Below are 57,671 nucleotides of genomic sequence, written 5' to 3' on the forward strand. Positions count from 1 at the left end.
CGCGCTTGGTCGGCTGACCGCACTCAAGGATGGCAGTACAGGTACCGTGATCGACGGCTATAGCTACGATGGTACGGGTAACCGCGTGAGTGCCAAAGTCGGCGGCGCCACGCAGGTCTACACCTATCCAACGACCAACCACCGCTTGAGCGCAGTCGCAGGCGTGGCACGCACCTACGACAAGATGGGCAACACCCTCACCATCGGCGGCAAGGCACGCGAGTACCTGTACGACAACACCGGCCGCATGACCCAGGTCAAGCGCGCAGGTGTCGCGGTCATGAACTACCGCTACAACGGCCAAGGCGAGCAGGTACGTCGCTACCTGGGCACCACCAACACCTATACGCTCTACGACGAGGCCGGCCATTGGCTCGGCGACTACGACACCAATGGTGCACCCAAGCAACAAGCGATCTGGCTGGATGACCTGCCGGTGGGCCTATTGGCCAACGGTGGTCAACTGCACTATATCGAACCCGACCACCTAGGCAGCCCGCGTGTGGTCGTGGATGCCGACCGCGACGTTGCCGTGTGGAACTGGAGCCTGAAGGGCGAAGCCTTCGGCAACACCGCGCCCAACCAGGATCCGGATGGTGATGGCACCGCGATGGTGGTTGACATGCGTTTCCCGGGGCAGCGCTACGATGCGGCCAGCGGGTTCAATCAGAACTACTTCCGGGATTACGATGCGGCTACAGGTCGGTATGGGCAGAGTGATCCGATTGGTATAGCTTCTGACATAAGTACCTATTTATATGCCTCTGCAAATCCTTACGAAATGCTTGACCTATTAGGCCTGGAGTCAGTCGGATCTTTTAATAACGGAGGGCACAGACTCTCTTGGGAAGATGGCGTAAATCTTAGGGGCCCTGATTTTGTAAAAGTATCATTCAATTATGGTCCCGGTACCCTTTCCTTCACGCGGGGAAGGAATGGTCGAGTCTATATGAGCAAGGGGATGGCAAAGATATATCCCCATTCGATATCCGCAGGAATTTCAGCCAGCATGGGGTGGGTTAATGAGTGTGAAGGGCGTCCAAACGACGCTCAATTGAATAATCTTTTCACCGGTCCTGGATTGGCAGGGTTTGGAGCGTATGGACCACTCGGCGGGGCATATGGCTACTCACCTGGAGCTGGGTCTACCACCGAAATCGGAGTGGGTACAGGAGTTTCTATCACTAAAGGTCGCGGTACCGGTGGGTTTGGTGGTGAAAAAGGCGAGGTTATCAGTAACGATGGTTGGGGCTGGGAATGGTGAAAATACAAAATTACTTATTTTTTGCTGCCATTTTCGCTTGCGTAGCATACGGCATCTATTTGTCTTCAAAAAAGTCAAAAGCTACTGATCTTTCCGGAAAGCCTGGAATCAGTACGTTAGAAGCTGAAATCGACCCGTTTGAGCAGAGCTTTGGAGGGACACCCATAAATTTTTTTGATCGAGTCAGCGTTGCCGGCGCTCTGTCAAGTAACATTCATTTGAGTCCTGGGAAGGTTCCTCCATTAGCGAATTTTAGGAGCCTTGCATTAAAAACAGGGTGGATAGAGGTTGTACCTGCAAAATCACCGTATTCGATTAGCTACCGATTTTGCAAAAAGAGAATGATGCTTTTGCTTGAGCATTCTTACAAGTCTCACTGGATCTATGGGATTGAATGGGTTTCCGATGGAGAGGGAATTTATTACTGTAAATCGAGATAAATAGCTCGGCTGGAAATTCGCAGTCTCCGCCTGAGCGCAGTCACAGGCATGGCGCGCGCCTACGACAAGATGGCAACACCCTCCCCATTGGCGGCAAGCTTCGATCGCTTGAAGATGGAAGCTAGCGAACTCTTCATCAGCCAGGACCTGAGATGACTCCAGATGACTTTGTCATCGGGCTGAAGACCCAATGCGCGGACGCAGCCGTTCACGACTGCGTGGAACTTCTTAACGCCCCGCCGGGCCGCAGGCCCGAACAATCTTTGGTTAGCTTGTCCGTCTGGTATCGCGGTCTCGCTCCTGCCGACAAAGCCAACGTTGTCGCCGCATTACAAATCGCGGCCGATGCAACGCTGTTCGGCGTCTTGTGCGTTATCGACGGTGTTCGCGCTATCGAGGATCAATCAACCAAGTCCAAGTTCAGACTCACAGCCACATGCAACGGTTCAACGTCACTCATAGCGCCCGGACCCGAAGATCTTCATGCTCTTCTACAGACAGATTCTCTGTAAGAAACGAAGTGCGCCGCGCATATGCAGCAGACACTGTCTAGCTCTGGCGTAGCGCGCCGCAGGTGAGCTGGGCTGTACCTTACACAAGGCGATGAGACCACAAGAAGTGGGGTCAGGTTAATCTAATGAGTCGACTTGACCTCTCATCCCTTCATGGCGCATCCGCAATGCAAACGTGGTTGCCATTTTTATGCTGGACTCGATACCGTTGAATGATTGACCAAGAGCCCAGAGTGCGGGAATATCGTACGGTAGTAGTCTAACGCTCACTGCGGATTACAAAGGACTTCATGGATGAATAAGAAGATGCGCCCTTCTCTTGGTGGCCTGATCAATCCTTATAGCAAAATCGGACTCATATTATTGGCGGTGGCCGCATTGGTTTTCTTGAGGGGCCTAATCAAGGCTCCTTCGCTCAGCGATGAGATCCGGCAGTTGGTTGTCATTGGCCTTGCCGTGATGGGGGTCATCCTGTGCACGCTTGGCTTCCTTACGGTCAAGCAGCCTGATGGCAGATAGGCTCTGTCTAACTCTGACTTTGATAGATGTCCATTGACAATCTTCTATCAACGCAGCTTGCTATGAAAGTTGGCTTATGCCGCCTCATCTTAGTGTGCTGAGGTTTCTAACCCGCACGACATTGACCGAGCCAATGAAAAGCAAGAGAGCGATGGATGAGCAGGCGTTTAGCTATCGCGCCACGGGACTGGACTAGCTACCAGCGCATCTCTGCTCGGCGGCCAGCTGGCGGTGTCTAGCCCTCACACCGCGCGTGGTCGACATGCTACCCTAACCACCGCCATTCTGGCGGAAACGGAAAATCAGGTGACCCAGCCGACACCATTGCAAGTGGTGTCAGGGGCTTTCTTGCTGAGCCACGCTTAACGCAGGTCGCCCAGAGACAAGCACGTCATTTCAATCACTACCAGGGACGTATCCATCATGAAGCTACGTAGCATTGCCACCACTTTCGCATTGGCTGCAGCTTTAAGCCTTGGCTTGAGCGCCCCAGCGCGCGCCCAGGCGGGAGATCCTTGCTCGGTCTTTCTTTGCATGGCCAGCATGACCGCCCCAAGCAAGCCAGGAGGTCCTGCTTGTGCAGCGCCCATCGCCGTCTTCCATTCCATTCAGATATGGAGCCCCGCCTTCAACCCGTCAGCCACGGCGGCGGCACGCCGGACATATCTGATGACATGCCCGGGCGTGGTCCCAGTGAATCAGGCCACCTTGGAAGCCATCATCGCGCAGTGGGGCTACACGCCTTGACGTAAATTGCCCGCTGACTCAGAAATTTGCTTTTAAGTCAGCGGGAATGGCGCCACGCCCTGGTTTGCCATGCGCATCGCGCGAGGCCTTTCGATACCACTATGCTTCGACGAGATAAGTGGTGCCTGGCTCCTTCATCTCTCAAGATGATCGTGCGAGTCCGGCGCAACAGCGCTGGCGATGCCGTAAGACAACAGATATGCGTTTGATCTTATCTCCTGATGTTGCGTCGCGCCGCGGGCGGCGATTTCCAAGACCATGAGGAATTGACGGCAAACAGCACCTCGACGACGATCATTCGAGTCAATTCGTCTGGAGCTGCAATGCCGCCTGAAGTACAAGAACTGCAAGACGCCATTACGTCTATCCCTGGCATTACCGATGCAGCGGTGGACAAGGTGGATCTTTCTGATGTCACGGAAAGCGACTTCAGTCTTCTTCCGTATGCCGACCTGCCGCTCGGCGCGTTGAAGCGCACAAAGGGAGGCTTGGTCAACGAGCTTGCCATCTCCGTCAACTTTGGTATCACGCGCGATACGAAAGGCCTCAAGGCACTCGAGTTCCTTTCCTGGTGGGTACGCGATTCGGCGCGAGCAGGCGAGCCGATGCAGATCAGGAGCATCGCGCTTCCACCCATCGGCGATCAGTTTGGCACGTCACTTCGCTTTTGCATCGATTATTTTTACGCTGATCCTGAGCAGGATATCGGCAAGCTACTGTCCAAGGTAGGAACGTTGGCTGATGCGCTTAACAGCGCAAAGAGCCTATACCCGCAGGTCATTGCTTCCAGACAATGCGTTCACGCCGAACCCGCCTCCGCGGGTGACCTTACACGCCTACCGCCGTAGCAGGCGTCTGGGACGGCCGAGTGTCACCGCACAGATAGAGCCGCCTCCCATTAGTCTTGGCCGAACCTCAAACCAATCTGAAGACTCTCGCTTCTCCAGTCCCCGTGTCGTATGCCACCAATGCCTCCTTGAAGGCGTCAGCGCTGCACACGCATTCACCATCACTGCTCCAGATGGCAGACTGACCCGCTCCTAGGAAGGTGTCGGCGGGGCCTACACAGTTCGCCATCAAGACAGTCATGGAATGCGTTTTTGCAATCGTCGGATAATGGCTATAGGCCGATGTCACGCCTCTCTCGGATTTGGCCACGCTTGCCAGGTACACGCCAGCACCTGACGTTGCAGCTTGTTCCGCATGGCTTGCCTGCAGTGACTCGTAGCAAATGGCAGGCGCCAACACCTGATCTGCGTGTCTGAGAAAAAGCTGCTCATCACCGCCGGTGAAGAAGGGTAATTCGTCGGGGTGTAACTGCTGCTTGGAGTAGGTGGTGCGTGGCAACCCTGGTTGGAAGCAGAGCATGCTGATTTCGATGCCTTTCGCCCCCTTCGTGGGCGCACCAACGGCGATGAGCATGCCGTACCGGTCACTTGCCAGCTGAAATTGATCAAAGCGCTGATCAGTCGGGTGCACCGCCAGCGCCTGTGCCAGTGCTGGTTCGTAACCGGTGAGCGACAGCTCGGGAAAGACCAGCACATCGGCACCCTTGCTCGCAGCCAGGCGAATGACATCGAGGTGCTTACCGATGTTCTCTTCGATTCGGCCAGGCGTCGAAAGGATTTGCGCAGCTGTCAGCCTCATTGCCTGTCTCGTGTCCACGTGTTGGGGTTTGAGCGTAGCGGACTTCGAAAGGCGGGTAACCAGAACCTGCTTAAAGGACCAGGCCTGATGCCAGTCGAGGTACCACGCCACGCTGCACCAGCGAGCGTGCGTCGTTCCCCTGTGTATCCGGCGGGCTGTGCAGGCGAATTCCAGATTGACCTTACTTATCCGCTCGGCGAGGATAGTGCCGTACCGCACTTGGGCGGTCGGGTCGCAGTCAGGCACAAAGCATGGTTCGCAGCATTGGTGTAGACGAAAGTGAGCGGCAGCTGCTTGATGACGTTGCCGAATATGGATGGCATTGCATCCACATCATGGAGGAGGGCGAGCAGGTTGGGTACTCCTTCACCGTTGGCCTGTACCAGACGTTTGGACACCCGGAATTGATCATCTTCGGCTTGTCCTCAAGGGTATCGCACCAGATCCTCTCGATCGTTGCGGATGCGGCGCAAGCCGGAACACCGCTCGATCTATCACAACCAACAGATGCTCTAATTGGCCACTATTCCTGCTGTTTTGCCGAAGTGCCATTGTCGGAGTACTACGAGCATGTAGGTTTTGCACGCTGGTACTATCAGGGAGACGACTTTCCGCTTTACCAGATTGTGTGGCCGTCCAAGTCCGGCCTGTTTCCCTGGCACCCCCGGTCTAGTGCGGAGTTCCGCGCAGCCCAGCCGGTACTCGGCCAGGCCGCGAATGGCAACTGACAATCCTTCATCCAGGGCCGCTGGGTGGTCGTCGACGTGGCGGATGAAGACTGTCAGGCGATGGATTCGATCACCGATAGCAATTGCCGGCGACCAACGTATTGCCAGGCATTCGCGTTGCCGCATTCCCGTAGCAGGCAGGACCAGGACTGTAGTGTGGCTTCCGAAGATCTGAATGCCCTCTATAACGAGGCGCGTGGATTCGCCGAGTACATGCTGCTGGCACATGGCGAGTTCATTCCATTCGGTGTCTTGATGCGTCCAGATGGGACAATTGCTCAGGTGGCTGGTGACCTTGGGGTTGAACGTTCCGTATCGGCGGAGATGGTTGAGCTACTTCAAGCGTCCTTCTCGCAATCTGCCCGTCTTGGCGCCATCCGGGCCGCCTGCATCTGCATGGAGATGTCTGTGGTGCCACCCGGTCAAGAGGACAAGACGGATGCAATCTGTACGCGATTGGCGCACGTATCGGGCGAGACAGTCGAGGTCTTCGTACCGCACTCGCGTGATGCGCGTGGGGCGCTCCAGCTGGGCCAGCCATTCGCCACGGTCGGCGATGAGCTCACGCTTGTTGAGCGCTAAACTATCCAGGCGTGGCACAGATCTATTCAACGGGTGGGCAGCATGCTGAAAGTCGCCGTTCTCACTGCTTGCCTCGCCGTCACTGCGCCTGCCATGGCCATCTCATGCGGTAGGCAGAAATCCACGGCGCAGGCCTACTCCTCTGCTCAGCACGTGGTCTCTGCGCATGTCGAGAGGAGCTATGCGGCACCCGGTTTTGGTCGTGATGCTGTGCAGTTCGTCGAGCTTCGCGTGCTGAAGGTCTGGAAAGGTCAGCTGAAGCCAGGAGATCGTGTCCAGGCAACCGCGGAAGATTCAATCAATTTTGTCAGTGATGGGTTCGTTCCACTCTTGGGCTCCGATCTGTTGGTATACGCGAGCGGTTCCCAGCCTCTTATGCTGGGCAGTTGCTCAAGGACCGCACCACTGGAGACTACGCATGACCTACAGGCGCTGGAGGCGCTATCCAGGCGGTCGCATGGCAAGTAACGTGAGCGGCACTGCCTCCACGGCGACGGCGAGGTGACGCGCGCATTAGGTCCTTTGGAGCATATGGCCACTTACCCATCAGAGCCGGAACTTGTTCTCGCGCTCGACCACCACGATGGGTTGGTGCGGCAGTGTGCTGCCGGTGCGTTGTCGTTCGAAGCTTTCTGTGCAGCGTACGACAACTTTTACTGGGCATACGCGCTGGACGGGCATGAGTCCGACGCTACGGGCCAGGCGCTGCTAGGCCGGCTGGCAGCCCGCATAGCTCCACATCGCGCACTGGCCGAGACCGTTCTGGCTCATCTCCATCCCGAAGCCCCTGCGACTCATGCCAGCTATGGCAAGGCCGGCAGGCTCGGCACCGAGGAGGCCATGATGCGTCTCAAGCTTATCGCTGCTGGTCTCCTGTCTTGGAAAGACTGACAATTCATTCAAGCCGAACCCGCCTCGCGACGCGGTTCAATTCAGGAGCTCGTCCTTCATGACGTATCTGGCGACACTTTTATTGATATTCCTATCGCCTTCTGCCACCGCTGCCGTCCCCAAGCTTGGCTGGAGCGCGTGCCTGATTCGGCCGGCAGTTGGCGCGATCGGGCTGCGATTCCTGAAAGTGCGTTCTTTGAGGTTCCAGCGCCAATGTTATCGAACGCAGAAGCCTTCCGTCGCCACTGTGCGGGGCGACATACCTCTGATGTCAGGCGCCAAAAATACATGATCGCAATCGAGTTCGAGCCACCAAGCGTTTCCTACTGCGAGTGTTGCGGGAAAGAGACCATTCGCCTCACGCGTTTCGTTACAGATGACGGTAACGCGCACGCTGTTTACTACCTTCAGTACACCCCCTGGCACGAACCGGAGCATATGAGCGGTTTGATCAGCCTCGGCGAGTGGGGTGAATCGGCCTCGTCAGCAGATCGCCTTGCATTTCCGTTCCGCCTCTGGGCCACCGAGGGAATCTATAACGTCGGGCTCACCGATGCCGCAGAGTCGCCATGGTCCAAAGCAACATTTCTTGGGGCCGTGCTCGACCGGGCCCAGGCGCTGACGCATCCGTGGTGCAAGGAGGTGTTTCACATCACGGATCACATCACTAGCCAGGATCCGGAGGCAATTGCTTTTCTTGCTGGGAAGCATCAACGGAGCGCCTGACAACTCGCTCAGGTAGGAGTTGCCTCATTGCAGTGCCTACGTCCCAGCTATCACACCATGCTCGCCTGTCATCGCGTCCTACGTCATTGGCGCATCGTAAGTAGGGGTGAATCGAGATTTGCTGTACTTGCGGTGAGGAGAAAGCTTTGTCGTCTCCATACAGCAGATTGCAGGTTTCCTGGTAGGCAAAAGGGGCAAGGACTTCATGGCTTTCTGCGTCGATCAGGGACAATAGATAGTTATGGCATACAGGCCAAACCCGACTCGTTTCCTGCTCTGGCTAATTGCACTCGCAGGCGTAGTGGCCGGTTGCGTAGTGCTTGCGACCCATCGGCCGCCCCTGGTTACACCTGGCATCTGTAAGCCGCTACCTGCAGGCATCAAGAAGATGGGGCGAGCGCTTGCTCCTCCAGCGGCAGCTGCGGCGCTAGGTCTGCACAGTCTGGAGGAAGCTAGACTACTGCGCGCGATGCAGCCCGGCGACACCGTTCATGAGTTCGAGACGGAAGTGATGCGGGGGCACCTGATTATGCGGGGAAGGTGCTACATCGATCAGACCATTGGTTGGATACGCTGAGCGCCTGCACGTATTGCAGGTCTTGGGATTTGGCTGCGGCGAGAGATAAGAACGGACGCACCAGAGATGACTCCAAACGACTTTGTCAGTGTGCTAAAAACCGAATGCGCGGACGCTGCCGTTGACGATTGCGTTGAACCCCTCAGGGCCCCGCAGGGCGCTAGATTCGCTCAATCTCTGTGTAGCGTGTCCGGTCTTGATCCAGCTGATCAAGCTGCCAATGTGCATGGTTTTGGCACTAATAGCGCGGTTTTCGGGGCACCGAAGCAGGGACTCATTTATTGAGCACCTCGGTTGTCCATACCTGGTCGTAATCCGCGTTGTGCGCCTTGGTAAAACCGTGGGCATCGCTGAATCCATCATCGACCTTCTGGCCATCCTTGTAGATCACGTAATGGCGCCCGCCGGCAGCCTGGTCGCCGTGGTAATGCAGCTGCATCCGGTACACCAGCCTGCTCTCTTCTCCTGCTGGCGTCGCGTGCTGCTGTCCACCGCTGCCGGCTAATTGCTGTATCTGCAACAGCGGTGTGGTCTGCTGCGGATGGGCCACAACCCAGCGCCTGAAATTGGCCTGGTCCTGCGCTGACGCCTGCCCCGACGCTGGCCAGATGTAGAGAAACGTTGCCGGCGTACCGGGTGCCGTACTGGCCGCCGGGAGGTGCCACTCATAGACCTGGTGCTTGCCATCGGCTGTCGTCATCTCGAGCAGGCGGGCACTGGCTTGCAATGGGTTGCTGGCGGCGACCGGCAGTTCATTGATCGGCGCGAGGCTGGAGTTCGGTATGGCGCCCGCCAGTGCCAGCAGCAGGTCGCGCTGGTTTGTCACTTCCTGTTCGTTCAACGACAGCGAGCGCAGGTAGCGCGAACGCAGGCTGAAACGGTAGCGCGTTTCCTGCAGGGTGAATTCTCCCTCGACCCTGGAGGCTTCGTGCCAGTCGTGCCCAGGTGCCAGATTGACAGCGCCGTGCATGACGCAAAACCCCTGCTGGGATTGCACCGCTGGCGGGAACGGCGCTGCGCTGCTGGTGATCGATGCCAGGATGTCCTTGGTGCGCCGTTCGGTGATGTCCTGCAGGCGGCTGATGGCCGTCTTCTGGAAGCGAAAGGTCGTGCCGTCGCGATGGGCGAAGCCGGTGACCTGCACCACATTCGGGTCGAGCGGCAGCGCATCTTCCTCGTGTACGACGATGACCCTGCCATCGTCCTGCGCCAGCGTTTCCACGGGCTTGATCAGTTGGCGCACCCGGCCATTGCTGGCCGGTGCTTGCGCGGCCAGCAGGCGCTGCGCATAGCTGGTTGCGTCTTCGCGGTAGCTGTCGATGTCGCCCCAGTAAAACTGCGCGGAACTTCCCAGAAAGTGCAGGGGCACATTGGACGTCACGGCAAGCCGCCCGATGCAGTAATTTGCGTTGGCGGTAGTGTCCACCGATGGCGGCGGCGTGTTGGTGGTGGTGTTCGTGGTGCAAGCGGCAAGCAACGCCACGGAAAGAAACAGAAGTGCGCGCAGCGGGCGTGGGGCGGGACGTCTCAACGCAATTCCTTCAAAACAGCAATCGGCAATGATAGATGACGCCGGTCCACCTGGTGCGCCACCGCTGGCCAGGTGATCTGGCGCGTCCTGCTGCTTCCGTGCATTGGCCCGATTGCTAGGTCGAGCGAGCCGCATCCGTTCTGGCCGGTGCAGGCCAACGGAAACCGCACTGCGCCACCTCGCATCGGCTTTTATGCCGTAGTGATAGTGATGGCGTTCCTGCTTCCGTTGGGCGGGGGCGCTTGGGCCTGCGTTGGGGATGGGCCAGTGGTTGGAGGTCGCGCAACCAGGTGTGCGCCTTCCTCTGCGGGAGTGGCGCACAGGGTGCCCGCGCTTGCTATGGCTTCTTTCGATACACCCCACCAAAGGACACGTTCATTCCGCCGCATTCCAGGTTGTCGTCGGCCAGCAGCATGTCGCCCAGCAATTGCAGGCGCACCTTGCACGTGTTCTCGTTGACCTCGACGCGGTTGCCTTCTGGATAGCCGCGCGCGGTGACCGAACCGGTGTGCGGACCGCCCGGCGTCTGTTCCGGATCGGGATAGGCGCTGGGCCAGTACGCATCGCCGTTGACGGTGATGCTGCCGTCTGCGTTGGTGGTCAATTGCAGCGTGTTGTCGCCATAGTGCCAGTGGCCGTTCCACGCCTGCGGTGTGGGCGTGGCCGCGCTTGGTTGCATCTGCAGGCTGGACTGTGCAACCCAGCCGGCGGTGCCGCCTCCCTTGTTGGGATAGAGCACGCAGACATAGGCATTGCGGCGCTGCGCCGTCAGGACGATATCGTTCTTGACCACGTAGGCGCGCTCCTGGCATGCGGCCCCGCCCGTGTCCGGGCAGCCATCGGTGTCCTTGAGCAGATACAGGCGCGGCGGGATGACCTTGCCGAGGGAGAACGCCACCGGTGCGCTGGTGAACAACCCGTTGCGGCAGGTGGCATCGTCGCCGGCAGATGCGGCGTGGACCAACGGCGAAACGCCCAACAGGGCAAGCATCCAGGCCTTATGCATGGCAATCACTCCAAATGTGGCGCGGTAGTGTGCGCCAAACCGGGCCGTCTTTCAGCAGGAAAGTGTCACCACACGCTACGCATGCCCAGCCGCGCTGACCCACGTGCAGTTCCACGCCCGTGCGCAGGCGCGTGCCGCCGCATGCAGTGCGGTGCATGGTGCGGCGTTGTGTCTTCGCCCTGCAGCCCATGCTTGTGTCTGATTACCCCAGTGGACGTGTATGAGCCCTCTTCACCTGGGGAGGGCGATGCTGCTGTCTTCAATCGAAAGGGAGTGGAGCATGAAACAATCACTGTTGGTCCTGTCCATGGTCGCGGCGCTGGCGCTCGCTGGCTGCAAGCCGGATGCCGACAAGGAGGCCGCAGCGCCTGCCGCGTCCACCGAGCCGACGCCGACCGGTGGCGCGGCGACCCCGACCACGCCGCCTGTCGGCGAAGCCAGCCCGGCGCCGGAAGGCGCGGCACGCGCGAGCTCCGGAGACGACATCGCCCTGGGCCTGCTCGGGGCGGTGAACAACCACGAGATCGCCGCAGCGAAGCAGGCGCAGGACAAGAAGGTCACCGGCGCGGTGCTCGAGTACGCGAAGATGATGGAGAAGGAACACACCGAGAACCTGGAAAAGACCAAGGCGCTGGGGACGCTGGCCGAAACCCCGGACGTCAAGAAGCTGGAGAGCAAGGGCGAGCAGGACCTGTCCACGCTGGGCCAGAAGTCCGGCAAGGACTACGCGGCGGCCTACATCGATGCAATGATCGCCGGGCACAAGGACGCGCTGCAGTTGATCCAGACGCAGATGATGACGGTGGCGTCGACCGAGCCGGTCAAGCAGCACCTGACCGAGACCAAGACGCACGTCGAGCAGCACCTGGCGAAGGCGGAAGCCATCAAGAAGGCGATGTGAGCGTGGGCGTGGCAGGCCGCTGGTCTGCCACGCTCGGTCTGCAAGCGGCGAGTGAGCGACGTCGCCGTTTTCGAGCTTCAGGGACCCGAAAAGGGAATCAGGGAAAAAGCGATTCCTCCCACAACTGCCAACAGCGCCAGCACGCTAAGAATTATCGAATACAGACGCCTGGAAAAATTGGGGCGGCGCCGGATGGCCCGAAGAATGGCGATCGGAATCAATGCATAGGCCGCACAAAGGGCAATGAAGTACCAGTTGACCTGATAGGAGGAGCCCTTGCCCAGCGTGTTTCCGACTTGAAACAAGACCACTCCACCAACAAGCGACAGGAAAGAGCGGAGCGCGAATGCATTGGTGGTTCTTGTTTGAATGCTCATATCTTCACATCTCTACAATCTGGAATGTTGCCACAGCTGGGTGCCTTACCAATGCGATCTCCTCTTAACGCATCCATTGAACGTGATTGCTTCAGTACCAGTGTCATTGCAACGTTGCAATGACGTCAAACGCGCTGCGGTGCCACCACCCAGCAAAATCAGCGATGGCCACTAACCAGCGCTTTCCCACACTGTTTACATCATCGGGCCCGCCGTAATCGCCGAAGAGCAGGCTCGGGTTCACTTGATACGCGTGCCCGGACGTTGATCGAACGTTCTCTGGCGATGCGTTCGAGCCGACGTTGCGTTGCTGTAAACGCGATGGCAACCGGCTTTCCGCTCAGCGGCACCGATCAAAGGTTCTGACGCGCGTTTGCTCTGCAATGATCAGGCGATCTTCCATCTCGCTCAGGATGAAGACTGCAGGAACGTCCTTCTTCGGCGCGTTGGCAGACGCGGTGATGATGCGCCATGTCCATGGTGTGCGTGCCAGCAGGGTGACCGCGTTGGGCCAGAGGTCTTCACCCTTGCCGGTCATGTCATCCCAGCCGAACTGGATGAGGTGTTTGGGGTCCGCTGTCTCGGCGTTGCGGCAGGCGATCCCTGCGGTGACCCAGGCGCCTCGTAGCGGCTCAGGGAAATGGGCCTTGGGAACATGTGGTTCGTAGCTGCCAGCGCCGGTAATGCGCGCCAGGGCGCCTGGCTTCCAGGTGTAAGCCCAGCTGTAGCTGCCGGGGGCGGGACAGCGCTGCGATCCGTCCGGATTGGGTTGTTCCCGTTTGCAGATCGGGGAGCTTTCCTGCACGAGGAACACGACCTCGATGCGATTGCCTTGGACTGCAAGGCGCATCACTTCGCCAGGAATCTGCTCGCTGGCGTCTGGCGTATAACCGGTCCTGCGTGCCCTGATTTCCCATGCGTCGATTGGAGCGCTGACGTTGGGTGACTTCCCGGGTGAGTACTTGCGCAATACATCGATGCTGTTGGGGCAGTCGGAAGTGGAACCCGAGCAGTACGAAGAACTCAGATAGACGATCTCATCGACTCCATCCTTGTCCAGGTCGACAACCTGCACGAAGCCGGCGTAGTCCTCCTTGACGATGTCGTCGTTGACGCTGACATCTTGCCAGAGCCCGACGATCTCTCCGGCGCGGCTCGGGCTCAGCCTCTGATCCTTTGCCGTAGCAACCGTGGCGATGGCTAGCAGTGCCGCCATGACGTAGCTCCGCATCCTTGCGCTCCTTGCAGGTTGAGGCCCTAGCCTACAACGCCTGGGCGTTGGTCAGTGCTGCCTGAGCCCTCACCACTGCCGCGCTTGTTTGATTTTCGTCAATTCCACCGACACATGAAATTCGCAGCCGGGGTGCTTGACTGCATGGGTCAAGAATCGTTGCGGAGTTGCGCATGAGTGCAGTCACGGTGGGAAGGGTCGACCAGGGATCGGGTGGAGATGGGTCGATCCGGACGGGAGTTGGACTGGTGCGTCGTGAACGAGCGCCGGCGGATGTGCGGGGCGCGTCGGCCCGCATCGCTTTCTTCGTCACGGCGCGCGTATGCGCCGTGGTCGGCTGAGGGGGCGCTATGCGGATCTGTGTTCTCAACGAGGCAACCGGGGACCAAGCCGGGCTGGAGCAGCGCTGCAGGTCGGCGCGCGAGGCGGGCTTTGATCATGTGGTGCTCGCGCCGCCGTTTGCGCGCGACGCCCAGGGCCGGCTGAGTGAGGTGGCCGGTGCCAGCGAGGCCGACGCGCAGCGCCTGCGCGAGGTGGTGCAGGCCGCGCACCGCGCCGGCGTGAAGCTGCTGCTCGACGTGCGCCTGGACGAAGTGGGTGGCGACAGTGCGGTGGTACGCGACAACCCGCAGTGGTTCCGGGCGCGCAGCACGGCGGTGCCGGACCCGCGCCAGCCGCGCGCCATGCCCGAAGTGGCGGAGGCACGCTTCACCTATGCGCAGGAAGGTGCGGCGCTGGTGGAGTGGTGGAGTGCGCGCCTGCTGGAGTGGGCATCGCAGGGCGTGGCCGGCTTCCGCCTGTTGCAGCCGCAGCAGGTGCCGGCGCAGCGCTGGCGCGAGCTGATCGCACGCGTGCATGCGCAGGCGCCGGAGGTGGTGTTTGCAGCCTGGACGCCGGGCCTGGGCATCGAGGCCCTGCAGCAGCTGGCCGGTGCCGGCTTCGATGCGGCGTTCTCCTCGCTTGCCTGGTGGGACGGCCGCGGTAGCTGGTTCTTCGACGAAGACACCGCATTGCGCGCATTGGCGTCGCAGGTGGTCGCGGTGGTGGGCGCGCCCGAAGGCAAGCCTGCGGCCGCTGCCGGGCAGCACTGGCAGCTGGCCCAGGCCCTGGGCGGGGCTTGGTTGCTGGACGAGGCGCAGCTGGAGACGTTGCCGTTGTCGATCAGGGCGCGCGACGGCGTGCCGCCCAGCAATGCCGGCCTGCGCTTGCGCCCGCTGCTGCGCGAGGGCACCGGCCTGACGGCGGTGGCCATCGAGCCATTGGGTGGCTTGCCGTCGCTGCTGCTGATCAATGGCGATGCCGATCATGTGGTGCCGGTCCCGGCGCCGGACCTGTTGCGCCTGCTTGGTGATGCCGAAGCGCTGGTAGGCGAAGACGGCAGCACGCTCTCCGGTGCGACGCTGGAAGCATTGGAGCCGGGCGAGGTCCGGGTGTACCGCAGCGTGCCGGCGCGGCATGTGCTGGCGGTGCCGCGCATGCGCCCGCGCGCGCAGACCGCAGCCGCCTGGCCGCGCGTGTGCATCGAGTCGGTGACGCCGTCGGTCGATAACGGCCGTTTCCCGGTCAAGCGCACCGTGGGCGACCGCATCTGCGTGGAAGCCGATGCGTTCTGCGACGGGCACGACCGTATCGCGGTGGCGGTGCTGTGGCGCCCGGCCGATGCCAAGACCTGGGCCAGTGCGCCGATGCGTGCGCTGGGCAACGATCGCTGGCGCGCGGAGTTCCCGCTCGAGCGCATCGGTACCTATGAATTCCGCGTCGAAGGTTGGCGCGATGTATTTGCCACCTTGCATGCGGATCTGGAAAAGAAGCGTGCCGCCAACACGGTGCTGCCGGTGGATGTGCAGGAAGCGGTGGCCGTGGTGCAGGCTGCGCACGCACGCAGCACCGGTGCGTTGGCCGAGCGCCTGCAGGCCATCCTGACCCGCATCGGTGCGCAGAGCGAGCCGCTGCAGCAGCTGGCGATCGTGCTGGAGCCGGATACCGCGCAGGCAATGGCAGCGGCCGACGACAAGCCGTTCCGCTCCGAAACCCCGATGACCTTCCGGGTGGAGTCGGAGCGGCGCGCGGCGCACTTTGCCAGCTGGTACGAATTGTTCCCGCGCTCGCAAAGCGGCGATCCGCAGCGGCACGGCACCTTCGACGATGTGATCAAGCGGCTGGCGCATATCCGCGCGATGAACTTCGACGTGCTGTACATGCCGCCGATCCATCCGATTGGGTTGAATAACCGCAAGGGCCGCAACAACTCGGTCACTGCGGTCGATGGCGAGCCGGGTAGCCCGTATGCAATCGGTGCCAGCGATGGCGGGCACACCGAGGTGCATGCCGAGCTCGGCGGGCTGGACGGTTTCCGCCGCCTGATCCAGGCCGCGCGTGCACATGGGCTGGAGGTGGCGCTGGATTTCGCCATCCAGTGCGCGCCGGATCACCCGTGGTTGAAGGACCACAAGGACTGGTTCACCTGGCGCGCGGATGGCTCGATTCCGTATGCGGAGAACCCGCCGAAGAAATACCAGGACATCGTCAACGTCGATTTCTACGCCAGCGGTGCGGTGCCGGATCTGTGGAACACGCTGCGCGATGCGGTGCTGTTCTGGGTCAACGAGGGGGTGACGCTGTTCCGCGTCGACAACCCGCATACCAAGCCGTTCCCGTTCTGGGAATGGTTGATTGCCGACATCCGCGGGCGCCGGCCGGACGTGGTGTTCCTGTCGGAGGCCTTCACCCGGCCGAAGATGATGTACCGGCTGGCCAAGTGCGGCTTCTCGCAGTCCTATACCTACTTCACCTGGCGCAACCACAAGCACGAGCTGCAGGAGTACGTGGAAGAGTTGAACCAGGGCGTGCCACGCGAATGCTTCCGCCCGCATTTCTTCGTCAACACGCCGGACATCAATCCGCTGTTCCTGCAGACCAGCGGGCGCAACGGCCACCTGATCCGCGCCGCGCTGGCAACCACGCTGTCGGGGCTGTGGGGCATGTACCAGGGCTTCGAGCTGTGCGAGGCCACGCCGCTGGCGCCGGGCAAAGAAGAGTATCTGGACTCGGAGAAGTTCCAGCTGCGTGCCTGGCCCGAGCGTGCGCCCGGCGACATCGTCGATGAGATTACCCGCTTCAACCAGCTGCGCCGCATGCATCCGGAACTGCAGTCGCACCTGGGCACGCGCTTCTACCAGGCGCACAACGACCAGGTGCTGTACTTCGGCAAGTTCCTGGATGCCGGCTACCTGTCGCGCAGCCGCAGCATGGTGCTGGTGGCGATCAACCTGGACCCGCAGGCGGGCCAGGACGCGGACATCGAAATTCCACTGTGGGAGTTGGGCCTGCCCGATCACGCCAGCGTGGCGGTGGACGACCTGTGGGACGGCCATCGCTTCACATGGCAAGGCAAGTATCAACACATCCGTTTAGAGGCGACGCGGCCGTTCGCGTTATGGCGCATCCGCGCAGGAGAGGTCGCATGAATGCAGTCCCATCGTTACAAGCCGACGCGGAACAGTCCGCGGTGGTGGCAGATCAGCTTTGGTACAAAGACGCGATCATTTACCAGGTGCACGTCAAGTCGTTCTTCGACTCCAATGACGATGGCATCGGCGATTTCCCGGGGCTGATTTCCAAGCTGGATTACATCGCCGAACTCGGCGTTGACACGATCTGGCTGCTGCCGTTCTACCCCAGCCCGCGCCGCGACGACGGCTACGACATCGCCGAATACATGGCGGTGCATCCGGACTACGGCAGCATCGAGGATTTCGAGCAGCTGGTGGCGCAGGCGCATGCACGCGGCATCCGCATCGTCACCGAGCTGGTGATCAACCACACCTCCGACCAGCACCCGTGGTTCCAGCGCGCACGCACTGCGCCGGCCGGCTCGCCGGAGCGCGACTTCTACGTCTGGTCGGACACCGACCAGGAATACGAAGGCACGCGGATCATCTTCTGCGACACCGAAAAGTCCAACTGGACCTGGGACCCGGTGGCCGGGCAGTACTTCTGGCACCGGTTCTATTCGCACCAGCCGGACCTGAACTTCGACAACCCCGCGGTGCTGGAAGCGGTGCTGGAAGTGATGCGCTTCTGGCTGGACCGTGGCGTGGACGGGCTGCGTCTGGATGCGGTGCCGTACCTGATCGAGCGCTCCGGCACCTCCAACGAGAACCTGCCGGAAACCCACGCGATCCTGCGCAAGATCCGCGCCACGCTGGATGCCGAGTACCCGGACCGCATGCTGCTGGCCGAGGCCAACATGTGGCCGGAAGACACCCAGCAGTACTTCGGCCAGAACGCCGACGAATGCCATATGGCGTTCCACTTCCCGCTGATGCCGCGTATGTACATGGCGATCGCGCGCGAAGACCGCTTCCCGATCACCGACATCATGCGCCAGACCCCGGAAATTCCGGAGAGCTGCCAGTGGGCGATCTTCCTGCGCAACCACGATGAGCTGACGCTGGAAATGGTCACCGATTCGGAGCGCGATTACCTGTGGCAGACCTATGCCGCCGACCGCCGCGCGCGTATCAACCTGGGCATCCGGCGCCGGCTGGCGCCGCTGCTGGAGCGCGACCGCCGCCGCATCGAATTGATGACCTCCCTGTTGCTGACCATGCCCGGCACGCCGGTGCTGTACTACGGCGACGAGATCGGCATGGGCGACAACATCCATCTGGGCGACCGCGATGGTGTGCGCACGCCGATGCAATGGTCGATCGACCGCAATGGCGGCTTCTCGCGCGCCGACCCGGCGCAGCTGGTGCTGCCGCCGGTGATGGACCCGCTGTACGGCTTCCAGGCCGTCAATGTGGAAGCGCAGATCCGCGACCAGCATTCGCTGCTGACCTGGACCCGCCGCGTGCTCAGCGTGCGCAAGCGCTACCAGGCCTTCGGCCGCGGCACCCTGCGCTTCCTGTACCCGGGCAACCGCCGCATGCTGGCCTACCTGCGGTGCTACCAGGACGAGACGGTGCTGTGCGTGGCCAACCTGTCGCACACGCTGCAGGCGGTGGAGTTGGACCTGTCCGAATTCGAGGGCCGCGTGCCGGTGGACATCATCGGCGGCGGCAGCTTCCCGCCGGTTGGCCGGCTGACCTACCTGCTCACGGTGCCGCCGTTCGGCTTCTACGCGTTCCAGCTGGTCAGCGAAGGCACCTTGCCGGATTGGCATGTGCCCAGCCCGGTGCCGTTGCCGGATTACCGCACGCTGGTGCTGCGCAGCGATACCGACGAAAGCAACGCATTGCTGCCGCATCTGTCCACGCTGGAAGCGGAAATCCTGCCGGCCTGGTTGTCGGCACGGCGCTGGTTCTCGGCCAAGGACCAGGCACTGAAGCACGTGCGCATCTCGCGGCGCACACCACTGCCGGGCAATGAGCCGATGAGCCTGCTGGAGCTGGACGTGGAGCTGGAAGACGGCCGCCACGAGAGCTACATGCTGCCGATCGGCATCGTGTGGGAGCGCGACCAACCCAGCACGCTGGCCGAGCAGCTGGCGCTGGCGCGTGTGCGCCAGGGCCGCGAGGTGGGGTATCTCACCGATGCCTTCGCACTCAAGCCGATGGTGCGCGGGGTGATCGACGCCTTGCGCGACAACGCCGCGCTGGACTTCTGCGATGGCGACGATGCCTCGCAGCAGGGCCAGGTGCGCTTCGAGGCGACCCCGGCGCTGGCCACGCTGGACATTCCGCAGGATCCGGAGATCCGCTGGCTGTCGGCCGAGCAGAGCAACAGCTCGCTGGTGGTTGCCGACAAGGCGGTGTTCAAGCTGCTGCGGCACGTAGCCAATGGTGCCAACCCGGAGATCGAGATCGGCCGTCGCCTGACCGAGATGGGCTATGCCAATGCCGCGCCCTTGCTGGGCAGCGTCAGCCGCATCGATACGCAGGGCACCATCACCACGATCGCGCTGCTGCAGGGCTTCATCCGCAACCAGGGCGATGCCTGGCGCTGGACGCTGGACCATCTGGCGCGCAGCTTCGACGAGTACGCCACCGCGCAGACCGACGAATCGCGCGCCGAAGCCATCGCCGGGTACGACGCCTTCGCCGCAGTGGTCGGCAAACGCCTGGCCGAGTTGCACGAGGCCTTGTCGCGCGACACCGACGATGCCGACTTCGCCCCGCAGCGCATCGACCTGCCGACCGCCAACGATGTGGTGGCCGGCGTCGCCCGCCAGGTCGAGGAGATGTGGGACACGGTCACCACGCGTCTGGCCGGCACCGATGACGCCACCGAACGCGAAGCGCTGCAGGCGGTGCTGGCCGAGCGCCCGCAGCTGGATGCCTTGCTCGCCCAGGCGCCGAGCGTGCTGGCCGATTCCCTGCTGACCCGCGTGCACGGCGACTTCCACCTGGGCCAGATCCTGGTGGCCTTCGACGATGTGGTGCTGATCGACTTCGAAGGCGAGCCGGCCAAGCCGCTGTCCGAACGGCGCGCCAAGGCCAGCCCGCTGCGCGATGTGGCCGGCTTCCTGCGCTCGCTCGACTACGCCAGCGAAGTGTCGGCACGTGGCGAGGAAGGCACCGCCGCACGCGCGGGCGTGGGCGTGGACACGCATCTGGACGAGTTCCTGGTGCAGTTCCGCCGCCGTTCCACACAGGCGTTTCTGGATGCGTACCATGCCGTGCTCGATGCCAGCACGCACCCGTGGATCGCACCTGCAGCGTTCAATGCGGCCACCTTGCTGTTCCTGGTGGAGAAGGCCTGTTACGAGGTGCGTTACGAGGCCGCCAATCGCCCCGGCTGGTTGATGGTGCCGATCGAGGGCTTGCGACGCATCCTGCACCGCGCGCGCGCTGGTGCGGGAGACACATGATGAGTGGAGTGATGACAGCAGTGACCAATCGATGGGATCCCGGCGCGACCCGCGCCCTGGCCGAGGCACGCCATGGCGATGCATTCGCCATTCTTGGCGCGCACCCGACCGATAGCGGTCGGGTGCTGCGCACCTATCAACCGGGTGCCGACTACGTCAATGCCGTGCTCGACGATGGCCAGGTCATCGCGCTGGACGCGGGCCCGGAGCCGGGCCTGTTTGCCGGCGCGTTGCCGGCGCAGGGCGGGTATCGCCTGCGCATCGGCTGGCCCGGCGGCGAGCAGGACACCGCCGACCCGTATGCGTTCGGCCCGCAGCTCAGCGACTTCGACCTGCATCTGATCAGCGAAGGCCATCACCTGCAGCTGGCCGATGCACTCGGCGCCAACGTGATCGAGGTCGATGGCGTACGCGGCACGCGCTTTGCGGTGTGGGCGCCCAATGCCACGCGCGTGGCGGTGGTGGGCGACTTCAACAGCTGGGACGCACGCCGGCATCCGATGCGGCTGCGGCACCAGTCCGGCGTGTGGGAGCTGTTCGTGCCCGACGTCGGCCCGGGGGCGCACTACAAGTACCAGCTGCGCGGCCCGCATGGGAATGAGTTGCCGGCCAAGGCCGACCCGGTGGCGCGGCGTGCCGAGCTGGCACCGGGCACCGCCTCGATCGTGGCCGACCCCACCCCGCACCAGTGGAGTGATGACGGCTGGATGGCCACGCGCGCGCGCCGTCAGGCGCACGACGCACCGATGAGCATCTACGAGATCCATGCCGGTTCCTGGCTGCGCCAGGAAGGCGTGGACCTGGACTGGGATGGACTGGCCGACCGCCTGATTCCGTACGTGGCGGACATGGGCTTCACCCATGTCGAGCTGATGCCGGTGACCGAGCATCCGTTCGGCGGCTCGTGGGGCTACCAGCCCCTGGGCCTGTTCGCGCCGACTGCGCGCTTTGGCTCGCCGGATGGCTTTGCCCGCTTCGTCGATCGCTGCCACCGCGAAGGCATCGGCGTGATCGTCGACTGGGTGCCGGCGCATTTCCCCACCGATGCCCACGGCCTGGCCCATTTCGACGGCACCGCGCTGTACGAACATGCCGACCCGCGCGAAGGCTTCCATCGCGACTGGAATACGCTGATCTACAACCACGGGCGGCGCGAGGTGTCCGGGTTCCTGATCGCCAGTGCGCTGGAGTTCCTGCAGCGCTTCCACGTCGACGGCCTGCGCGTGGATGCGGTGGCCTCGATGCTGTACCGCGACTACAGCCGCAATGCCGGCGAGTGGGTGCCCAACATCCATGGCGGGCGCGAGAACTACGAGACCATCGCCTTCCTGCGCCGGCTCAACGAAGTGGTGCGCGAGCACACCCCGGGCGCGGTGATGATTGCCGAGGAATCCACCGCATTCCCCGGCGTCACTGCCGATGTGGCGCATGGCGGCCTGGGCTTCCACTACAAGTGGAACATGGGCTGGATGCACGACACCCTGCATTACGCCGCGCTGGATCCGATCTACCGCCGTTACCACCATGGCGAGCTGACCTTCAGCATGGTCTATGCGTATTCGGAGCGCTTCGTGCTGCCGATCTCGCACGACGAAGTGGTGCACGGCAAGGGCTCGTTGCTGGGCCGCATGCCGGGCGACGACTGGCAGCGTTTTGCCAACCTGCGCGCCTACCTGGGTTACATGTTCACCCACCCGGGGCGCAAGTTGCTGTTCATGGGCTGCGAGTTCGGACAGCCCACCGAGTGGAACCACGACGGCGGCATCCCCTGGCATCTGCTGGACGACCCGCGCCATCGCGGCGTGCAGACCCTGGTGCGTGACTTGAACCGGCTGTATGTCGAATACCCCGCGCTGCACGCGCAGGATGACGACCCGGCCGGGTTTGCGTGGGTGGTGGGCGATGACGCGGCCAACAGCGTGGTCGCGTTCCTGCGCAAGGGCAAGCGCGGCGACGCCCCGGTGCTGGTGGTGATCAACTTCACCCCGATCGTGCAGCACGGCTACCGCATCGGCGTGCCGCAGGGCGGTCAGTGGCGCGAGGTGTTCAACAGCGATGCCGGTATCTATGGCGGCGCGAACCTGGGCAATGGCGGTGTGGTGGGCGCCGAGCAGCAGTCCATGCATGGCCATGCGCAATCCCTGCCGCTGCTGTTGCCGCCGCTGGGCGTCATCGTGCTGACGCCGCAGGGCTGATGCAACACCCACGGCGCCGGACGGCTAGTCCGGCGCCGTGGCACCTGTTAGATTGCGCGCCACAGAGTGGTGAGACCTTGTTGCGTGCGCCTGTCGGGCGGCGCAGCTGGGTGTCGACCACTGATATCAGGCGGCCCGGGGAGGGCTGCCGGGCACAGCCGCCGCCATGCCTTCCGTCGATCTCGTTACGGGAGCGTTGTGCGTGGGCGTTTTGAGTGCTGCTGCTTCTTCGATGCTTGAGTGGCCTGTTCCTGTCGTGCGCAGGGTCGGGTGCGCAGATGCACCCGTGCGGGCTGCGTATTCGGGGTGTGTCGGGGCGCAGGGCGGCGGCACGCGGCCTGTGCTTTCGGGCGGCTTGTCGCCCTCTGCTTCGATGCAGGTGCAGGCATGACCGGCCTGATGACGGCGTGCTATCTGCTCGCCGCTGTGGTCTCGGCGCTGGCGTTCTACCTGGCAACCAGGCATCAACGCCTGTGGCCGCAGCGCCGGCTGTCCGCGCGTGCGCTACGCCTCGGCGCCAGCGCGTTGCTGCTGCTGTCGCTGGGCTGCGCCATCGCTGCATTGGGGACCTGGGCCGGCATCTTCGCCGCAGTGACGGCGTTGATGCTGGTGGCGGTGGCGCTGCCGTACCTGGATGCCTGGCAGCAGGCGCGCGTGCAACGCAGGCAGGTACGCCATGTGGGCTAGATGGCTGGCCGCCGTGGTGCTGGGGCTGCCGCTTGCGGTGGGCGTGGTCGGCCTGTGCGCCTTGGTGCTGCCGGGGCCGCAGCGGAGCTACACGCTGGCGTGGTTGTTGCTGATGTTTCCGGCATGGATCGGTGCGATGGCGCTGCCGTTCGTGTTTCGTAGCGCACCGCGTGCCTGGGTCGTGCTCGGCGGGCTGACGCTGCTGTGCTACCTCGCGCTTGCAGGCATCAAGGCCGTGGGCTGGACGGAGCTGGGCGCATGAAAGCAGCGACCTTGCGTGCGTTTCTGTCGGTCCATAGCTGGATGGGCCTGTTGGCCGGCATGGCCTTGTTCATCGCCTTCTATGCCGGTGCCATCACCGTGTTTACTCACCAATTGAGCGGCTGGCAGGCCACCCCGCCTGCCACGCAGCCGGCGCCGGCAGATCCTGTCGCCGCCGCGCAGCGCCTGCTGGATGCGGTGATCGCCCGGCATCCGCAGGTGGCCGACTCCTTCCTGGTGCTGCTGCCCGGCGAGCACGGGCCACTGGCGCGGCTGTACTGGTACGGCCCGCAGGCCGAGGCCAGCGGTGGCATGCGGCAGTATCAACAAGCCGCCGATGGCAATCTGCTGGAGCTGCCGCAGCGGGTGGGCTTTGCCGACTTTCTCTATGACCTGCACTTCACCGCCGGGCTGCCGCGCGTGTTCGGCACCTACCTGTTCGGGGTGGTGAGCGTGTTGTACGGGCTGGCCCTGGTCAGCGGCGTGGTGCTGTATGCGCCGGTGTTCTTCAAGGACCTGTTCGCGCTGCGCATCGGCACCAACGTCAAGCGCCTGTGGCAGGACGCGCACAACGTGGTCGGCATGCTGTCGCTGCCGTTCCATGTGATCTTCGCCTGGTCCGGTGCGGTGTTGTGCCTGGGCGTGCTGCTGCTGGCGCCGTTCCAGTTCCTGGTGTTCGATGGCAAGCTGATGCAGATCCTGGAGCCGGACTTCCAGCTCACCCCGCATGTGCAACCGGCCAGGCGTGCGGCGCCGGTGTTGCCGCTGGCGGTGCTGCTGGACAAGGCGCGCGCGGCCAGCCCGGGCTTCGTACCGGAAAGCATCGGGTTTCACGATGCAGGCGATGCCAATGCGCGTGCGGAGGTGTATGGCCATCACGCGCAGCGCCGGCTCAACACCCTCGGTGGCGTGGCGCTGGACGCGGCAACCGGCCAAGTCCTGCGCGTACTCGAACCAAGGACGATGTCACCAGGCACCGCTGCATTGCGCGGGCTGCAAGGGCTGCACTTCGGCAACTTCGGGCAGGCGCCGGTGCAGTGGCTGTATTTCCTGCTCGGGCTGGGCGGCGCGTTCCTGTTCTACAGCGGCAACCTGCTGTGGATCGAAACACGCCGCAAGCGTCGCCTGGTCGATCAACCGCGCCGCACCCACGCGATGGCGCGCCTCACCGTCGGCGTGTGCCTGGGCAGCGTGGCCGGCGTCTCGGCGCTGTTCATCGCCGCGCGCCTGCTGCCGCAAGGACAGGAGCGTCATGTCTATTACGCGGTCTTCGCGACCGTGCTGGTGTGGGCACTGATCCGCCCCACCGCACGTGGGGCGTACGAGGTGTTGCTGGCCTGCGCAGGCCTGACGGCGCTGATTCCGCTGGCCAGCTGCGTTTCCGCGCGCGGCGTGGTGCTGCCATGGCAGGACGCCACGGTACTTGGCGTGGACCTGATCGCGCTGGTGTTGGCATGGGCGTACTGGCAACTGGCGCGTGCAAGCAAACGGCGCGGACTGCAGGGCGATCCCAACAGCGTCTGGGCCTGGAAAGCGCGTACAACACAGTGAGTCGATGCACCGAGTTGATTGATACCCGGCACGCCACGGTGTGCCGGGCAACAGCTGCCATGGCGAGGTTGGCCGCTGAACATGCTGCCGACGCGAAAAGGCGCCACGTTGACGCAACGGCATCACCCGGCAGTGCATCCTCATCGCCCGCCACCTTCACCCACACCCGATGACGGCTGCCGCCTTACGCATTGGCCTGATCTCCGACACGCACGGCCTGCTGCGGCCCGAGGCCGTGGCTGCATTGCAGGGCTGCGCGGCGATCATCCATGCCGGCGACGTGGGCAAGCCGGAGATCCTTACCGCGCTGGGCGCGCTGGCACCGTTGCATGCGATCGCCGGCAATATCGACAACACGCCGTGGGCAGCGCAACTTCCGCAAACGCTGGACCTGCTGATCGCAAATGTGCGCATCCATGTGCTGCACGATCTGAAAACGCTGGCAGCGGATGTCGCCGCAGATGTGATCATCAGCGGACATTCGCACAAGCCGTCGATACAGACGCACGACGGTGTGCTGTACGTCAATCCGGGCAGCGCCGGCCCGCGTCGCTTCAGCCTGCCGATCAGCGTGGGCACGCTGTGGCTGGGCGATGGCCCACCGCGGGCACAGGTGCAACTGCTGGAAATACACTGATGGACGTTGGATCCATGCAATAAGGACCTGTGCAGGGATCTGGAGTGGCGAGCAAAACGACTGCACAGCCGTCAGGCAGGCGCGCTCGGTGCTCGGAAGCAACATATGCCACGCGTGCACTGCGGTTCTGAGCGTGCCGTCCGCACACAGTCGACTACCGCTCGCGACGCTGTGTCAGCCGCTCTTAGGCAACGCCACGCGATGAAGTGTAGCGGCCCGGAATACAGGCCACTTCTGCATGTCCCGAGCATGCGGTGCATGCAATGACCACCAGCAGCGACCGCTGACAACCTGTGCTGACGTGCCTGCTTGTCTAAACCTGCACGCGGGCCGTTCGTTGCCTGCATGTGTACGCGCGCGCGCCTTGCGCTGACCTGGTTTGCACGCAGGCGGGACCATGCTTGTGCATCGAGTCGCCGCAAGGATTTCCCCCGTGAATACCCGTCGCCAGTTCCTTTCCGCCGCCGCTGCCGGCACCGCCGCATTGGCCGCCGCCCCGTTGTTGGCGCAGACCTCCGCGCCCGGCAGCGTGATGCCCACGCGCGGCAAGGCTGCCGCTTCTGCGTTGCCGACCAATCCTGTAGCCAAGGGCGCGCGCTATCGGCCGTCGAGTCGCCTGGGCTTTGGTGGCGTGGCGATCGGCAACGGGTTTGCGCCCACCAGCGATGCGCAAAGCGAAGCGACCCTGGCCGCGGTATGGGCCTCGGGCGTGCGCTATTTCGATACCTCGCCGTGGTACGGCCTGGGCCTGTCCGAGCGTCATACCGGCCACCATCTGCACAATCACGCTGCAGGCGACTACGTGCTGTCGACCAAGGTCGGGCGCCTGCTGACCGCTACCGACAAACCGCCGAAGACGATGTGGCAGCAGCCGTCGCCCTTCGACTATCGCTACGACTACAGCGCCTCCGGCGTGCGTCGCTCGATCGAAGACAGCCTGCAGCGCCTGGGCGTGTCGCAGATCGATATCGCCTACATCCACGACCTGTCGCCGGAGAACGAGAAAGATCTGGGCATGCCGTGGGAACAGCGCTTTGCCGAAGCGGTGAAAGGCGCGATGCCCGAGCTGACCAAGATGCGCAAGGAGGGCCTGATCAAGGCCTGGGGCTTTGGCGTCAATCGCCCCGAGCCGGCCCTGCGTGCGATCGAGGAGGCCGATCCGGACATCTTCCTGCTGGCCTGCCAGTATTCGTTGCTCGACCACGCGCAGGCGCTGCACGACACCTTCCCGAAGATCGCAAAGCACGGCGCGTCGGTGGTGGTCGGTGCGCCGTTGTTGGCGGGCTATCTGGCCGGCCGCGAGCGGTATCTCTACGACGGCACCGTGCCGGAATGGGCACCGGCCAAGCGCCAGAAGGCGCTGGCCATCTGCGAGCGCCACGGCGTGGATCTGCGCACGGTGTCGCTGCAATTTGCCGCCGCGCCGAAGGTGGTGTCCGCGGTGATTCCGGGGGCGCGCACGCCCGAGCAGGCGCATGCGAATGCGGCCTCGATGCGCGTGGCGATTCCGGCAGCGGTGTGGGAAGAGCTCAAGCGCGAGCAGGTGATCGAAGCGGATGCGCCAGTGCCTGTCGTGAGCTGATGCAGCTAGGAGCGACCAATAAAAACCTGGCGAGCGAGTGCTTGTCAGTGAGTGCAGGGTCGACTGCGCGGTCCCTTCACCGCTCGCGGGACACGCCGTGAACCCATCCCCGGGGGCGCGGTGGCGGCATCCAAGCCGCCACACGTTCCCGCAATTGGTGAGGACACCGCACCAGACAGTTTGCTGGTTGCTTTATTACAGACCGTGCTACCGACCCTCTCGCCTGGTCCTTGCCCGCCCATCGTCGCGGGACCTTGAGCGGCATGGATGCCGCGCCAGAGCCTACAGGGATGTACCTGCGGCGTGTCCCGCGATGGTGGGCGGGCAAGGGCCCTGCAGCAAACTCGCAGCGTCGAGATCGCGGTGCCCTCACCGCTCCAGACAGTGTGCTGATTGTTTTATTGAAAGCCCTGCGTGCCAATCATCTCGACAGGTCCTGCCTGCCGCTGTCGCGGGACCTTACGCGGCATGGATGCCGCTACAAGGACGTCCTTGTAGCGTGTCTCGCGATGGTGGGCGGGCAAGGGCCCTGCAGCCAGGCAGCACATCAGCCGGCCTGCAATTGACTGGCGTCAAGTAGGTTTGTTAGCCGCTCTAGTTGATCAGATGAAATGACGCATCACGGAATCAACAGCGGCCGCAACGCAGGTACGTGCTTTGCCAACTCGTCGGCAACAATCGCCGCGAACAGATCCGCGCCGTCCGCACCAAGATGGGTGTAGTCGAACGCCAGCTTGGCCTGGCCCATCGGCTCGGCGTTGGCATTGTCCTGCGCGCTGGCGGAGACGCTGCCCGCTGCCGCAATCTTTGACGGCGGCGGCGCATGCAATGCCTGCACCGGCGTCTTGCCAATCGTGGTGCCCGATTGCGCGGCAAGCACTTGCGTGGGCTCGGCAGGCCGCTGCGCCAGCCGCATCGCCAACACCGGGCCCATGCCCTGCACCAGCGCACGACTGCGCGCATGCAGATCGATCAACGGCACCTGCAATTCCTGCGCAACCTTGCGCGTGGCCTCCGCCCACGGGCCCAGGTCATCCACTAATTGGCCGCGCGCGAACTGCCGCCGCGTCAATGGCGTGACCAGCACCGGAATCGCACCGGCGGCGCGCGCCTCAGCCACATACCGGCGCAGGTTGGCGGGGAATTCGGTCGTCAGGTCGGTGGAACGCCCCGGTTTGCCGGGTTGGTCGTTGTGACCGAACTGGATCAGCACATAGACCTGTCGATAACGGCCGCTGCGCAGCTCGTGCAGCGCGATCTCCCACGACCCTTCGGCACGGTAGTTGGAGGTGCTGCGGCCACCGCGCGCCAGATTGAGGCAGCTCAGGAACGAGGTCACATGCTGTGCGCAGAAACTCGGCCCCCAGCCACCTTGCACGGCAGTGGTGGAATCGCCGACCAGCACGATCTTGCTGGCGGCAAGCTGCGTGCCGGTCGCGGGCACACCAGAAGCCGGCACGGGTGCAGGCGGCGCCTCAACGGCGTGTGCAGCAGGTGTAGCGGTTGCTGCCAGCAGGACCAGCGGTACGAGAGACGGGAAGCGCATGAGTCACCAGAGACGAAGAAGCGATCAAGGAACGGATGTCAGTCGGAAGACGAACGGAAGACGAAAGGCAGGCAGACCCCGAAATCGAGTTGGAAGACCAAAGGCAGTCAGAAAGCCCCAAGCACGATCACCGGGGGCCACGCCTTGATCGGCGCCACCCTGTAGCGGCAAAACCCTGCCGCTGCAGACAGCCATCAGCCCGCGCGAGGTCGCGCTCCACCACGCAAGCGCTCAAAACGTGCCGCGTTGAATGAAAGGCGCTTGCTGGTACAGCTTGCGCTCGCCACCGCGCGGGTCGTGCTCCAGCCGGCTCGGTATATCGAACAGCAGCGTCTCGCGGCGTTGCAGCGAATACGGCGTCCAATGCGGCAGGCTGCGATGATTCGGGTTGCCGCTGCGCGCGAACGCCAGCAGTGCCTGGCTCATCTGCGCGGCCATGCGCTGCGCATCGGCACCGTCGCCGGTGCGCGCGCCGGGCTGCGCAATGGTGTCGAAGACCAGCGGAATATCCAGCGTGTGGAAGGCGCCGAACTTGCCGCCATCCAGCGGCGAGCCCCAGTCCAGCTGATACACCCAGGTCGGTGCGCCCTGGCGCGCACGCGCTTCGGCCTCTTCGACCGCGCCGCGCCACGAGCGGCCGGCGGTGGTCGCCGCAAAGAACACGTCCGAGGGCGAGTACTGCGGATACAGCCGGCGATATTCGGCAATCACCACCTGCGGCAACAGGTCGACGTATTGCTGGCTTTCCAGCCTGGCCGGCAGCTCGTCCCAGCTCAACGCGAAGTTCTTGGCGTCGTTGCCCAGAAACGCGCGCGTCTCGTCGCGGGTATTGCCGATCACCATGGGAATGCGGGCCGATTGCAGTGGCGCAGTCGGCCAGAACGGGTGCACCGGCACATTGCGCGCATCCAGCGCCGGGCCGAAATACAACGCGCTGTTTTCCACCCGCGAGGGGTCGCGCAGCTGCGCGGCAGCCAGCAGCTGCGCCACCGGTAGCGTGCGGATCCGCGCAAGCTCGCCTGGCGCAAGTTTCAGCGCATCCAGCAGCAATTGCGCGCGCTGGGTGGCCGCGCGTGGCCCTGCCACGGTGACCTGTTGCCCGCTCATGGTCCAGGCGCGATGGAACAGGCCGCGCGCGGCCGGCATCGCCATCAGCGTGGCGATCTTGGCGCCGCCACCGGACTGGCCGAACACGGTGACGTTGCCGGCATCGCCGCCGAATTCGCCCGCGTGCTGGCGCACCCACTGCAGCGCCTGGATCAGGTCCAGCTGACCGGCATTGCCGGAGTCGGCAAAGCCGGCATCGCCCAGCTGCGCCAGCGACAGGTAGCCGAACAGATTGAGCCGGTGATTGACGGTGACCACCACCACGTCGCCGCGCTTGCACAGGCGCACCCCGTCGTACAGCGGGTCGCTGCCGGAGCCGGTGGTGTAGCCGCCGCCGTGGATATAGAACAGGATCGGCCGCTTGCCGCCATCGCGCAGGCCGGGCGTCCACACGTTGAGAAACAGGCAGTCCTCGCTGGTGGGTTCGCTGGCCTTGAGTTGCGGTGCGGCTGCACCGTAGGCGCCGGCATCGCGCACGTCCTGCCAAGGCGTTTCCAGCACAGGTGCCTGAAAGCGCCGCGCAGCGGTGTCGCCGCCGTACGGGATGCCCTTGAACACGCAGATGTCCTGGTCGCGATAGCCGCGCAGCGCGCCGCCACGCACGCGTGCCAGCGGCGCGCTGTCATCGCATGGCGGCGGTGCGGCCGCGCCGGCGACGCCGGGCAGCGCTGCTGCGGCAGTGGCAAGCAACCCGCCACGCAGCAGTGTGCGTCGGCGCGTGTCGGGCGTGGACGGCGCTGTCATCGCGCCACGTCCTGCGCAGGGATCACTGCCGGTGTCTGTGTCTGTGAAGATGCAGGCGTCTGCACCCTGGTGACATGCGCGATCCAGGCCTGCGCCAGCTGCGGCCATGCGGCCACGGTCAGGCCGGTGCCGCTGGCGGTGCCGAAGCCATGGCCGCCCTGCGGGAAGACATGCAGCTCGCTCGCCACGCCGGCGCGCAGCAGCGCCTCGTGCATCAGCAGGCTGTTGCGCACCGGCACCACGGTGTCGTCCTGTGCATGCAGCAGGAAACTGGGCGGCGTGCGGGCATCCACATGCAGTTGCGGCGAATACGCGCGCACCTGCGCCGCGTCTGGATTGCTGCCGAGCAGGCGCTCACGCGAGCCCGGGTGTGCGTTGGCGCTGTCCATGTCGATGACCGGGTAGATCAGCAGTTCAAAATCCGGCCGCGCGCCCAGCGCATCGGCCGCGTCCTGGGCCGGGTACACCTGCGCGGCGTAGCGCGTGCCCAGGCTGGCGGCGACATGGCCGCCGGCCGAAAAGCCCATCACCCCGACCCGTTGCGCATCGATGCCGTAGCGAGCGGCATTGGCGCGGATCAGCCGCAGCGCACGCTGTGCATCGGCCAGCGGCACGTCGGCGCCGTTCCGGTGGCCTTCGCCGGGCAGCCGGTAGCGCAGCACGAACAGGGTGATACCGGCCTGGTCGACGAAGCTCGGCACCAGCGCGCTGCCTTCGTTGTCGAGCACGATGCGCTGGTAGCCGCCGCCGGGGGTGACCAGCAGGGCGGTGCCGTTCGGCTGCCGGGGCCGGTAGACCACCAGATACGGCGTGCTGATCTGCTGGATATAGCGATCGGGCAGCCCAGGGTCGCTGCTGCGTTGGACGATGCGTTGCGGCTGCTGCAGCGCCTTGTCACCCGGTGCCAGCCCCTTGGGCCACAGCGGGATCCGGCTGGCCTGCTCGGCTGCGGTCTCGGCGCCGGGTGCCTCGGCGGCCAGCACCGGCCCTGCCAGCAGCAAACCCATCACCCCCACCGTCATGCACCGGCGCATGAGGCTCGAAAACGCGGCAAACACGCGCGTCTGGCTTGTCTGTTCCATCCACCCCTCCCAGGGTTGCTTCGTTCCTGCGGCCACTTTGCCGCACTGCACATTGCCAATGACACCGGTTTACCATATACAGCACACCGTGCCACTGTCGATTGGCAGTGCAACAAAAACACCTATCAGGGAGACACCCTTGAGCAACGACGCCGCCACCCCGCCATCGTCCACATCCTCGCTGTCGCAGATCGCGCAGCGCTTTGTGGAGGCACGCCGTGCAGGGGCATCGCTGCCCGACTTTCCCGGGCAAATCCCTGACGATCTGGTCACTGCCTACCAGGTGCAGGATATCGCCATCAGCCAGTGGGACGACCGGGTGGTTGGCTGGAAGGTGGGCTATATCGCCGCCGAGCGCCGCGACCATTCCGGCGACGAGCGCCTGCTCGGCCCGATCTTCTCGCACAAGCTCTGGAATGCTACCGGTGGAACAACCGAGTTCCCGATCTACGCGGGCGGCTTTGGCGCGGTCGAGGCCGAGTACGTGCTGCGCCTGGACGCGGACGCGCCGGCCGAGCAGACCCACTTCACCCCGGAGGAGGCGGCGCAGCTGCCGGCCACCTTGTTCATCGGCGTGGAGATCGCCAGCAGCCCGCTGGCCACCATCAACAAGCTGGGCCCGCGCGTGGTGATCTCCGACTTCGGCAACAACAACGGCCTGATCCTGGGCCCGGAAGTGACCGACTGGCTGGCGCGCGACGAATCTGCACTGACCGCCGAAACCCTGATCGACGACCAGCTGGTCGGCACCGGCGGGGCCACCACGTTGCCGGGCGGGCTGCGCGCCGCCTACGCATTTGCGCTCGGCCGTTCGGCCCAGCGCGGGCGTCCGCTCAAGCGCGGTGATCTCATCGCCACGGGCAATGCCACCGGTATCCATGACATCGAAGTGGGACAGCATGCCCTGATTCGCTTCGCCGGCATCGGCGACATTTCCTGTACGGCTGTGTCCGCCAAGTAACGCCGGACCCAGTGACCAGACGCTTGGGAGGGCGCCAATGATCACACGCAGACATTTCCTCGGTGCCGGGCTCGGCGCCGCCGCGGCCGGCCCCTGGCTGGGCGCCGGCGCCACCACGCCGATTCCCGGCGGGCAGCTGCTCACCGCCACCGACGTGCACGTCGGCGACTACCCCACGGTGGAAGCGGTGCGCTGGTTCGGCAAGCAGCTCGAAGCGCGTACCAATGGCCGGCTCAAGCTGCGCCAGTACCACTCCGGCCAGCTCGGGCGCGAGTCGGAGGCGATCGACATGGCGCGCTTTGGTGCCATCGACATCACCCGCGTGTATTCGGGTGCGTTGAACAACACCTTTCCGCTGACCCAGGCGCTGTGCCTGCCGTACGTGTTCGACTCGGTGCCGCATCTGCGCCGCGCCATCGATGGCCATGTCGGCGACAGCGTGCTGCGCAGCTTCGAGCAGCGCGACCTGGTGGGCCTTGCCATCTACGATTCCGGCGCGCGCTGCTTCTACAACACCAAGCATCCGCTGCACCGCCCGGAAGATCTCAAGGGCCTGAAACTGCGCGTGGCCTCGTCGGACATCTTCCTCAAGCTGATGCGCATGCTGGGCGCCAACCCCACGCCGATGTCGCTGGGCGAGACGTTCTCGGCGATGGAAACGCACATGATCGACGGTGCGGAAAACAACATGCGCAGCTTCCAGTCCAGCCGGCATTTCGAAGCCGCGCATTACTGGTCGCAGAGCGAGCATTCCTACGCGCCGGACATCCTGGTGATGTCGCGGCAGAGTTTCCAGTCGCTGAGCCCGGCCGACCGCGGCCTGGTGGTGGAACTGGCACGCGCCTCGGTCCCGGTGATGCGCAATCTGTGGGATGCCTCCGAGACCATCGCGCGCAAGCAGGTGATCGACTACGGCGTGAAGCTCAACCAGGTCGACATGCCGGCGTTCCGCGCCGCCGCCGCGCCGCTGCTGGCCGAATACCGCAAGCAGCCCGAGATCGAAGCGCTGTACCGCCGCATCCGCGATTTTGCATAGAGGTGACCCGATGACCGAACCCGAGACCGTCGCCGTCCCGGTCGCGCCGTTGCAGCGCGCGCTGGACCGCGTTTCCGATACCGCCGTTGGCGTGGCCTCCATCGCGCTGCTGGGCCTGGTGGTCGTGCAGGGCTGGCAGGTGTTCACCCGCTACGTGCTCAACGACTCGCCCAGCTGGACCGAGCCGGTGACGTTGCTGTTGCTGAGCACCGCGCTGAGCCTGGGCGCGGCCGCCGGCGTGCATACCAACCGCCACTTCGGCTTCTACCTGCTGGGCGAACACGTGCCACCGCTGGTGCGCCGCGTGTTCGACCTGATCCGCCCGTTGATGATCATTGCCATCGGCGCGGTGCTGGCGTGGTGGAGTGCGGCGCTGCTGCTCGATGGCCTGGACATCAAGATGGCCGGCGCGCAGATGCCGCAGAGCATCAACTACCTGCCGCTGTCGATCGGCGGCGCGCTGATGGTGCTCTTTGCCTTGTACAAGCTGTGGCGTGTGCTGCGCCCGATCCAGGCCGGAGGAGTGCGCTGATGGGCATCGCCATGTTGTTGGGAACCTTCGTGGTGCTGCTGCTGATCGGCGTGCCGGTGGCCTACGCCTTGGGCGCGGCCGCACTGGCCACGCTGCTGTATCTGGACCTGCCCACGGTGGTGCTGGTGCAGCAGATTTCCGCCGGCAGCGGCTCGGCGTCGTTGATCGCCATTCCGCTGTTCATCTTCGCCGGCGAGTTGATGTTGCGTGGTGGTATTTCCGAGCGCCTGATCGCGCTGGCCTCGTCGCTGGTGGGGCGGGTGCGTGGTGGCCTGGGCCAGGTCAGCGTACTGTCGTCGCTGTTCTTCGGCGGTGTGTCCGGCTCGGCGATTGCCGACGTCTCGGCGGTCGGCGGCACCATGATTCCGCAGATGATCAAGCGCGGGTACGACCGCGATTACGCGGTCAACGTGAGCATGACCGCCGCGCTGGTGGCCTTGCTGGTACCGCCCTCGCATAACCTGATTTTGTTCTCGGCCGCGGCCGGTGGCGGGCTGTCGATCGCCGACCTGTTCGCCGCCGGTATCTTCCCCGCGCTGCTGATGACCGCAGCAATGATGGTCACCGGCTATGCGGTGGCCCGCCATCGCGGCTACGGCACCGAGCCGTTCCCGGGCTGGCGCGCGGTGGCGCTGCGGCTGATCGGCGCGTTGCCGGGCCTGGGCCTGGTCGCGTTGATCTTCATCGGCATCCGCGCCGGCATCTTCACCGCGGTGGAGAGTGCGGCGATCGCGGTGGTGTACGCCTTGATCGTCACCGCGTTGCTGTATCGCCAGCTGCGGTGGGCCGAGTTCTTCGCCGCCGTCACGCATGCGGCGCGCACCACCGGCGTGATCCTGTTCGTGATCGCCACTGCGGCGGTGTTCGGCTGGCTGCTGGCCTACCTGCAGGTGCCGGCGGCGGCGGTGAAGTTCCTGCAGGCCATCGCCGACAGCAAGAACACCGTGCTGCTGATGATCGTGGTGATGCTGTTGCTGCTGGGCATGTTCATGGACCTGGCACCGAAGATCCTGATCTGCACGCCGATCTTCCTGCCGGTGGTCAAGGCCTACGGCATCGACCCGGTCCACTTCGGTCTGGTGATGGTGCTGGCCGGCGGCATCGGGCTGATCACCCCGCCGATCGGCTCGGTGCTGTTCATCGGCACCTCGATCGGGCAGATCACCATCGCCCAGAGCATGCGCACGATCTGGCCGTTCTGGCTGGCGGCCTTGTGCGTGCTGTTGATCGTGGCGTTCTTCCCCGAACTGTCGCTGTGGTTGCCACGCGCATTGCGCGCGTAACGCCATGACGCGCTAAGCGATCGGGTGCCTGGTGGATGGGCGTGATCGATGCGGCAGTTGATGCCGCATCGATGCCCACCTGCCGGGCGCGTGCGACGCCTTGCCGAGCGTGCAGGACGTTGCTGCCGGCGGGAGGGTTCCGCCTCATCCGGTTAACCGGTGGCATTGCCCACCGGTTGCCGCCAAGCCCCGGGATCGGGGACAGGAGAGAGCATGCGTACAGGTATCACTTCATCCCGATGGCGTTGGCTGCTGGCCAGCGGCCTGCTGCTGTGCGCCGGGCTCGGTGCCGCGGCCGACTGGAAGCGCGGCATCGAGCATCAGCGCGTCGCCGACCAGGGCAACGGCACCTTCCTCAACCCGGTGCTGGCAGGCGACCACCCCGACCCGTCGGTGCTCAAGGACGGGCAGGACTACTACCTCACGCTGTCCTCCTTCGATGCCTATCCGGGCCTGCCGATCTGGCATTCGCGCGACCTGGTCAACTGGCAGCCGCTGGGCCACGCCATCACCCAGAACGTCGGTGCGATCTGGGCGCCGGACCTGATCAAGCACGGCAAGCGCTATTACATCTACTTCCCGGCGCGCCGCGGCGACCAGGGCGAGCGCAGCAACTTCGTGGTCTGGGCCGACGACATCAACGGCCCGTGGAGCAAGCCGATCGACATCGGCCTGGGCAAGTACATCGACCCCGGCCATGCGGTGGGCGAAGACGGCAAGCGCTACCTGTTCCTGAGTGGCGGCGATTACGTGCAGCTGTCCGACGACGGCCTGAAGGTGGTCGGCACCCCGAAGCACGTCTACGACGGCTGGAAATATCCGGAAAGCTGGGACGTGGAAGGCTACGCGCAGGAAGGCCCCAAGATCACCCGCCACAACGGCTGGTACTACATGACCACCGCCGTGGGCGGCACCGCCGGCCCGCCGACCGGGCACATGGTGATCACCGCGCGTTCGCGCTCGATCCACGGCCCCTGGCAGAACGCGCCCAACAATCCGATCACCCGCACCAGGAGCGCCGACGAGCCGTGGTGGTCGCGTGGCCACGCCACCCTGGTGGAAGGCACCGACAAACGCTGGTGGATGCTCTACCACGGCTACGAACACGGCTACTGGACCCTGGGCCGGCAGGCACTGCTCGACCCGATCGAGTGGACCCCGGATGGCTGGTTCGTCGCCAAGGGCGGCGACCTGGGCACGCCGTTGAAAAAGCCCAGCGGGCAGGCCCTGCCGCATGGGCTGGCGTTGTCGGACGACTTCCGCGCCAGCACGCTGGGCCCGCAGTGGTCCTTCTTCAACCCGGCCGCCGACGAGGCCAAGCGGCTGCAGGTGGGCAACGGCGTGCTGCGCCTGCAGGGCAAGGGCAGCGCCCCGCGCGATGCCTCGCCGCTGACCGTGATCGCCACCGACCAGGCCTACCAGTTCGAAGTGCAGATGACCGTGGCACCGGGCGGGCAGGGCGGGGCGCTGCTGTTCTACAGCGACAAGCTCTACGCCGGCGTCGGCAGCAATGGCGAGCAGTTCGTCATGCACCGCTACGGCGAGGAGCGCCCGGCCAAGCTGGCGCCCAGCAGCACCGGCGGCAGCGTGTGGCTGCGCGTCACCAACAACCGCCACATCGTCACCATCCACAGCAGCACCGACGGCACCACCTGGACCAAGTACCCGGTGCAGATGGAAGTGTCCGGCTACCACCACAACGTGGCCGGCAAGTTCCTGGCCCTGAAACCGGCGCTGTATGCCGCCGGGCAGGGCCAGGTGGAGTTCCGCAACTTCCGCTACCGCGCCCTGGACTGACCGTTCTGCATTGGCGGGCATGTCGCGGCGCACCGGGCCGCGGCGCGTCCGGTGCTGCGGATGCGGGACATCGGCAAGCCTGCGACGGCTTGCCGACCCGCTGGCCGGTAGAATCCATTCAACTCGAACGGTTGACCGCTATGCCCGCCCGCAAGATGCCCGAAGAGGGAATGCCTGGCCTGCCGAAGGGCAAGGTAGCCACGATCAACGACATCGCCCGGATGTCCGGGGTCTCCAAGAAGACCGTCTCGCGGATCATCAACAACTCGCCGCTGGTGCGGCAGGACACCCGCGAGAAGGTCGAGGCGCTGATGCGCGAGGTCGGCTACGCGCCGGACCCGCTGGCGCGCGGGCTGGCGTTCCGGCGCTCGTTCCTGATCGGCATGGTCTACGACAACCCCACCGCGCAATACATCGTGGACATGCAGTACGGCGCGCTGGACGCGCTGCGCGGCTCCAGCTTCGAGCTGGTGGTGCACCCCTGCGACAGCCGCAGCCCCGGCTACATCGAAGGCGTGCGCCGCTTCGCCCAGGCGCAGAAGCTGCACGGCGTGATCCTGGTGCCGCGCGCCTCCGAGGACCAGGCGCTGGCCGACATGCTGGCCGAGATCGGCTGCCGCTACACCCGCATCGCCTCGGTCGCGCTGGACACCACCTCGCAGACGGTGATCACCCACGACCGCGACGGTGCCGCCGAGGCGGCCGATTACCTGCTCTCGCTCGGCCACCGCGACATCGCCCTGGTCACCGGCCCCAGCGCCTACCGGTCCTCGATCGAGCGCACCTCCGGCTTTGCCGATGCGCTGACCCGGCGCGGCATCGAATTGCCACCCGAGCGCATCGTCGAAGCCGGCTACACCTTCGAATCGGGCGTGGCCGCGGCCGAAAAGCTGCTCCTGGGCAAGAAACGCCCCACCGCCATCTTCACCGGTAACGACGAAATGGCCGCCGGTATCTACAAGGTGGCGCTGCGCGCCGGCATCAGCATCCCGCGCCAGCTGTCGGTGATCGGCTACGACGACAGCTCGCTGGCCTCCCGGCTGTGGCCGCCGCTGACCTCGGTGCGCCGCCACACCCGCGACACCGGCCGCACCGCCGCGGCGATGCTGATCCAGCCCGACAATGCCCCCCAGCTGCCCACCGCCAGCGTGCGCCCGCACCTGATCGTGCGCGACTCCTGCCAACCGCCGGAAGATTGAGCGCCGCGCCATGCCGTGCCGGAAGATTTGAGGGCCGCGCGTCGCGCCCACGCGGTGCTGGCTTCCGCTCCACCTTGCAGGACAGTGCGCCCGTCGAGGTGAGAACAGCTGGCGCGTTCGGCCAACGGCTGCCCCCATCCGCCCTTCGGGCACCTTCCCCCGCAGGCGGGGGAAGGCAGTCCGCCAATCGCTGCCGTGAAACCCCTCTCCCACCCGCGGGAGAGGGGTTGGGGTGAGGGCAAGGCGCAGACAGCCATCTAAGCGCAACGTAGGCATGCGCCAGAAACGCGACAGGACACCCCCGCCGTTCAAGCCGCACACCCGACACGCCGCTCCACCCTGCAGGGCGTTGTGACCGTCAGGGTGAGAACAACTGGCGCGTTCGGCCAACGGCTGCCCCCATCCGCCCTTCGGGCACCTTCCCCCGCAGGCGGGGGAAGGCAGTCCGCCAATCGCTGCCGTGAAGCCCTCTCCCGCCTGCGGGAGCGGGGTTGGGGTGAGGTCAGGGCGGCAGGCAGCCATCTAAGCGCAACGTAGGCATGCGCCAGAAACGCGCCAGAACAACCCCTCACCGTTCAAGCCGCACCCCCGACACGCCGCTCCACCCTGCAGGGCGTCGTGACCATCAGGGTGAGAACGACTGGCGCGTTCGGCCAACGGCTTGCCCCCATCCGCCCTTCGGGCACCTTCCCCCGCAGGCGGGCGGGGGAAGGCAGTCCGCCGATCGCTGCCGTGAAGCCCCTCTCCCGCCAGCGGGAGAGGGGTTGGGGTGAGGGGGGCCGCCGCACCGTCGAATCCCCATCGTGCACTGCGCAATGACACCGGTTAACCAGTGCCGGTAGAATGGCCGGGTGCAAGCCAATCCCCCCGCGCTTGGCACCGGAGATCGCGCATGTCCCTGTACTGCAAGACCCACTACGCCACCCATCCCGACGCCATCAAGGGCGCCAGCAACGACGACCTGCGCGAGCTCTATCTGCTCGATGGCCTGTTCGTCGACGATGCGGTCACGCTGAAGTACACCCACTACGAGCGCTTCGTGCTCGGTGGCGCGGCGCCGCTCGGCACCGCGTTGGAACTGCCCAGGCAGACCGAGCCGGCCTCCGCCGCCGGTCATGCCTTCCTGGAGCGCCGCGAGCTGGGCGTGATCAACGTCGGCGCGGGCACCGGCACCGTGACCGTGGACGGCACCGCCTACACGCTTGGCCCCAAGGATGGGCTGTACGTGGCAATGGGCAGTACCGATGTCAGCTTCGCTTCGGACGACGCCGCCAACCCGGCCAAGTTCTATCTGGCCTCGACGCCGGCGCATGCGCGCTTCGAGACCAGGCAGCTCTCGATCAAGGATGCCGTGGCCCTGGACCGCGGCGCGCTGGAAACCAGCAACGAGCGCACCATCTACCAATACATCGTGCCGGCCACCTGCCAGTCCTCGCAGCTGCTGCTGGGCCTGACCGTGCTCAAGCCGGGCAGCGTCTGGAACACCATGCCGCCGCATCTGCACGACCGCCGCAGCGAGGTGTATTTCTACTTCGATCTCGGCGCCAACGACCGCGTCTATCACTTCATGGGCGAGCCCGAGGCGCAGCGCCACATCGTGATCCAGAACAACGAAGCGGTGGTGTCGCCGCCGTGGTCCATCCACATGGGCGCCGGCACCAGCAATTACGCCTTCATCTGGGCGATGGGCGGCGAAAACCTGGATTACACCGACATGCACGTGCTGGACATCTGCCAGCTCAAGTAAGGCCCGGCGTGCAGGCCGTCATACAGGCAACGCCATCACCGCGTCGATGCGATGGCGGCATCAACGCGACAGACCCACCCAAGCCATCGGCCGCGCAGCGCGCGCTCGCATGCACCCATCCAACGTGGCACATCCAGCAGGAGCGATAAGGTAATGAGCAATCCGTTCAGTCTCGAAGGCAAGGTCGCACTGGTCACCGGTGCCAACACGGGCCTGGGCCAGGGCATCGCGCTGGCACTGGCACAGGCCGGCGCCGACATCGCCGCCGCCGGCATCCAGGCGCCGACCGAGACCGAAGCACTGGTCAAGGGCCTGGGCCGCCGCTTCATCGCCATCCAGGCCAACCTGATCAGCGTCGAGCCGGTCGAGCGCATCCTCAAGGAAACGCTGGACGGCCTGGGTCGCCTGGACATCCTGGTCAACAACGCCGGCCTGATCCGCCGCACCGACGCGGTGGATTTCAGCGAGCAGGACTGGGACGACGTGATGAACGTCAACCTCAAGTCGGCGTTTTTCATGGCGCAGGCCGCCGGCCGCCATTTCATCGCCCAGGGCAGCGGCAAGATCATCAACATCGCCTCGATGCTGTCGTTCCAGGGCGGCATCCGCGTGCCGTCCTACACCGCCAGCAAGTCCGGTATCGCCGGCATCACCCGCCTGCTGGCCAACGAATGGGCCAGCAAGGGCGTGACCACCAATGCCATCGCGCCCGGCTACATGGCCACCGACAACACCGCCCAGCTGCGTGCCGACCAGGACCGCAACAAGGCCATCCTGGACCGCATCCCGGCCGCGCGCTGGGGCGTGCCGGCCGACCTCGGCGGCACCGCGGTGTTCCTGGCCAGCAGCGCCTCGGACTACGTCAACGGCGCCATCATTCCGGTCGACGGCGGCTGGCTGGCACGCTGAGGAAAATGCGCTTTCCTTCAGGCATTGCGTCATTCCTTCTCCCTCCGGGAGAAGGTGCCCGCAGGGCGGATGAGGGCCGGCAGGCACGTACATCGACCAGAGGCGCGCTGCAGGCCCCGTAACGTTTCGTCCGTTGTCGGTCAGCGTCTTGATCCTTCCCTGACAAGCACTGGAAAGCGGATCAAGACAGCACCCAAGCGCACACACCAGCCACATTCCACATCCACATTCGAAACAACGTCCCAAACCCAATCGGAGCATTCCCATGAAAATCGCACTCATGAACGAGTTCAGTCAGGCCGGCAAGAACCCGGTGATCCTGCAACAGCTCAACGAGGTCGCCGGCGAGCAGGGCCACACCGTCTTCAACGTCGGCATGGACGGTGACAACGACCATCGCCTGACCTACATCCACCTGGGCATCGTCGCCAGCCTGCTGCTGAACTCCAAGGCCGTGGACTTCGTCGTCGCCGGCTGCGGTACCGGCCAGGGCGCGATGATGTCGCTCAATGCGCATCCGGGCGTGTTCTGCGGCTACTGCATCGAGCCGACCGACGCCTACCTGTTCGCCCAGGTCAACAACGGCAACGCGTTGTCGCTGGCATTCGCCAAGGGCTATGGCTGGGGCGCGGAAATCAACGTGCGCTACATCTTCGAAAAGGCCTTCAGCGGCGAGCGTGGCCTGGGCTACCCGGCCGAGCGTCGCGAATCGCAGGCCGCCAATGCCGGCATCCTGACCCAGGTCAAGCAGGCCACCGCCAAGTCCTACCTGGACGGCCTGCGCGCCATCGACCCGGAGCTGATCAAGCAGGCCGTGGGCGGCGAGCGTTTCCAGCAGTGCTTCTTCGACAATGCGCAGGACGCCGAGATCCGCGCCTTCGTCGCCGGCGTGCTGGGCAAGCCCGAAGCCACTGCAGCAGCTGCGTAATGGGCCACTGCGTTTTAGCCCCTCTCCCGCCGGGAGAGGGGTTGGGGTGAGGGTAAGGCGGCAGACAGCTGGCCTGAACGGGGAGGCTTGAAAGGCTTGAGACGACAGTATGGCCGTCCAACATTTCCTGTGCCGCCGCATCCTCATCCGCCCTTCGGGCACCTTCTCCCGATGGGAGAAGGAACAGCGTCGCGCACTTAGCATTTTTTACCGGAGCCCACCATGCGTCTGTTGCTGTTCGCATTGCTGCTGCTCTGCGCAAATAATGCCCGTGCCGACCCACATCGCATCTTCATCGCCGGTGATTCCACCGCTGCCGAATACGGTGCAGAGCGCGCGCCGCAAGCCGGCTGGGGCCAGGTGTTGCAGGAGTGGTTCGACCCGGCGCAGTGGCAGGTGCGCAACCATGCCAAGGGCGGCCGCAGCACCCGCAGTTTCATCGCCGAAGGGCGCCTGGACGCCATCGCCAAGGACCTCCGTGCCGGCGACATCCTGCTGATCCAGTTCGGCCACAACGACGCCAAACGCGAAGACCCCACGCGCTACACCGATCCGGCCACCGACTACGCGCAGTTCCTGCGCCGCTACATCGCCACCGCGCGCGACAAGGGCGCCACGCCGATCCTGATCACCCCCGCAGCCCGCCTGCTCTACGACTTCGGCGCGCTGCTCGACACCCATGGCCGCTACACCCTGGCCATGCAGCACGTTGCCGCGCAGGAACACGTCGGCCTGATCGATCTCAACGCCAGTTCCAGCGCCTGGATCCGTGCCCTCGGCGAACAGGCGGCCAGACCCTATTTCCTGTTCGTTCCCGAACAGGGCAAGGCCGATGGCACCCATTTCAGCCGCGCTGGCGCCACGGCCGTGGCGTGCCTGGTCGTGCAGGGCTGGGTGCAGCTGCAACCCGGTCTCGCAGCACCGCTGCGCCGCGATGCCGACTGCGGCGCTGCCGCGGACACCGCTGCCCAACGCGCGGCGCAGGCGCATCCCTCGCTGGTGGTACACGAACGCGACCTGGCACGCCCACAACCCGGCCCGCACGGCGGCGCCGGCCCCACCACGGCGTATCCGTTCTTCGCCGATGCGCCCGACCTGAAATTCGTGCTGCGCAAGCGCGTGCTGCACAAAGGCGCCGGCATCGGCCTGCACCTGCACGACAAGGACGAGATCTACTACATCGTCAGCGGCCGTGGGCTGTATGCGCTGGATGGCAGGCAATACGCAGTCACTGCAGGCGATGCGCTGCTGACACGGCCGGGAAGTACGCACGCCTTGCAGCAGGCCGGCGAGGAAGATCTGGTGATTTTGCTGACGTATCTAGACGGAAAGTAAAAACGAATTTAGGGGGGCGTCAATAGCTAACTAATTGCCGGAAATTCAAAGGTGTAAAACTATAGGGTTGTGTTACTTAAGGAGATGGGTTATGGATATTGTTGCGGTTATTAACTATAAAGGCGGAGTTGGTAAAACGACCGTCACGTCTAACTTGGCGGCCGAGTTGGCTCATTTGGGCAATAAAGTACTGTTGATTGACACTGATGCTCAGGCTAGTCTGACTTTTTCTTTTGTTACGCCTGATGATTGGAATGATGACTACAAGTCGGATAAAACAATCAAGTCATGGTTTGATGCTGTTAGTTCAGGATCAGAGCCTCCCCCACTTGAGTCATTTGTAATAACCCCTTCAGTGGTTAATTCAAAGGTGGGTAGCAATGGAGGAAAAATAGATTTGATATGTTCACATCTGGGGCTTATTAATGTTGATCTTGAGTTGGCCACACTGCTGGGTGGCGTCAATATTCAGCAGACTAAGAGAAACTACATTAAAGTTCATGGAAAGCTGCGAGAGGCCATTCACCGGTTGGCAGAGACGTCCGATTACGATATTGTTTTAATAGATTGCCCGCCTAACTTCAATATTGTAACAAAGAACGCGATTGTAGCAGCGCAGAAGATATTAATCCCCGCAAAGCCGGATTATCTTTCTACCCTAGGTATCGACTATCTTAGTAAAAGCGTAAAAGATTTGGTTCGAGAATTTAATGAGTATGCACAGTTAGATGGAGACGTTGATGAGATCTCTCCCGAAATAATGGGCGTTGTTTTTACTATGATCCAGATCAAGAATGGGCAGCCAATCTCTGCTCAGAGACAGTTTATATCGCAGACAAACAGACTTGGGGTAAAGACTTTCAAGGCATATTTGAGGGAAAATAAAACAATTTTTGCTGATGCTCCTCAGAATCTATTGCCCGTTGTTTTAAATAATTATCCCGCTGGTACACACGCCGATGTCGTGAATGAGCTAGAGGATTTTGTAGAGGAATTTGTTTCAGAAGTTTCACTGGGTGATTTATGACAAAAAAAGATTTTAGTGGTTACCCGGCATTTCATAAATTAATGGCGGCTTTGGCTGCAATGTCCGAAGATGAATTCGGCCGTCTTAATGATCCTTCTTACAACCTGGAAATTCGTTTGGTGCGAAGGAAGGTAAAAGATGATGTGTTTTTCGAAATATCAGAAGACGAAGAAATGTTATTTAGTTCAGTTAAAATGTTAATTTCTTTCTCTTCACGAAAGGAGGCTCAGGATTTTTTAATAGAGAATTTTCCGAATAAAAAAAATCTTGAAGCGATAGCAAGGAAGATTGATATCCCTATCATTAAGCAAGACAAAATTGACGATTTGCGTGACAAGATCGTTGAAGCAACGGTTGGCGCAAAGATCCGTTCGAACGCAATTCAAGGTAGCGGTACATAGCTCAGTTGTTATGTGCTTGGATGGATAGAGGATGAGCTAAGAATTCATTTAATTTGACAGTGCTGGTGGATGGAAAAAATATAATATCGCTGGGGACATATCCAGCAATCGAATGTCGAAGCTCGGAATCCAAGGCGCACAAGCGTCGATGCACGCATTTTTATTAAGTCTGCAACTGGTAGTGGGGTGTGCTCTTCAGCTTTATGGCGGGTGGTGCGTGGGGCCGTGAGGCTCGCCGACCCTTGGGCCGGTCTTCCAACCGCGCGCCGTCCGCCACCTTGTTTGGAAGCGGAGTGGCGGACTCAAGATTGCCCCGACCGGGAACGCCGTTTTCAGTTTGTCTAGTGTCGGCACGCTGACACCAATGCAGGTAGCCCACTCGGGGTGCGTCACTCTCGGGCCATGTCATAAGAATCGCCGGTGTGGAGTCGCATTTAGTCACGTGTCAATGACTTAGCAGTATCTCCGCCGCATCCCATCCGCCTCAGGCCTTGTCGACCCCATAGTGGGTCAGCCCCAGCCGGGCCAGTTCGCCACAGCGGCGGTAGTAGACCTCTTCCCAGCCATCCACGCGCTGGCGGTCGGTCTCGCTCATGGCATCGAGGATGTCTTCGATGCTGAGCAGGTTGGGGTCTTCTTCCAGGCGTTCGAATACCGTGCCCAGGCCTTCGATCGCCTGGCGCGCCTGTGCCGCGCCCATCGCGCCCAGCCCCTGCAAGGCATCGCGCCGGGTGGCGGCATCCCAGCGGTCGAAGTAGCGCGCATAGCCGCTCTCGCTCATGTCCGCATCCAGCCGTGCCAAGGCCACCAGCTCGCGCTCGCCCGGCGAGAGGGCATCCATGCGTCCGCGCAGCGCGCTCAGTTTGGTTTGCGCGCGTGCGCTGCGCCGGCGCCACAACAGCTCGGGCATGTTGAGCAACCCGTCTGCCGTGGGGGGCGCCACTGCCGGCCAGTTCACCCCGAAGCCGTCGTCGGTGAGCTGCCACTGCGCACGCTGCGGCGGCGCTGCCTTGAACAACAACCGATGCGCCTGGATCGGCTCGTCGATGCGGATGCCGTTGGCCAGGGTGAACAGCAGGCGGGTGTCGTCCAGCTCCAAACGCCGGATGCGAAGCTGCGTCAGGTCCATTGAGCGAGGGCGGTGTGGGAAGGGTCGACCATAGTCCGGCTCGGCGGTGGTGTCGAGTCGGTGCAGCCTCAGACGTCGCCGCCTGTGCTCCAGCCGTCGCCACTGCCGCGCTGCAGGACCCGATCGGTGTCCAGCACCGCGCCGGCCGGCACCTGCGCCTGCTGCGCGAGATCGGCATAGATCGGGGTGAAGTCAGGTGCGGTGGCGTCCATCAACTGCGCAAAGCTGTCGATGACGAAGTAGGTCTTCTGAAAGCTGTCGATGCGGTAGCGCGTGCGCATGATCCGTTGCAGGTCGAAGCCGATCCGGTTGGGCGCCGGCGATTCCAGCGAATGCAGCGATTCGCCCTTGGACGACACGATGCCGGCACCAAAGATGCGCAGCCCTTGCGGCGTGGCGATCAGGCCGAATTCCACCGTGTACCAATACAGGCGGGTGAGGTTCTGCAGTGCGTCCGCACCGATGCCGTGTGCCTTGACCCCGCCACGGCCATAGGCCTGCATGAAGTCGGCAAACAGCGGATTCATCAGCAGTGGCACATGCCCGAACAGGTCATGGAACAGGTCCGGTTCGGCGATGTAGTCGATCTGCTCGGGGCGGCGGATCCACCAGGTCACCGGGAAGCGCCGGTTGGCCAGATGCTCGAAGAAATCCAGCTCCGGCAGCAGGCCTTGCACGCCGACCAGGGTCCAGCCGGTGGCCGCCTGCAGCACCGCATTGAGCGCATCGAAGCGCGGAATGTGGGTCTCGCCCATGCCCATTGCATCCTGTGCCTGCAGGAATTCGTCGCAGGCGCGGTCCACCAGCAACGCGCGCTGGCGGCGATACAGGGTGCCCCAGGTGGCGTGGTCGTCGGCGCTGTAGCCCTCCCACGGCTGCTCGATCACGGCGGTGGTGTAGACCGGCACATAGCCCTTGTCGGTGAGCTGGTTTTCGACGCGTTGCGGTGCGGTGTTCATGCGGCGGCGGTTCCCGATGATCAGCGCTCACCTTAGCCCGACGGCCACGCAACGGGATTGCAAATCTTGCGTGCCCAAGTCTTTCAGGCGCAAGATTCGTGCGTTATCCACTGCTGCTGCGCAACATATGGACCAGCCAATCGCCCTGGACCGCACCGATCTGCGGCTGCTCGCGCTGCTGCAGACGCAGGGCCGCAGCAGCAACGCGGAGCTGGCGGTGCAGGTCAATCTGTCGGCCTCGGCCTGCCTGCGCCGCACCCAGCGGCTGGAGGCGGCCGGCATCATCGCCGGCTACGGCGCGCGCCTGGATGCCAGGGCGCTGGGGCTGGGGCTGCAGGCCTTCGTGCGGGTGCAGCTGGAGCAGCACGGCCAGGCCGATATCGAACATTTCGCCGCGGGCGTGCGCGGCTGGGACGAGGTGGTGGCCTGCTGGGCGCTCACCGGCGACATGGATTACCTGCTGCAGATCCAGGTGCGCGACCTGGAGCATTTCTCGCGCTTCCTGCTCGACCACCTGCTCAATGCGACCGGCGTGTCCGACGTCAATTCCAGCTTCGTGCTGCGCACGGTGAAAGCGCCGGAAGGCTTGCCGCTCTCGCATCTGGGCTGATCCGGCCGGTTGCAGGACAGTCACGCACGCACTGTGACTTGCCTCTCAAACGCAAACGATTTACATTTACGTAACATCCGGCGGCGTCCGGCATGTCTTCTCGTCGATCCGCCAGCCCGGCAGGGCCAGCCAGCTCGTCGCCCGAGTGGGACGCGCCGCGCATGCCTGCGCTTTCCTGCCCCGTGACGCCACGCGTCCCGCACCGATCGATGAGAAACCTTCCAATGCCCGCGATTTCCCCCCCTTTGGCCACGTTGTCCGCTGCCTTGCTGTGCGCGTTGGCGCTGACGCCCTGTGCTGCGCGTGCCGCCGATGCCGCCGATGCAAGCAACGCCAAGACGCTGGACCAGGTCAACGTCAACGGCGCGGTGAGCCGCGCACAGCCGGCCACCACCACGCGCCTGCCGCTGACCCTGCAGGAAACCCCGCAATCGGTGAGCGTGATCGGGCTGCAGCGGCTGGAAGAGCAATCGCTGTTCAGTATCGACGATGTGATGCGCAACGTCACCGGCGTCAACGTGTCGTTCTACGACACCCAGCGCCCGCTGTATTACGCACGCGGCTTCCAGATCACCGACTTCCAGGTCGATGGCCTGCCCACCTACAGCGGCGCGACCAACCAGGAATACGACACGGTCTTCTATGACCGCATCGAGGTGATCCGCGGCGCCAATGGCCTGCTCACCGGCGCCGGCATTCCCTCGGCCACGGTCAACCTGCTGCGCAAGCGCCCGGGCAAGGACTTCGATGCCTCGTTCGCGGTGAGCGCGGGCACCTGGGATTTCCGCCGCATGCAGGCCGATGTCAATGCGCCGCTGACCGACGACGGACGCTGGCGCAGCCGCGTGGTGGCGGCCTGGCAGGACCGCGACTATTACTACGACCGTTACCACGACAACAAGATGTCGGGCATGGCGGTGCTGGAAGGCGACCTGACCGACAGCACCACGCTCACTGTCGGGTATCAGCGCCAGGACAACACCCCCGTCGGCTCGACCTGGGGCACGGTGCCGTTCTTCGCTGCCGATGGGTCGCCGGCCAACCTGCCGCGTTCGACCAACATGGCGCCCACGTGGAGCCGCTGGCAGCGCGAGACCAGCACCGCCTTCGCCAACCTCGAGCAGCGCTTCGGCGAGAACTGGTTGCTGCGCGTCAACTACGCGCACACCAAGGGCGATGTGCAGAGCCTGCGCGCCTATGGCACCGGCTATCCGGCCGCCGATGGCAGCGGCATCTTCCTGCGCACTGCCGCCGGCGAAACCAGCGATGCGCGCGACGGCGTGGACGTGTACCTGTCTGGCGGTTTCTCCTTGTTCGGCCGCCAGCACGATGTGGTGGTCGGCGGCAGCTGGCAGGATCTGCAGTCGACCTCCTACGGCGTCGCGCAGACCTATCCCGATGACTGGGCCACCTGCGATGGCGAACGTTGCTATTTCATCCCCAACATCCGCAACTGGGATGGCGATATCTCCGAAGTGACCTATACGCGCAACGGCCGCCGCAGCGAAGCACGTACCACCCAGCGCGGCGTGTATGCCTCCACACGCTTCCGCCTGGCCGACCCGCTGTCGCTGATCGCCGGCGCCCGTCTGAGCTCCTGGGAAACCCGCACCCAGGCCTTCAGCACCAGCGGCGCTTACACCGGCACCAGCGGCCGCTACGAGGTGAGCGACGAAGTCACCCCGTACGTGGGGCTGGTCTATGACATCGTGCCGGACGTGTCGCTCTACGCCAGCTATACCGAAATCTTCAATCCGCAGAACTTCCGCGACAAGGACAACAACCTGCTCGCCCCGGTGGAAGGCTCCAACCTGGAGGCCGGCATCAAGGCGCAGGTGTTCGACGGTCATGCGATGGCCACCGCCGCCGTGTTCGAGGCCAAGCAGGACAACTTCGCCGTGCGCGACATGACCCAGCCGGAATCCTCGCTGCCGGACGGCAATTCGGCCTACATCGGCATCAACGGCACCAAGAGCCGTGGCTGGGAAATGGATGTCAACGGCGAGATCCTGCCCGGCTGGACCGTCAATGCCGGCTTTACCCATGTCAAGGTGACGCGCCCGCCCACCGATGCGATCTACGCCAACCTGCCCGAGGATTACCTGCAGCTGTCCACGCAGCTGCGCCTGCCCGGTGCCTGGGAGCGCCTGAGCATCGGCGGCGGCGTCAGCTGGCAGAGCGCGGTACGCGGCTTCAACATCGCGCGTCCCACCGGCGACGGCACCGGCGCCACCACGCCGGTGACGGTGGTGCAGAACGCGTATGCACTGGTGCACTTCAACGCCAACTACCGCATCAGCGATCAATGGACCGCCACGTTGGCGGTACGCAATGCCTTCGACAAGCGCTACTGGGCCAACCTGGATTACCAGAACTACGGCGAGCCGCGCTTTGTCAGCGTGTCGTTGCGTTGGCGCTATTGAGCCGTTGCCGTTGCCGATGATGCGGATGCTTTACCGGTAAGGCATCGCGGCCAGGGCCGCTCCTACACGAGCTGCCCTGGCCGCACCGTTGACCACTGCACCCGACGTCACCGTAGGAGCGGCCCCGGCCGCGACCCACCCGGCACGCCGTCAGTCCCCAAAACGCCGCACCTCGTAGGAGCGGCCCAGGCCGCGACCCACCGGCATGCCGTCAGTCCCCCAAAACGCCGCGCCCTCGTAGGAGCGGCCCCGGCCGCGACCCCGCCCGGCACATCGACACAGCAGCAATACCGCAGTCGCCCCACGCATCGGCGTAAAAGTGCGCATCGCAAACAGGCACGCCACACCCGCTCGCATGGCTCGCCTGGCCGTGCGTGGCACCCGCACTACTTCCGCATTTCCTCGCACTGCATCGGCCTCACGGCGCGACGCAGGCCTCGTCCTTGCCGCGCAGTTTCTGCCAGCGCGAGCGCTGTTCCAGACAGCGCCGATACGCGTCCGCCTTGGCGGCGGCAGCCTGCTCGGCGGCAGTACGCGTGGCGCTGCTGCGCTGCGCCTGCAACTGCGCGATCCTGGCGCGGATCTGCGGCATTGCCGCCATCGCGGCCCGTTCGCCTTCCAGGATGGCCGCACCACGCTGGTTGAAATCGGCCGAGCCGATGTCGCTGACCTTGGGGCGGATCACCACGTCGGCACGCTTGAGTTCGGCCTCGCCCAGGCGCTGGCCCATGATCGAGATCGACTGGTTGACGGTGCCGAGCAGGTCGCCGGGATTCTTGCCGCTGGCCTTGCTGGAGATGTCCACCGCCACCACGAATTCCGCGCCGAGCTGGCGCGCGGCGTCCACCGGTACCGGGCTGACCACGCCGCCGTCCACATAGTGGTATTGGCCGATGGTCACCGGCTCGAACACGCCGGGAATGCTGCTGGACGCGCGCACCGCCTGGCCGGCATTGCCGCGCACGAACACGGTGCGTTCGCCGTCTTCCAGCCGCGTGGCGACCGCCGCGAACGGCTTGCGCAACTTGTCGATCGGCTTGCCGCCCAGTTGCGCATTGACGTAGTCCTGCAGCTTCTGGCCCTGCACCAGGCCGCCGGAGAAGATCCGCACGTCGCGGATGCTGGTCTGGTCGAGCGCGACGGCCTTTTCCTGCATCTGGAACGCATCCATGCCGCTGGCATACAGCGCCCCGACCACGCTGCCGGCGCTGGTGCCCGACACCACCACCGGCGCAAAGCCGTTGGCTTCGAGCATCTTGATCACGCCGATATGCGCAAAGCCCTTGGCCGCGCCACCACCGAGCGCCACGCCGATCTTCACCGGCTTGGGCGCGCCGGCAGACGGCGTTTGCACGAGCGGCGCCGGTGCCGCCGGACGTGGCTCGCTGCCGCAGGCGCAAAGCAGGCCGAGCAAGGACATCAGGGCGAGAAGGCGGGGGCGGCGGAGCGCGGTCATGGCGGAAATGTCGATGGGAAAGGCGAGGGAGAATACACGCGTGCCATCACTGTGGCGCTGATGGTTGGCGTAAGTGGAGATTACTCAGAACGGCATCGTTTGCAGGCGTTGCACTCCTGGTCCCGGCAAGAAGGGCGAGCCGGTTCATTCGTGCGATGACCGCAGCCACCTGCACGCAGCACGGAACCAGAGCCCTCTCCCCGCGGGGCAAGAAGGCACTGCTTGCGCGCCATGGCGCACGTGCCTTGGAGCGCCCGCGCCGCAAGCGCGGGCCGCGCCGAGCGGGGGTGGGGTGAGGGTACGGAGCGATGCCACATGGGAATGCGACCGCAGCAGGCTTCGTCCGTTCCCTCATCCGGCGCTACGCGCCACCTTCTCCCGGCGGGAGAAGGGTGCCAGTACACCCGCCTGCCGCTTCACCCCATCAGAACCGGTTGTCCCCATCCAGCAACCGGCCCAGGCCGCCCAGCACAGAGCCTTCGCCGCGTTGCTGGCCGCCGGCCTGCGGGGCGGCCTGCAGCATGCGCCCGGCCATGCGCGAGAACGGCAGCGATTGCAGCCAGACCTTGCCGGGGCCGGTGAGGGTGGCCAGGAACACGCCTTCGCCGCCAAAGAACATGCTCTTCAGGCCGGCGACGCGGCGCACGTCCATGTCCACGCCGGCGTGATAGGCGACCACGCAGCCGGTATCCACATCGATGCGTTCGCCGGGGCCGAGCTCGCGTTCGACCACGGTGCCGCCAGCATGCACGAAGACCCAGCCGTCGCCTTCGAGCTTCTGCATGATGAAGCCCTCGCCGCCGAACAGGCCGGTGAGGATCTTGCGTTGAAACGCGATGCCCAACGACACCCCGCGCGCGCCGGCCAGGAAGCTGTCCTTCTGGCAGATCAGTTGCCCGCCATGCTCGGACAGGCGCAGCGCCAGCACCGTGCCCGGATAGGGCGCGGCGAATGCGACCCTGGCCTTGCCGCTGCCGGCATGGGTGAACACCGTGGTGAACATGCTCTCGCCGGTGACCACGCGCTTGCCCGCCGACAGTAGCTTGCCCATCAGCCCGCCGCCGCCGCTCTGGCCGGCATGCGAGCCGTCGCCGAACACGGTGTCCATCTGCACTGCGGCGTCCTTGTACATCAGCGCGCCGGCCTCGGCGATGGCGCTTTCACCCGGGTCCAGCTCGACCTCGACGAACTGCATGTCGTTGCCGACGATGCGGTAGTCGATCTCGTCGGCACGCCCGGCCGCGCCGGTCAGCGGGGGCGGCAGGCTGCCGCCGCCCTGCAGCTCGGCCAGCTGGCGGGCCGGCGTCCAGCCATCGAGTCCGTCGCGCCAGGCCAGCGCGTCGGGCTGGCGCTGGGCATACGCGCGGGCGCTGGCGTCGTCGAGTGGGCCGATGCGATCGGCCTGTCCGGGAACATGGAAATACCACTGGGCCATCGGGACGACTCCTGATCTGTGCGTGCGCCGAGTCTAAGCGCAGCCGCCGCGACCGCGTCCCGTGTCCAAGGTCATGCCGGGAGGGCGGTCAGGTGTGTTTGCCACCGGGCAGATATCCCACACATGCCGCTCAGGCCTGCATGCCGCCAGGGCGGTCGTGAGCAGGCAATCGCGTTGACGTGGGCCGGAGCGTGGCTGGCGCCTGCCTCCGACAACGCCGTCACGCTGACCGCCGCATTGGCCTCGCGCTTATTCCCCCACCGTCGCCCAGTAGCGCTCGCCGTCGCGCTGCACCCGCACCGGGCCGGCGAACACATCCGATAGGCTGGCATCGGTGAGCAGCGCATCGCGCGGACCGTCGGCCACCACGGTGCCGGCCCGCAACAGGATCACCCGCGCGATCTCCGGCACGATCTCCTCAATGTGATGGGTCACCAGGATCAGCGTGATGCCTTGCCGGGCCAGGTGGCGCATGGTGTCGAGCAGGTGCTGGCGCGCCACCAGGTCCAGGCCGGTGGACGGCTCGTCCAGCAGCAGCGCCTGCGGGCGGTTGACCAGTGCGCGCGCGATCAGCACGCGGCGGGTTTCGCCGGCCGACAGTTCGGCAAACTGCCGGTCCAGCAACGGCAGGGCGCGCGCCAGGGCCAATGCCTCACGTGCCCGCGCGCGCATGGCGTCGCTGATCTCGCGATGCGGCGGCACCACATAGCTGGCAAAGAAACCGGACAGCACCGCGCTTTCCACGTCCAGCCCCGGCATGTCGGCCAGGTTGACGCTGAGATCGCCGGTGACGATGCCCAGCTGCGAGCGCAGGCGATCCACCTGCCAACGCGTCTGCCCAAGCACCTTCACCGCCGCCTGGCCATCGGCGCGCACCAGCGGATACAGCTCGCGGGTGATCAGCTTGATGAAGGAGGATTTGCCGCAGCCATTGGGGCCGAGGATGGCGGTGTGCTGCCCCAGCGCGATGCGCAGGCTGAGCGCATGCAGCACACGCACCTGGCCGCGCATCACGCTGGCCTGGTCGAGCTCGATCAACGGGGTGGCGTTCGCAACAGCAGCAGGATCGGTGGACATCTGGGCAGTAACCGTCATACGGGTGACATCAGGCGCAGTGGGGAAAGGAGGCGTGTGAACCGCTTTAGGAATGTAGGGCGCACCCTACGCATCCGAAGGGTGAAGTTTGCCGCCATCGCCCCCATCATGTCTGCATCGACCCAACCCGATGGCGCCGCTGTGGAGATGCCGATGTTGTCCGACCCGATCATCGACGTTCTGACCTCCGGCGTGGCCGGGCTGGGCGTGTGGGGCATGCTGGCGGTGCTGCTGGTGTTCACCCAGCTCACCATCTTCGCGGTGACCCTGTACCTGCATCGCAGCCAGGCCCATCGTGGTGTGGATTTCCATCCGGTGGTGGCGCACTTCTTCCGCTTCTGGACCTGGCTGACCACCTCGATGATCACCCGCGAATGGGTGGCGATCCATCGCAAGCATCACGCCAAGGTCGAGACCGAGGAAGACCCGCACAGCCCGCAGACCAAGGGCATCGGCCAGGTGTTCTGGCGTGGCGTGGAGCTGTACCGCGAAGCGCGCGCGCAGCGTGCCGACATCGAGCAGTACGGCAAGGGCGCACCCACCGACTGGATCGAACGGCATCTGTACACCCCGCATGCCAATGCCGGCCCGATCGCGCTGCTGGTGATCAACGCGGTGCTGTTCGGTTTGCCCGGCATCGCGCTATGGGCGATCCAGATGGCGTGGATTCCGTTCTGGGCCGCCGGCGTGGTCAACGGCCTGGGCCACTGGTGGGGCTATCGCAATTTCGAATCGGCCGACACCTCCACCAACCTCACGCCGTGGGCGCTGTGGATCGGTGGCGAAGAGCTGCACAACAACCATCATGCGTTCCCGAGTTCGGCGCGGTTCTCGATGCGGCGCTGGGAGCTGGATATCGGCTGGGTCGCCATTCGCGGGCTGCAGGCGATCGGCCTGGCCAAGGTGCTGCGCGTGGCGCCGTCGCTGGACATCCGCCCCAACATCGCCGTGCCCGATGCCGACACGCTCAAGGCCTTGCTCTCGCATCGCTTCCAGGCCATGACCGACTACCAGCGCAATGTGTTCACCCCGGCGCTGCGCGAAGAGGCCGCAGCCACCGGCGCCAAGCTGCGGCAGTTGCTGCCGCGGCGCCTGCGCAAGGGCCTGGTCGATGACGGGCGTTGGCTCAAGCCCGATGCGCGTGCGCAATTGCAGCACTGGGTGGCCGAGCGCCCGCGCATGCGCACGCTGGTGGAGTACCGCGCACGCCTGACCGCCGTGCTGGAGGCGCGCAGCCACGATGCGTCCGAACGCCTCAAGCATCTGCAGCAGTGGTGCCACGAGGCCGAAGCCAGCGGCAATGCCGCCTTGCAGGCCTATGCGGCGCGGCTGAAGGGTTATGCGCTGAGTGGGTCGTGAGCATGGCGGCACGCGGGCTGATGTGCGTGCGCGCGGAGCGCGTGGTCCGGTCATGCGTAGCCTGCTGATGGCCTGTGGTGTGTGCGGGCCGGCCGTGTTCGCGCAGGCCCAGGCCCAGGTGCAGGACAGCCAGCAGTATCTGCAGCGCATGGATACCGATGGCGATGGCCGCGTCGGCCGCGATGAATACCTGGCGTGGATGAGCTACGCCTTCGATCAGCGCGACCTGGACCACGACGGCGTGTTGCAGGGTGACGAACTGCCTGGCCGACGCGGCAAGCCGATCACCCGCGCCGCGCATCGCGCCACGCTGATCGAGCGTTTTGCGCGGCAGGACGCCAACGGCGACGGCTACCTGAGCGCACGCGAATTGCTGGCGCCGCCGCGCTGATGCGCACCTTCGCGCGCGTCTGACGCTGCGTTCGGCAAGCTCGAGCGCATGTTCACTCTCGACCAGGTCAGCCGTCGTTACGGCCAGGCCATTGCCCTTGACGCGGTCTCGCTGCATTTCGCCAGCGGCATCACCACTGCCTTGATCGGCCCCAGCGGCGCCGGCAAGTCCACGGTGCTGCGGATGCTGGTCGGGCTGGAATGGCCGGACAGCGGCACGGTCGCCTTCGATGGTGCGCCGCTGCAACGCGCCAGCCTGCAGGCGCAGCGCCAGCGCATCGGCTATGTGATCCAGGAAGGCGGGCTGTTTCCGCATCTGGATGCACGCAGCAATGTGGTGTTGCTGGCGCAGACGCTGGGCTGGACGCGGCAACGCATCGATCAACGCCTGCAGACCTTGTGCGCGCTATGCCAGTTGCCGCCGGAGCTGCTGGCGCGTTATCCGGCCGAGCTCTCCGGTGGTCAACGCCAGCGCGTGGGCTTGATCCGTGCGCTGATGCTGGATCCACCGGCCTTGCTGCTGGACGAGCCGCTGGGCGCGCTCGACCCGATCGTGCGTTACGACCTGCAGGCGCAGATGCGCGCGCTATTCGCCCAGCTCGGCAAGACCGTGGTGCTGGTGACGCACGATGTTGCCGAAGCGGCCTACCTGGCCGACACCCTGGTACTGATGCGGGCCGGCCAGGTGGTGCAGCAGGGCAGTGCGCGCAGCCTGCTGGAACAGCCGGCCGATCCGTTCGTGCAGCGCTTTCTCACTGCGCAGCGCAGCATCGGCGACGCCGCATGAGCGGGCGCGTGCTGCTCGCCATTGCATTGCTGATCGGAAGCGTCGGTGCGCAGGCCACGCAGGTGACGATCGGCTCGAAGAACTTCACCGAGGCCGTGCTGCTGGGCGAGATCGCCACCGCCGCCGGGCAGCGCGACGGCGTGGACGTGCAACACCGCGCGCAGCTCGGTGGCACGCGCATCCTGTGGCGTGCGTTGGAGACCGGGCAGATCGACGCGTACGCCGAATACACCGGCACGCTGGCGCAGGAACTGCTGCAGCTGCCCAAGGCCAGCCAGGCCGAACTGCGCGCCGCACTGGACGCGCGCGGGCTGGCGATGACCGATTCGCTCGGCTTCCAGAACACCTATGCCTTCGGCATGCGCGTTGAACGTGCGCAGGCGCTCGGCATCGCCTCGATGTCGGATCTGGCGCGGCATCCATCGCTCACGATCGGCCTGAGCAACGAATTCATGCAGCGCGCCGATGGCTGGCCGGGCGTGCGCGCCGCGTATGCACTGCCGCAGACGGCGACCGGGCTGGATCACGATCTGGCGTATCGCGCGCTGCAGAGCGGGGCGATCGAGGTCACCGATCTGTACAGCACCGATGCGGAAATTCCGTATTACCGGTTGCAGGTGCTGCGCGACGACCGCCATTACTTTCCCGATTACCAGGCGGTGTTCCTGTATCGCAAGGACCTGGCGCAGCGCTCACCGGCGATGCTCAACGCATTGCAGGGGCTGCAGGGGCGCATCGACGAGGCGACCATGCAGCGGCTCAACGCGCAGGTGAAGCTGGAGCGTCAGTCCGAGGCGGCCGTGGCGGCGCGATGGCTGGGCGTGGCGCCCGCATCCGCAGACGACTCGCGCATCAGCCGCCTGCTGCGGCATACGCGCGAGCATCTGGCCCTGGTCGGCATCTCGTTGGGGTTTGCCTTGCTGATCGCGTTGCCGCTGGGCGTGCTGGCGGCGCGGCGGCCGCGGCTCGGGCAGGTGGTGCTCTCCCT

General features: G+C 64.4%; 51 protein-coding genes and 1 other RNA gene (2 of these 52 running past the window's edge). 38 read left to right on the forward strand and 14 right to left on the reverse strand.

The genetic code is table 11. The annotated features are described in order from the left end of the window. From H7A86_RS00675 to H7A86_RS00685, 4 genes are all read left to right on the forward strand, one after another. Window positions 1–1,264, forward strand: the 3' portion of a protein-coding gene (locus tag H7A86_RS00675; protein WP_232099170.1) for an RHS repeat-associated core domain-containing protein. 3,383 nt of this gene lie to the left of the window's left edge; the window shows 1,264 of its 4,647 coding nt (coding positions 3,384–4,647); its start codon lies beyond the left edge, outside the window; it ends in the stop codon at window positions 1,262–1,264. Further along, window positions 1,261–1,704: a hypothetical protein gene (locus H7A86_RS20835; RefSeq protein WP_232099172.1), complete on the forward strand. Its 444-nt coding sequence runs from the start codon at window positions 1,261–1,263 to the stop codon at window positions 1,702–1,704. The genes H7A86_RS00675 and H7A86_RS20835 overlap by 4 nt, the downstream gene beginning before the upstream one ends. Window positions 1,705–1,856: 152 nt before the next feature. Further along, window positions 1,857–2,216 (forward strand): hypothetical protein, encoded by a 360-nt coding sequence (locus H7A86_RS00680; protein WP_147421287.1) that lies wholly within the window; start codon window positions 1,857–1,859, stop codon window positions 2,214–2,216. Window positions 2,217–2,510: 294 nt separating this feature from the next. Continuing rightward, window positions 2,511–2,735 carry a hypothetical protein gene (locus tag H7A86_RS00685; RefSeq protein WP_119130084.1) on the forward strand — a complete coding sequence of 75 codons (225 nt, stop codon included), beginning with the start codon at window positions 2,511–2,513 and terminating at the stop codon, window positions 2,733–2,735. A gap of 362 nt (window positions 2,736–3,097) precedes the next feature. Here the strand turns inward: H7A86_RS00685 and H7A86_RS00690 are convergent, their stop codons facing one another. Further along, window positions 3,098–3,343 (reverse strand): hypothetical protein, encoded by a 246-nt coding sequence (locus tag H7A86_RS00690; RefSeq protein ID WP_180707986.1) that lies wholly within the window; start codon window positions 3,341–3,343, stop codon window positions 3,098–3,100. Window positions 3,344–3,703: 360 nt separating this feature from the next. On the opposite strand from H7A86_RS00690, the gene H7A86_RS00695 reads away from it, so the two are divergent. Then, on the forward strand, window positions 3,704–4,330 hold the full coding sequence (locus H7A86_RS00695; protein WP_232099174.1) for a hypothetical protein: 627 nt from the start codon (window positions 3,704–3,706) through the stop codon (window positions 4,328–4,330). A 67-nt stretch (window positions 4,331–4,397) separates the two neighbouring features. On the opposite strand, the gene H7A86_RS00700 is transcribed toward H7A86_RS00695, so the two are convergent. Then, entirely contained in the window at window positions 4,398–5,129 is a 732-nt protein-coding gene (locus H7A86_RS00700) for a carbon-nitrogen hydrolase family protein (protein WP_180707987.1), read from the reverse strand. A 251-nt stretch (window positions 5,130–5,380) separates the two neighbouring features. Between H7A86_RS00700 and H7A86_RS00705 the strand changes: the two genes are divergently transcribed. The 5 genes from H7A86_RS00705 to H7A86_RS00720 all read left to right on the forward strand — a co-directional run bounded on the left by H7A86_RS00705 (window position 5,381) and on the right by H7A86_RS00720 (window position 8,056). Next, window positions 5,381–5,857: a DUF4262 domain-containing protein gene (locus tag H7A86_RS00705; protein ID WP_119130085.1), complete on the forward strand. Its 477-nt coding sequence runs from the start codon at window positions 5,381–5,383 to the stop codon at window positions 5,855–5,857. Between the two features lie 156 nt (window positions 5,858–6,013). Continuing rightward, a complete protein-coding gene (locus tag H7A86_RS00710; protein WP_147421288.1) occupies window positions 6,014–6,439 on the forward strand; it encodes a hypothetical protein in 426 nt (141 codons plus the stop codon). Between the two features lie 42 nt (window positions 6,440–6,481). Next, window positions 6,482–6,907, forward strand: a complete 426-nt coding sequence (locus tag H7A86_RS20840; protein WP_119130087.1) for a hypothetical protein — start codon at window positions 6,482–6,484, stop codon at window positions 6,905–6,907. Between the two features lie 63 nt (window positions 6,908–6,970). Beyond that, a complete protein-coding gene (locus tag H7A86_RS00715; protein ID WP_119130088.1) occupies window positions 6,971–7,330 on the forward strand; it encodes a hypothetical protein in 360 nt (119 codons plus the stop codon). Window positions 7,331–7,618: 288 nt separating this feature from the next. Further along, window positions 7,619–8,056: a hypothetical protein gene (locus H7A86_RS00720; RefSeq protein WP_119130089.1), complete on the forward strand. Its 438-nt coding sequence runs from the start codon at window positions 7,619–7,621 to the stop codon at window positions 8,054–8,056. A gap of 851 nt (window positions 8,057–8,907) precedes the next feature. Here H7A86_RS00720 and H7A86_RS00725 read toward each other — a convergent pair. Together H7A86_RS00725 and H7A86_RS00730 are read right to left on the reverse strand one after the other, a co-directional pair. Then, window positions 8,908–10,164: a hypothetical protein gene (locus H7A86_RS00725; protein ID WP_232099176.1), complete on the reverse strand. Its 1,257-nt coding sequence runs from the start codon at window positions 10,162–10,164 to the stop codon at window positions 8,908–8,910. 337 nt (window positions 10,165–10,501) lie between these two features. Then, window positions 10,502–11,170, reverse strand: a complete 669-nt coding sequence (locus tag H7A86_RS00730) for a hypothetical protein (RefSeq protein WP_119130091.1) — start codon at window positions 11,168–11,170, stop codon at window positions 10,502–10,504. 280 nt (window positions 11,171–11,450) lie between these two features. Between H7A86_RS00730 and H7A86_RS00735 the strand changes: the two genes are divergently transcribed. After that, entirely contained in the window at window positions 11,451–12,071 is a 621-nt protein-coding gene (locus tag H7A86_RS00735) for a DUF4142 domain-containing protein (protein WP_119130092.1), read from the forward strand. 77 nt (window positions 12,072–12,148) lie between these two features. Here H7A86_RS00735 and H7A86_RS00740 read toward each other — a convergent pair whose 3' ends face one another. After that, on the reverse strand, window positions 12,149–12,448 hold the full coding sequence (locus H7A86_RS00740) for a hypothetical protein (protein ID WP_119130093.1): 300 nt from the start codon (window positions 12,446–12,448) through the stop codon (window positions 12,149–12,151). A gap of 340 nt (window positions 12,449–12,788) precedes the next feature. Continuing rightward, window positions 12,789–13,679 carry a hypothetical protein gene (locus H7A86_RS00745; RefSeq protein WP_119130094.1) on the reverse strand — a complete coding sequence of 297 codons (891 nt, stop codon included), beginning with the start codon at window positions 13,677–13,679 and terminating at the stop codon, window positions 12,789–12,791. Window positions 13,680–14,029: 350 nt separating this feature from the next. On the opposite strand from H7A86_RS00745, the gene H7A86_RS00750 reads away from it, so the two are divergent. The 9 genes from H7A86_RS00750 (at window position 14,030) to H7A86_RS00790 (ending at window position 27,406) form a co-directional block, all read left to right on the forward strand. Then, window positions 14,030–17,146 carry a maltotransferase domain-containing protein gene (locus tag H7A86_RS00750; RefSeq protein ID WP_119130095.1) on the forward strand — a complete coding sequence of 1,039 codons (3,117 nt, stop codon included), beginning with the start codon at window positions 14,030–14,032 and terminating at the stop codon, window positions 17,144–17,146. Further along, the gene (gene treS, locus H7A86_RS00755; RefSeq protein WP_119130096.1) at window positions 17,143–20,493 is read left to right on the forward strand and encodes a maltose alpha-D-glucosyltransferase; all 3,351 of its coding nucleotides are present in this window, start codon (window positions 17,143–17,145) and stop codon (window positions 20,491–20,493) included. Before H7A86_RS00750 ends, treS begins: the two co-directional genes overlap by 4 nt. 11 nt (window positions 20,494–20,504) lie before the next feature. Next, window positions 20,505–22,688, forward strand: a complete 2,184-nt coding sequence (gene glgB / locus H7A86_RS00760) for a 1,4-alpha-glucan branching protein GlgB (RefSeq protein ID WP_119130097.1) — start codon at window positions 20,505–20,507, stop codon at window positions 22,686–22,688. 387 nt (window positions 22,689–23,075) lie between these two features. Further along, window positions 23,076–23,375 carry a hypothetical protein gene (locus tag H7A86_RS00765; RefSeq protein ID WP_119130098.1) on the forward strand — a complete coding sequence of 100 codons (300 nt, stop codon included), beginning with the start codon at window positions 23,076–23,078 and terminating at the stop codon, window positions 23,373–23,375. After that, window positions 23,365–23,637 (forward strand): hypothetical protein, encoded by a 273-nt coding sequence (locus tag H7A86_RS00770; protein ID WP_104584418.1) that lies wholly within the window; start codon window positions 23,365–23,367, stop codon window positions 23,635–23,637. Before H7A86_RS00765 ends, H7A86_RS00770 begins: the two co-directional genes overlap by 11 nt. Next, on the forward strand, window positions 23,634–25,187 hold the full coding sequence (locus H7A86_RS00775; RefSeq protein ID WP_119130099.1) for a PepSY-associated TM helix domain-containing protein: 1,554 nt from the start codon (window positions 23,634–23,636) through the stop codon (window positions 25,185–25,187). The genes H7A86_RS00770 and H7A86_RS00775 overlap by 4 nt, the downstream gene beginning before the upstream one ends. 169 nt (window positions 25,188–25,356) lie before the next feature. Beyond that, window positions 25,357–25,824, forward strand: coding sequence for a metallophosphoesterase family protein (locus tag H7A86_RS00780; protein WP_119130100.1), 468 nt, complete (start codon window positions 25,357–25,359; stop codon window positions 25,822–25,824). 103 nt (window positions 25,825–25,927) lie between these two features. After that, a non-coding RNA gene (locus H7A86_RS00785) (sX9 sRNA) lies at window positions 25,928–26,004 on the forward strand. Between the two features lie 253 nt (window positions 26,005–26,257). After that, a complete protein-coding gene (locus H7A86_RS00790; RefSeq protein ID WP_119130101.1) occupies window positions 26,258–27,406 on the forward strand; it encodes an aldo/keto reductase in 1,149 nt (382 codons plus the stop codon). A gap of 619 nt (window positions 27,407–28,025) precedes the next feature. Here the strand turns inward: H7A86_RS00790 and H7A86_RS00795 are convergent. From H7A86_RS00795 to H7A86_RS00805, 3 genes are all read right to left on the reverse strand, one after another. Then, window positions 28,026–28,952 carry a rhamnogalacturonan acetylesterase gene (locus tag H7A86_RS00795; protein ID WP_119130102.1) on the reverse strand — a complete coding sequence of 309 codons (927 nt, stop codon included), beginning with the start codon at window positions 28,950–28,952 and terminating at the stop codon, window positions 28,026–28,028. A gap of 231 nt (window positions 28,953–29,183) precedes the next feature. Beyond that, window positions 29,184–30,803, reverse strand: a complete 1,620-nt coding sequence (locus H7A86_RS00800; protein WP_180707989.1) for a carboxylesterase/lipase family protein — start codon at window positions 30,801–30,803, stop codon at window positions 29,184–29,186. Next, window positions 30,800–31,885: an alpha/beta hydrolase gene (locus tag H7A86_RS00805; RefSeq protein WP_119130103.1), complete on the reverse strand. Its 1,086-nt coding sequence runs from the start codon at window positions 31,883–31,885 to the stop codon at window positions 30,800–30,802. Before H7A86_RS00805 ends, H7A86_RS00800 begins: the two co-directional genes overlap by 4 nt. Window positions 31,886–32,024: 139 nt before the next feature. On the opposite strand from H7A86_RS00805, the gene H7A86_RS00810 reads away from it, so the two are divergent. From H7A86_RS00810 to H7A86_RS00865, 12 genes are all read left to right on the forward strand, one after another. Beyond that, the gene (locus H7A86_RS00810; RefSeq protein WP_104650412.1) at window positions 32,025–32,846 is read left to right on the forward strand and encodes a 2-keto-4-pentenoate hydratase; all 822 of its coding nucleotides are present in this window, start codon (window positions 32,025–32,027) and stop codon (window positions 32,844–32,846) included. Window positions 32,847–32,883: 37 nt separating this feature from the next. Beyond that, on the forward strand, window positions 32,884–33,882 hold the full coding sequence (locus H7A86_RS00815; protein WP_104586361.1) for a TRAP transporter substrate-binding protein: 999 nt from the start codon (window positions 32,884–32,886) through the stop codon (window positions 33,880–33,882). Between the two features lie 10 nt (window positions 33,883–33,892). Next, window positions 33,893–34,414 (forward strand): TRAP transporter small permease, encoded by a 522-nt coding sequence (locus tag H7A86_RS00820; protein WP_164739353.1) that lies wholly within the window; start codon window positions 33,893–33,895, stop codon window positions 34,412–34,414. After that, complete coding sequence (locus H7A86_RS00825) at window positions 34,414–35,697, forward strand: TRAP transporter large permease (RefSeq protein ID WP_119130104.1); 1,284 nt, start codon at window positions 34,414–34,416, stop codon at window positions 35,695–35,697. The genes H7A86_RS00820 and H7A86_RS00825 overlap by 1 nt, the downstream gene beginning before the upstream one ends. A 213-nt stretch (window positions 35,698–35,910) precedes the next feature. Then, window positions 35,911–37,494, forward strand: coding sequence for a family 43 glycosylhydrolase (locus H7A86_RS00830; protein WP_104650413.1), 1,584 nt, complete (start codon window positions 35,911–35,913; stop codon window positions 37,492–37,494). Between the two features lie 140 nt (window positions 37,495–37,634). Next, entirely contained in the window at window positions 37,635–38,693 is a 1,059-nt protein-coding gene (locus H7A86_RS00835; RefSeq protein ID WP_024939515.1) for a LacI family DNA-binding transcriptional regulator, read from the forward strand. A gap of 892 nt (window positions 38,694–39,585) precedes the next feature. Then, a complete protein-coding gene (gene kduI / locus H7A86_RS00840) occupies window positions 39,586–40,440 on the forward strand; it encodes a 5-dehydro-4-deoxy-D-glucuronate isomerase (RefSeq protein WP_104585805.1) in 855 nt (284 codons plus the stop codon). A gap of 153 nt (window positions 40,441–40,593) precedes the next feature. Continuing rightward, window positions 40,594–41,349 (forward strand): 2-dehydro-3-deoxy-D-gluconate 5-dehydrogenase KduD, encoded by a 756-nt coding sequence (gene kduD / locus H7A86_RS00845; protein ID WP_115675601.1) that lies wholly within the window; start codon window positions 40,594–40,596, stop codon window positions 41,347–41,349. Between the two features lie 265 nt (window positions 41,350–41,614). Then, entirely contained in the window at window positions 41,615–42,277 is a 663-nt protein-coding gene (locus H7A86_RS00850; RefSeq protein WP_119130105.1) for an RpiB/LacA/LacB family sugar-phosphate isomerase, read from the forward strand. A gap of 222 nt (window positions 42,278–42,499) precedes the next feature. Then, window positions 42,500–43,612: a GDSL-type esterase/lipase family protein gene (locus tag H7A86_RS00855; RefSeq protein ID WP_180707990.1), complete on the forward strand. Its 1,113-nt coding sequence runs from the start codon at window positions 42,500–42,502 to the stop codon at window positions 43,610–43,612. Window positions 43,613–43,703: 91 nt separating this feature from the next. After that, a complete protein-coding gene (locus H7A86_RS00860; protein WP_119130106.1) occupies window positions 43,704–44,639 on the forward strand; it encodes a ParA family protein in 936 nt (311 codons plus the stop codon). Next, entirely contained in the window at window positions 44,636–45,040 is a 405-nt protein-coding gene (locus tag H7A86_RS00865) for a hypothetical protein (RefSeq protein WP_147421290.1), read from the forward strand. The genes H7A86_RS00860 and H7A86_RS00865 overlap by 4 nt, the downstream gene beginning before the upstream one ends. A 484-nt stretch (window positions 45,041–45,524) precedes the next feature. Here H7A86_RS00865 and H7A86_RS00870 read toward each other — a convergent pair whose 3' ends face one another. Together H7A86_RS00870 and phhA are read right to left on the reverse strand one after the other, a co-directional pair. Further along, on the reverse strand, window positions 45,525–46,169 hold the full coding sequence (locus tag H7A86_RS00870) for a DMP19 family protein (protein WP_104585797.1): 645 nt from the start codon (window positions 46,167–46,169) through the stop codon (window positions 45,525–45,527). A gap of 68 nt (window positions 46,170–46,237) precedes the next feature. Continuing rightward, window positions 46,238–47,128 (reverse strand): phenylalanine 4-monooxygenase, encoded by an 891-nt coding sequence (gene phhA / locus H7A86_RS00875; RefSeq protein WP_119130107.1) that lies wholly within the window; start codon window positions 47,126–47,128, stop codon window positions 46,238–46,240. Window positions 47,129–47,255: 127 nt separating this feature from the next. Here phhA and H7A86_RS00880 point away from each other — a divergent pair, with 127 nt between their 5' ends. Both H7A86_RS00880 and H7A86_RS00885 read left to right on the forward strand, forming a co-directional pair. Then, window positions 47,256–47,738 (forward strand): Lrp/AsnC family transcriptional regulator, encoded by a 483-nt coding sequence (locus H7A86_RS00880; RefSeq protein ID WP_104585793.1) that lies wholly within the window; start codon window positions 47,256–47,258, stop codon window positions 47,736–47,738. 224 nt (window positions 47,739–47,962) lie between these two features. Beyond that, window positions 47,963–50,161, forward strand: coding sequence for a TonB-dependent siderophore receptor (locus tag H7A86_RS00885; protein ID WP_119130108.1), 2,199 nt, complete (start codon window positions 47,963–47,965; stop codon window positions 50,159–50,161). Window positions 50,162–50,579: 418 nt separating this feature from the next. Here the strand turns inward: H7A86_RS00885 and H7A86_RS00890 are convergent, their stop codons facing one another. From H7A86_RS00890 to H7A86_RS00900, 3 genes are all read right to left on the reverse strand, one after another. Then, window positions 50,580–51,617, reverse strand: a complete 1,038-nt coding sequence (locus H7A86_RS00890) for a patatin-like phospholipase family protein (protein ID WP_119130109.1) — start codon at window positions 51,615–51,617, stop codon at window positions 50,580–50,582. Window positions 51,618–52,041: 424 nt separating this feature from the next. Then, a complete protein-coding gene (locus H7A86_RS00895; RefSeq protein WP_119130110.1) occupies window positions 52,042–53,052 on the reverse strand; it encodes a TIGR00266 family protein in 1,011 nt (336 codons plus the stop codon). A 249-nt stretch (window positions 53,053–53,301) separates the two neighbouring features. Next, entirely contained in the window at window positions 53,302–54,147 is an 846-nt protein-coding gene (locus H7A86_RS00900; RefSeq protein WP_119130111.1) for an ABC transporter ATP-binding protein, read from the reverse strand. 153 nt (window positions 54,148–54,300) lie between these two features. Between H7A86_RS00900 and H7A86_RS00905 the strand changes: the two genes are divergently transcribed. The 4 genes in view from H7A86_RS00905 to H7A86_RS00920 are tightly spaced (at most 52 nt apart) and all read left to right on the forward strand, a layout consistent with a single transcriptional unit that may run on beyond the window. Next, window positions 54,301–55,506, forward strand: a complete 1,206-nt coding sequence (locus tag H7A86_RS00905; protein WP_104650437.1) for a DesA family fatty acid desaturase — start codon at window positions 54,301–54,303, stop codon at window positions 55,504–55,506. Between the two features lie 52 nt (window positions 55,507–55,558). Beyond that, window positions 55,559–55,897 carry an EF-hand domain-containing protein gene (locus tag H7A86_RS00910; protein ID WP_104650422.1) on the forward strand — a complete coding sequence of 113 codons (339 nt, stop codon included), beginning with the start codon at window positions 55,559–55,561 and terminating at the stop codon, window positions 55,895–55,897. A gap of 48 nt (window positions 55,898–55,945) precedes the next feature. Continuing rightward, window positions 55,946–56,683 (forward strand): ATP-binding cassette domain-containing protein, encoded by a 738-nt coding sequence (locus tag H7A86_RS00915; protein WP_119130112.1) that lies wholly within the window; start codon window positions 55,946–55,948, stop codon window positions 56,681–56,683. Further along, window positions 56,680–57,671, forward strand: the 5' portion of a protein-coding gene (locus H7A86_RS00920) for an ABC transporter permease/substrate-binding protein (protein ID WP_119130113.1). It continues 481 nt past the right edge of the window; 992 of the gene's 1,473 nt are visible here — the first part of the coding sequence; it begins with the start codon at window positions 56,680–56,682; the stop codon falls past the right edge of the window. Before H7A86_RS00915 ends, H7A86_RS00920 begins: the two co-directional genes overlap by 4 nt.

This window comes from Xanthomonas euroxanthea (genome assembly GCF_903989455.1).
Lineage (GTDB): Bacteria > Pseudomonadota > Gammaproteobacteria > Xanthomonadales > Xanthomonadaceae > Xanthomonas > Xanthomonas euroxanthea.

Coding starts and splice junctions, on each gene's coding strand:
- H7A86_RS00680 (WP_147421287.1), top strand. CDS start 1,857: ATGACTCCAGATGACTTTGTCATCGGGCTGAAGACCCAATGCGCGGAC.
- H7A86_RS00685 (WP_119130084.1), top strand. CDS start 2,511: ATGAATAAGAAGATGCGCCCTTCTCTTGGTGGCCTGATCAATCCTTAT.
- H7A86_RS00690 (WP_180707986.1), bottom strand. CDS start 3,343: ATGGAATGGAAGACGGCGATGGGCGCTGCACAAGCAGGACCTCCTGGC.
- H7A86_RS00695 (WP_232099174.1), top strand. CDS start 3,704: ATGTTGCGTCGCGCCGCGGGCGGCGATTTCCAAGACCATGAGGAATTG.
- H7A86_RS00700 (WP_180707987.1), bottom strand. CDS start 5,129: ATGAGGCTGACAGCTGCGCAAATCCTTTCGACGCCTGGCCGAATCGAA.
- H7A86_RS00705 (WP_119130085.1), top strand. CDS start 5,381: ATGGTTCGCAGCATTGGTGTAGACGAAAGTGAGCGGCAGCTGCTTGAT.
- H7A86_RS20840 (WP_119130087.1), top strand. CDS start 6,482: ATGCTGAAAGTCGCCGTTCTCACTGCTTGCCTCGCCGTCACTGCGCCT.
- H7A86_RS00715 (WP_119130088.1), top strand. CDS start 6,971: ATGGCCACTTACCCATCAGAGCCGGAACTTGTTCTCGCGCTCGACCAC.
- H7A86_RS00720 (WP_119130089.1), top strand. CDS start 7,619: ATGATCGCAATCGAGTTCGAGCCACCAAGCGTTTCCTACTGCGAGTGT.
- H7A86_RS00730 (WP_119130091.1), bottom strand. CDS start 11,170: ATGCATAAGGCCTGGATGCTTGCCCTGTTGGGCGTTTCGCCGTTGGTC.
- H7A86_RS00735 (WP_119130092.1), top strand. CDS start 11,451: ATGAAACAATCACTGTTGGTCCTGTCCATGGTCGCGGCGCTGGCGCTC.
- H7A86_RS00740 (WP_119130093.1), bottom strand. CDS start 12,448: ATGAGCATTCAAACAAGAACCACCAATGCATTCGCGCTCCGCTCTTTC.
- H7A86_RS00745 (WP_119130094.1), bottom strand. CDS start 13,679: ATGCGGAGCTACGTCATGGCGGCACTGCTAGCCATCGCCACGGTTGCT.
- H7A86_RS00750 (WP_119130095.1), top strand. CDS start 14,030: ATGCGGATCTGTGTTCTCAACGAGGCAACCGGGGACCAAGCCGGGCTG.
- treS (WP_119130096.1), top strand. CDS start 17,143: ATGAATGCAGTCCCATCGTTACAAGCCGACGCGGAACAGTCCGCGGTG.
- glgB (WP_119130097.1), top strand. CDS start 20,505: ATGACAGCAGTGACCAATCGATGGGATCCCGGCGCGACCCGCGCCCTG.
- H7A86_RS00765 (WP_119130098.1), top strand. CDS start 23,076: ATGACCGGCCTGATGACGGCGTGCTATCTGCTCGCCGCTGTGGTCTCG.
- H7A86_RS00770 (WP_104584418.1), top strand. CDS start 23,365: ATGTGGGCTAGATGGCTGGCCGCCGTGGTGCTGGGGCTGCCGCTTGCG.
- H7A86_RS00775 (WP_119130099.1), top strand. CDS start 23,634: ATGAAAGCAGCGACCTTGCGTGCGTTTCTGTCGGTCCATAGCTGGATG.
- H7A86_RS00780 (WP_119130100.1), top strand. CDS start 25,357: ATGACGGCTGCCGCCTTACGCATTGGCCTGATCTCCGACACGCACGGC.
- H7A86_RS00795 (WP_119130102.1), bottom strand. CDS start 28,952: ATGCGCTTCCCGTCTCTCGTACCGCTGGTCCTGCTGGCAGCAACCGCT.
- H7A86_RS00800 (WP_180707989.1), bottom strand. CDS start 30,803: ATGACAGCGCCGTCCACGCCCGACACGCGCCGACGCACACTGCTGCGT.
- H7A86_RS00805 (WP_119130103.1), bottom strand. CDS start 31,885: ATGGAACAGACAAGCCAGACGCGCGTGTTTGCCGCGTTTTCGAGCCTC.
- H7A86_RS00815 (WP_104586361.1), top strand. CDS start 32,884: ATGATCACACGCAGACATTTCCTCGGTGCCGGGCTCGGCGCCGCCGCG.
- H7A86_RS00820 (WP_164739353.1), top strand. CDS start 33,893: ATGACCGAACCCGAGACCGTCGCCGTCCCGGTCGCGCCGTTGCAGCGC.
- H7A86_RS00825 (WP_119130104.1), top strand. CDS start 34,414: ATGGGCATCGCCATGTTGTTGGGAACCTTCGTGGTGCTGCTGCTGATC.
- H7A86_RS00830 (WP_104650413.1), top strand. CDS start 35,911: ATGCGTACAGGTATCACTTCATCCCGATGGCGTTGGCTGCTGGCCAGC.
- H7A86_RS00835 (WP_024939515.1), top strand. CDS start 37,635: ATGCCCGCCCGCAAGATGCCCGAAGAGGGAATGCCTGGCCTGCCGAAG.
- kduI (WP_104585805.1), top strand. CDS start 39,586: ATGTCCCTGTACTGCAAGACCCACTACGCCACCCATCCCGACGCCATC.
- kduD (WP_115675601.1), top strand. CDS start 40,594: ATGAGCAATCCGTTCAGTCTCGAAGGCAAGGTCGCACTGGTCACCGGT.
- H7A86_RS00850 (WP_119130105.1), top strand. CDS start 41,615: ATGAAAATCGCACTCATGAACGAGTTCAGTCAGGCCGGCAAGAACCCG.
- H7A86_RS00855 (WP_180707990.1), top strand. CDS start 42,500: ATGCGTCTGTTGCTGTTCGCATTGCTGCTGCTCTGCGCAAATAATGCC.
- H7A86_RS00860 (WP_119130106.1), top strand. CDS start 43,704: ATGGATATTGTTGCGGTTATTAACTATAAAGGCGGAGTTGGTAAAACG.
- H7A86_RS00865 (WP_147421290.1), top strand. CDS start 44,636: ATGACAAAAAAAGATTTTAGTGGTTACCCGGCATTTCATAAATTAATG.
- H7A86_RS00870 (WP_104585797.1), bottom strand. CDS start 46,169: ATGGACCTGACGCAGCTTCGCATCCGGCGTTTGGAGCTGGACGACACC.
- phhA (WP_119130107.1), bottom strand. CDS start 47,128: ATGAACACCGCACCGCAACGCGTCGAAAACCAGCTCACCGACAAGGGC.
- H7A86_RS00880 (WP_104585793.1), top strand. CDS start 47,256: ATGGACCAGCCAATCGCCCTGGACCGCACCGATCTGCGGCTGCTCGCG.
- H7A86_RS00885 (WP_119130108.1), top strand. CDS start 47,963: ATGCCCGCGATTTCCCCCCCTTTGGCCACGTTGTCCGCTGCCTTGCTG.
- H7A86_RS00890 (WP_119130109.1), bottom strand. CDS start 51,617: ATGACCGCGCTCCGCCGCCCCCGCCTTCTCGCCCTGATGTCCTTGCTC.
- H7A86_RS00895 (WP_119130110.1), bottom strand. CDS start 53,052: ATGGCCCAGTGGTATTTCCATGTTCCCGGACAGGCCGATCGCATCGGC.
- H7A86_RS00900 (WP_119130111.1), bottom strand. CDS start 54,147: ATGACGGTTACTGCCCAGATGTCCACCGATCCTGCTGCTGTTGCGAAC.
- H7A86_RS00905 (WP_104650437.1), top strand. CDS start 54,301: ATGTTGTCCGACCCGATCATCGACGTTCTGACCTCCGGCGTGGCCGGG.
- H7A86_RS00910 (WP_104650422.1), top strand. CDS start 55,559: ATGCGTAGCCTGCTGATGGCCTGTGGTGTGTGCGGGCCGGCCGTGTTC.
- H7A86_RS00915 (WP_119130112.1), top strand. CDS start 55,946: ATGTTCACTCTCGACCAGGTCAGCCGTCGTTACGGCCAGGCCATTGCC.